The organism is Streptomyces olivaceoviridis (assembly GCF_014650115.1).
Taxonomy (GTDB): Bacteria; Actinomycetota; Actinomycetes; order Streptomycetales; family Streptomycetaceae; genus Streptomyces; species Streptomyces olivaceoviridis.
Genome location: NZ_BMUI01000004.1, coordinates 398,410 through 456,080, shown reverse-complemented (window position 1 = coordinate 456,080; position 57,671 = coordinate 398,410). Strand labels below are relative to the sequence as shown.

Annotated in this window: 44 protein-coding genes and 2 pseudogenes (2 of these 46 only partly in view); 24 read left to right on the top strand and 22 right to left on the bottom strand. The window is 73.2% G+C overall.

Annotation, left to right across the window (positions count from 1 at the left end):
* Nucleotides 1-494: the 3' portion of an MIP/aquaporin family protein gene (locus IE273_RS11260; protein WP_189814986.1), read on the top strand. Its footprint begins 256 nt before the window's first position; only the last 494 of its 750 coding nucleotides appear in the window; its start codon lies off the left edge, out of view; its stop codon occupies nucleotides 492-494.
* An 82-nt stretch (nucleotides 495-576) separates the two neighbouring features.
* The gene (glpK, locus tag IE273_RS11255) at nucleotides 577-2,097 is read left to right on the top strand and encodes a glycerol kinase GlpK (RefSeq protein ID WP_189814985.1); all 1,521 of its coding nucleotides are present in this window, start codon (nucleotides 577-579) and stop codon (nucleotides 2,095-2,097) included.
* 93 nt (nucleotides 2,098-2,190) lie between these two features.
* Here glpK and IE273_RS11250 read toward each other — a convergent pair whose 3' ends face one another.
* From IE273_RS11250 to IE273_RS11230, 5 genes are read right to left on the bottom strand one after another with little or no spacing between them, the layout of a single operon-like run.
* Entirely contained in the window at nucleotides 2,191-2,796 is a 606-nt protein-coding gene (locus IE273_RS11250) for a GTP-binding protein (protein ID WP_189814984.1), read from the bottom strand.
* Nucleotides 2,777-6,415, bottom strand: coding sequence for a hydantoinase B/oxoprolinase family protein (locus IE273_RS11245; RefSeq protein ID WP_189814983.1), 3,639 nt, complete (start codon nucleotides 6,413-6,415; stop codon nucleotides 2,777-2,779). The genes IE273_RS11250 and IE273_RS11245 overlap by 20 nt, the downstream gene beginning before the upstream one ends.
* Before the next feature lie 24 nt (nucleotides 6,416-6,439).
* Nucleotides 6,440-6,835 carry a DUF742 domain-containing protein gene (locus IE273_RS11240; RefSeq protein WP_189814982.1) on the bottom strand — a complete coding sequence of 132 codons (396 nt, stop codon included), beginning with the start codon at nucleotides 6,833-6,835 and terminating at the stop codon, nucleotides 6,440-6,442.
* 9 nt (nucleotides 6,836-6,844) lie between these two features.
* Nucleotides 6,845-7,279 (bottom strand): roadblock/LC7 domain-containing protein, encoded by a 435-nt coding sequence (locus tag IE273_RS11235; RefSeq protein ID WP_189814981.1) that lies wholly within the window; start codon nucleotides 7,277-7,279, stop codon nucleotides 6,845-6,847.
* Nucleotides 7,276-10,233, bottom strand: coding sequence for a sensor histidine kinase (locus tag IE273_RS11230; RefSeq protein WP_189814980.1), 2,958 nt, complete (start codon nucleotides 10,231-10,233; stop codon nucleotides 7,276-7,278). The genes IE273_RS11235 and IE273_RS11230 overlap by 4 nt, the downstream gene beginning before the upstream one ends.
* 419 nt (nucleotides 10,234-10,652) lie before the next feature.
* Between IE273_RS11230 and IE273_RS11225 the strand changes: the two genes are divergently transcribed.
* On the top strand, nucleotides 10,653-11,186 hold the full coding sequence (locus tag IE273_RS11225) for a hypothetical protein (RefSeq protein WP_189814979.1): 534 nt from the start codon (nucleotides 10,653-10,655) through the stop codon (nucleotides 11,184-11,186).
* 431 nt (nucleotides 11,187-11,617) lie between these two features.
* Here IE273_RS11225 and IE273_RS11220 read toward each other — a convergent pair whose 3' ends face one another.
* Together IE273_RS11220 and IE273_RS11215 are read right to left on the bottom strand one after the other, a co-directional pair.
* Nucleotides 11,618-12,823, bottom strand: coding sequence for an NAD(P)/FAD-dependent oxidoreductase (locus tag IE273_RS11220; protein ID WP_189814978.1), 1,206 nt, complete (start codon nucleotides 12,821-12,823; stop codon nucleotides 11,618-11,620).
* Nucleotides 12,824-12,950: 127 nt separating this feature from the next.
* Nucleotides 12,951-13,274, bottom strand: a complete 324-nt coding sequence (locus IE273_RS11215) for a bifunctional 3-phenylpropionate/cinnamic acid dioxygenase ferredoxin subunit (protein WP_189814977.1) — start codon at nucleotides 13,272-13,274, stop codon at nucleotides 12,951-12,953.
* A 301-nt stretch (nucleotides 13,275-13,575) separates the two neighbouring features.
* On the opposite strand from IE273_RS11215, the gene IE273_RS11210 reads away from it, so the two are divergent.
* The 9 genes from IE273_RS11210 (at nucleotide 13,576) to IE273_RS11170 (ending at nucleotide 25,777) form a co-directional block, all read left to right on the top strand.
* Complete coding sequence (locus IE273_RS11210) at nucleotides 13,576-14,415, top strand: IclR family transcriptional regulator (RefSeq protein WP_189814976.1); 840 nt, start codon at nucleotides 13,576-13,578, stop codon at nucleotides 14,413-14,415.
* A 229-nt stretch (nucleotides 14,416-14,644) separates the two neighbouring features.
* Nucleotides 14,645-15,730, top strand: coding sequence for an S-(hydroxymethyl)mycothiol dehydrogenase (locus IE273_RS11205; protein WP_189814975.1), 1,086 nt, complete (start codon nucleotides 14,645-14,647; stop codon nucleotides 15,728-15,730).
* Between the two features lie 2 nt (nucleotides 15,731-15,732).
* The gene (locus tag IE273_RS11200; protein WP_189815015.1) at nucleotides 15,733-16,170 is read left to right on the top strand and encodes an MBL fold metallo-hydrolase; all 438 of its coding nucleotides are present in this window, start codon (nucleotides 15,733-15,735) and stop codon (nucleotides 16,168-16,170) included.
* 154 nt (nucleotides 16,171-16,324) lie between these two features.
* Nucleotides 16,325-18,787, top strand: a complete 2,463-nt coding sequence (locus tag IE273_RS11195) for a GcvT family protein (RefSeq protein ID WP_189814974.1) — start codon at nucleotides 16,325-16,327, stop codon at nucleotides 18,785-18,787.
* Between the two features lie 9 nt (nucleotides 18,788-18,796).
* Nucleotides 18,797-20,002, top strand: a complete 1,206-nt coding sequence (gene solA, locus IE273_RS11190; RefSeq protein ID WP_189814973.1) for an N-methyl-L-tryptophan oxidase — start codon at nucleotides 18,797-18,799, stop codon at nucleotides 20,000-20,002.
* Nucleotides 19,999-21,144 carry an aromatic ring-hydroxylating oxygenase subunit alpha gene (locus IE273_RS11185; RefSeq protein WP_189814972.1) on the top strand — a complete coding sequence of 382 codons (1,146 nt, stop codon included), beginning with the start codon at nucleotides 19,999-20,001 and terminating at the stop codon, nucleotides 21,142-21,144. The genes solA and IE273_RS11185 overlap by 4 nt, the downstream gene beginning before the upstream one ends.
* Complete coding sequence (locus IE273_RS11180) at nucleotides 21,137-22,603, top strand: aldehyde dehydrogenase family protein (protein WP_189814971.1); 1,467 nt, start codon at nucleotides 21,137-21,139, stop codon at nucleotides 22,601-22,603. Before IE273_RS11185 ends, IE273_RS11180 begins: the two co-directional genes overlap by 8 nt.
* A gap of 19 nt (nucleotides 22,604-22,622) precedes the next feature.
* On the top strand, nucleotides 22,623-24,194 hold the full coding sequence (locus IE273_RS11175) for an APC family permease (RefSeq protein ID WP_189814970.1): 1,572 nt from the start codon (nucleotides 22,623-22,625) through the stop codon (nucleotides 24,192-24,194).
* A gap of 32 nt (nucleotides 24,195-24,226) precedes the next feature.
* Nucleotides 24,227-25,777, top strand: coding sequence for a GMC family oxidoreductase (locus tag IE273_RS11170; RefSeq protein ID WP_189814969.1), 1,551 nt, complete (start codon nucleotides 24,227-24,229; stop codon nucleotides 25,775-25,777).
* 24 nt (nucleotides 25,778-25,801) lie between these two features.
* Here IE273_RS11170 and IE273_RS11165 read toward each other — a convergent pair whose 3' ends face one another.
* The 4 genes from IE273_RS11165 to IE273_RS11150 all read right to left on the bottom strand — a co-directional run bounded on the left by IE273_RS11165 (nucleotide 25,802) and on the right by IE273_RS11150 (nucleotide 33,783).
* Nucleotides 25,802-30,433 carry a hypothetical protein gene (locus IE273_RS11165; RefSeq protein ID WP_189814968.1) on the bottom strand — a complete coding sequence of 1,544 codons (4,632 nt, stop codon included), beginning with the start codon at nucleotides 30,431-30,433 and terminating at the stop codon, nucleotides 25,802-25,804.
* 72 nt (nucleotides 30,434-30,505) lie between these two features.
* Nucleotides 30,506-31,384 carry a hypothetical protein gene (locus tag IE273_RS11160; RefSeq protein ID WP_014671449.1) on the bottom strand — a complete coding sequence of 293 codons (879 nt, stop codon included), beginning with the start codon at nucleotides 31,382-31,384 and terminating at the stop codon, nucleotides 30,506-30,508.
* A gap of 40 nt (nucleotides 31,385-31,424) precedes the next feature.
* Entirely contained in the window at nucleotides 31,425-32,954 is a 1,530-nt protein-coding gene (locus IE273_RS11155; RefSeq protein ID WP_189814967.1) for a hypothetical protein, read from the bottom strand.
* A gap of 127 nt (nucleotides 32,955-33,081) precedes the next feature.
* A complete protein-coding gene (locus IE273_RS11150) occupies nucleotides 33,082-33,783 on the bottom strand; it encodes a GntR family transcriptional regulator (protein WP_189814966.1) in 702 nt (233 codons plus the stop codon).
* 127 nt (nucleotides 33,784-33,910) lie between these two features.
* Here IE273_RS11150 and IE273_RS11145 point away from each other — a divergent pair, with 127 nt between their 5' ends.
* From IE273_RS11145 to IE273_RS11125, 5 genes are all read left to right on the top strand, one after another.
* Complete coding sequence (locus IE273_RS11145) at nucleotides 33,911-35,236, top strand: MFS transporter (protein ID WP_189814965.1); 1,326 nt, start codon at nucleotides 33,911-33,913, stop codon at nucleotides 35,234-35,236.
* A 5-nt stretch (nucleotides 35,237-35,241) separates the two neighbouring features.
* Nucleotides 35,242-36,072, top strand: coding sequence for a putative hydro-lyase (locus IE273_RS11140; RefSeq protein WP_189815014.1), 831 nt, complete (start codon nucleotides 35,242-35,244; stop codon nucleotides 36,070-36,072).
* Between the two features lie 69 nt (nucleotides 36,073-36,141).
* A complete protein-coding gene (locus tag IE273_RS11135) occupies nucleotides 36,142-36,900 on the top strand; it encodes a LamB/YcsF family protein (protein WP_189814964.1) in 759 nt (252 codons plus the stop codon).
* The gene (locus IE273_RS11130) at nucleotides 36,897-37,514 is read left to right on the top strand and encodes a 5-oxoprolinase subunit B family protein (protein WP_189814963.1); all 618 of its coding nucleotides are present in this window, start codon (nucleotides 36,897-36,899) and stop codon (nucleotides 37,512-37,514) included. The genes IE273_RS11135 and IE273_RS11130 overlap by 4 nt, the downstream gene beginning before the upstream one ends.
* Before the next feature lie 157 nt (nucleotides 37,515-37,671).
* Nucleotides 37,672-38,541: a 5-oxoprolinase subunit C family protein gene (locus IE273_RS11125; RefSeq protein WP_189814962.1), complete on the top strand. Its 870-nt coding sequence runs from the start codon at nucleotides 37,672-37,674 to the stop codon at nucleotides 38,539-38,541.
* Between the two features lie 143 nt (nucleotides 38,542-38,684).
* On the opposite strand, the pseudogene IE273_RS11120 reads toward IE273_RS11125, so the two are convergent.
* From IE273_RS11120 to IE273_RS11100, 5 genes and pseudogenes are all read right to left on the bottom strand, one after another.
* Nucleotides 38,685-39,650, bottom strand: a pseudogene (locus IE273_RS11120) (SGNH/GDSL hydrolase family protein); the annotation flags it as partial.
* A 146-nt stretch (nucleotides 39,651-39,796) separates the two neighbouring features.
* On the bottom strand, nucleotides 39,797-40,972 hold the full coding sequence (locus tag IE273_RS11115) for a glycosyltransferase (protein ID WP_189814961.1): 1,176 nt from the start codon (nucleotides 40,970-40,972) through the stop codon (nucleotides 39,797-39,799).
* Nucleotides 40,969-42,096 carry a glycosyltransferase family 4 protein gene (locus IE273_RS11110; protein WP_189814960.1) on the bottom strand — a complete coding sequence of 376 codons (1,128 nt, stop codon included), beginning with the start codon at nucleotides 42,094-42,096 and terminating at the stop codon, nucleotides 40,969-40,971. The genes IE273_RS11115 and IE273_RS11110 overlap by 4 nt, the downstream gene beginning before the upstream one ends.
* 231 nt (nucleotides 42,097-42,327) lie before the next feature.
* Nucleotides 42,328-43,746: a HEAT repeat domain-containing protein gene (locus IE273_RS11105; protein WP_189814959.1), complete on the bottom strand. Its 1,419-nt coding sequence runs from the start codon at nucleotides 43,744-43,746 to the stop codon at nucleotides 42,328-42,330.
* Nucleotides 43,747-44,046: 300 nt separating this feature from the next.
* Complete coding sequence (locus IE273_RS11100; RefSeq protein WP_189814958.1) at nucleotides 44,047-44,439, bottom strand: ankyrin repeat domain-containing protein; 393 nt, start codon at nucleotides 44,437-44,439, stop codon at nucleotides 44,047-44,049.
* 294 nt (nucleotides 44,440-44,733) lie between these two features.
* Here IE273_RS11100 and IE273_RS11095 point away from each other — a divergent pair, with 294 nt between their 5' ends.
* Complete coding sequence (locus IE273_RS11095) at nucleotides 44,734-44,928, top strand: hypothetical protein (RefSeq protein ID WP_014671463.1); 195 nt, start codon at nucleotides 44,734-44,736, stop codon at nucleotides 44,926-44,928.
* A gap of 40 nt (nucleotides 44,929-44,968) precedes the next feature.
* On the top strand, nucleotides 44,969-46,633 hold the full coding sequence (locus tag IE273_RS11090) for a hypothetical protein (RefSeq protein WP_189814957.1): 1,665 nt from the start codon (nucleotides 44,969-44,971) through the stop codon (nucleotides 46,631-46,633).
* A gap of 166 nt (nucleotides 46,634-46,799) precedes the next feature.
* Here the strand turns inward: IE273_RS11090 and IE273_RS11085 are convergent, their stop codons facing one another.
* The gene (locus IE273_RS11085; RefSeq protein WP_189814956.1) at nucleotides 46,800-48,308 is read right to left on the bottom strand and encodes an SCO1417 family PLP biosynthesis transcription factor; all 1,509 of its coding nucleotides are present in this window, start codon (nucleotides 48,306-48,308) and stop codon (nucleotides 46,800-46,802) included.
* A gap of 64 nt (nucleotides 48,309-48,372) precedes the next feature.
* On the opposite strand from IE273_RS11085, the gene yczE reads away from it, so the two are divergent.
* From yczE to IE273_RS11065, 4 genes and pseudogenes are all read left to right on the top strand, one after another.
* Nucleotides 48,373-49,113, top strand: a complete 741-nt coding sequence (gene yczE / locus IE273_RS11080) for a membrane protein YczE (RefSeq protein ID WP_189814955.1) — start codon at nucleotides 48,373-48,375, stop codon at nucleotides 49,111-49,113.
* Nucleotides 49,110-49,886, top strand: a complete 777-nt coding sequence (locus IE273_RS11075; protein ID WP_189814954.1) for a glycerophosphodiester phosphodiesterase family protein — start codon at nucleotides 49,110-49,112, stop codon at nucleotides 49,884-49,886. The genes yczE and IE273_RS11075 overlap by 4 nt, the downstream gene beginning before the upstream one ends.
* A gap of 55 nt (nucleotides 49,887-49,941) precedes the next feature.
* Nucleotides 49,942-51,032, top strand: a pseudogene (locus tag IE273_RS11070) (MFS transporter).
* Between the two features lie 278 nt (nucleotides 51,033-51,310).
* On the top strand, nucleotides 51,311-51,685 hold the full coding sequence (locus IE273_RS11065) for an RNA polymerase-binding protein RbpA (RefSeq protein WP_003977404.1): 375 nt from the start codon (nucleotides 51,311-51,313) through the stop codon (nucleotides 51,683-51,685).
* A gap of 84 nt (nucleotides 51,686-51,769) precedes the next feature.
* Here the strand turns inward: IE273_RS11065 and fxsA are convergent, their stop codons facing one another.
* From fxsA to IE273_RS11045, 4 genes are all read right to left on the bottom strand, one after another.
* Entirely contained in the window at nucleotides 51,770-52,321 is a 552-nt protein-coding gene (fxsA, locus tag IE273_RS11060; RefSeq protein ID WP_189814953.1) for an FxsA family membrane protein, read from the bottom strand.
* 93 nt (nucleotides 52,322-52,414) lie between these two features.
* Nucleotides 52,415-53,209, bottom strand: coding sequence for a polyprenol monophosphomannose synthase (locus tag IE273_RS11055; RefSeq protein ID WP_189814952.1), 795 nt, complete (start codon nucleotides 53,207-53,209; stop codon nucleotides 52,415-52,417).
* 558 nt (nucleotides 53,210-53,767) lie between these two features.
* Nucleotides 53,768-55,375, bottom strand: coding sequence for an amidohydrolase (locus IE273_RS11050; protein ID WP_189814951.1), 1,608 nt, complete (start codon nucleotides 55,373-55,375; stop codon nucleotides 53,768-53,770).
* 82 nt (nucleotides 55,376-55,457) lie between these two features.
* A complete protein-coding gene (locus IE273_RS11045) occupies nucleotides 55,458-55,898 on the bottom strand; it encodes an Lrp/AsnC family transcriptional regulator (protein WP_014671472.1) in 441 nt (146 codons plus the stop codon).
* A gap of 237 nt (nucleotides 55,899-56,135) precedes the next feature.
* Between IE273_RS11045 and IE273_RS11040 the strand changes: the two genes are divergently transcribed.
* Nucleotides 56,136-56,570, top strand: a complete 435-nt coding sequence (locus IE273_RS11040; protein WP_189814950.1) for a hypothetical protein — start codon at nucleotides 56,136-56,138, stop codon at nucleotides 56,568-56,570.
* A gap of 580 nt (nucleotides 56,571-57,150) precedes the next feature.
* On the opposite strand, the gene IE273_RS11035 is transcribed toward IE273_RS11040, so the two are convergent.
* Nucleotides 57,151-57,671 carry the end of an acyl-CoA dehydrogenase gene (locus tag IE273_RS11035; RefSeq protein WP_189814949.1) on the bottom strand. 652 nt of this gene lie beyond the right edge of the window, so 521 of the gene's 1,173 nt are visible here — the last part of the coding sequence; its start codon lies beyond the right edge, outside the window; it ends in the stop codon at nucleotides 57,151-57,153.

Here is a 57,671-nt window from a genome sequence, read left to right as displayed (position 1 = left end):
TGTACCTGCTCGGGCAGATCGTCGGCGCGATGCTCGGCGCCGTACTGGCCTACCTCGTCTATCTCGCCCAGTTCCAGGCCAACGTGCGCACCGAAGGGACCACGGGCGGCACCGCGGATGAGCCCGTGCCGACCCTCGGCATCTTCTCCACCATTCCGGAGATCAGGAACCCGGTCGCCAACCTCGTCACCGAGATCATCGCGACCGTCGCGCTCGTCCTGCCGGTCCTCGCCTTCGGGCTCACCCGAGGGCTCGGCGAGTCCGGCACCACCGTGCTCATCGTCTCCCTGCTGGTCGTGGGCATCGGCCTCTCCCTCGGCGGTCCCACCGGCTATGCCATCAACCCGGCCCGCGACCTCGGCCCGCGCATCGTGCACACCTTCCTGCCGATCCCCCACAAGGGCGGGTCCGACTGGGGATACGCCTGGATCCCGGTCGTCGGGCCGCTGATCGGCGGAGCACTGGCCGGCCTGATCTACAACGCGGCCTTCTGAACCCCCCGCTCCCGCCACCGCGATCCACGATCCGCACCCGGCCTTCCGACCAGCGATCCGACCCAGCGACCCAGGGGCAGCCATGACGGACACCGCCGACACGTACGTCGCCGCCATCGACCAGGGCACCACGTCCAGCCGCTGCATCGTCTTCGACCACAGCGGTGCGATCGTCGCCGTGGACCAGCGCGAGCACCGGCAGATCTTTCCCAAGCCCGGCTGGGTGGAGCACGACGCCACGGAGATCTGGTCCAAGGTGCAGGCCGTGGTGGCCGGGGCGCTCGCCCGGGCGGGACTGCGCGCCGACCAGCTGAGCGCCCTCGGCATCACCAACCAGCGGGAGACCACGGTCCTGTGGGACCGCGCCACGGGCAAGCCGGTGCACAACGCGATCGTCTGGCAGGACACCCGTACCGCGGCCCTGTGCGGCGAACTGGGCGGCGCGGACGGCCAGGACCGGTTCCGAGAGACGACCGGGCTGCCGCTGGCCAGCTACTTCTCCGGGCCCAAGGCGGCCTGGCTGCTGGACCATGTGCCCGGTCTGCGGCAGCGGGCGGAGCGCGGTGAGATCGCGTTCGGCACCATCGACTCCTGGCTGATCTGGAACCTCACCGGTGGCACCGACGGCGGCCGGCACGTCACTGACGTCACGAACGCCGGCCGCACCATGCTGATGAACCTGGACACCCTCCAGTGGGACCCCTCCATCCTGTCCGCGATGAACGTCCCCGAGGCCGTGCTGCCCGAGATCAGGTCCTCCGCCGAGGTGTACGGGACCGCCGTCGGGGAGCTGTCCGGGGTGCCCGTCGCCTCGGCGCTGGGCGACCAGCAGGCCGCCGTGTTCGGGCAGGCCTGCTACGACGTCGGCACGGCGAAGAACACCTACGGCACCGGCAGTTTCCTGCTGCTGAACACCGGCAACCGGCCGGTGCCGTCCAAGAACGGGCTGCTGACGACGATGGGCTACAAGATCGGCGGGGAGGCGCCGGTGTACTGCCTGGAGGGGTCCATAGCGATAACGGGCGCGTTGGTCCAATGGTTCCGCGACCAGCTCGGGATCATCCGGACCGCCGACGAGATCGAGACACTGGCGGCGAGCGTGGACGACAACGGCGGTGCCTACGTCGTGCCGGCCTTCTCCGGCCTGTTCGCGCCCTACTGGCGCTCCGACGCGCGCGGCGTCGTCACCGGCCTCACCCGGTACGTCACCAAGGCGCACCTCGCGCGCGCGGTGCTGGAGGCGACGAGCTGGCAGACCCGGGAGGTCGTGGACGCGATGTACCAGGACTCCGGGGTGCGGATCAGCACCCTGAAGGCCGACGGCGGCATGACCCGGAACAACCTGCTCATGCAGCACCAGGCGGACGTCCTCGGCGTCCCGGTGATCCGGCCCCGCGTGTCGGAGACGACGTGCCTGGGCGCCGCCTACGCGGCCGGACTGGCCACGGGGGTGTGGAACGACCTGGACGAGCTGAGGTCGCACTGGCGGAACGACGCGGAGTGGACGCCCCGCATGGAGGTGTCGGTCCGCGACCGCGAGTACCGGAACTGGCGCAGGGCCGTGGAGAAGAGCTTCGGCTGGCTGGAGGAGGAGAGGGCTTAGCGGCGGGAAGGCGGCCGGGAAGTCGCCGCACGCGCGCGTGGGCGGCCCGCACAGGACCACGGCCCGTACCCTGGTCGGCTTCCGCTCTAGTGGTCAGCGCACGACGGCCCCGCGGCGGTCGGCCGCGTACTCCATCGCGTGCTGGACCAGTCCGACGAGCACCGCCTTGACCGACTCCCGGTCACGGGCGTCGGTCAGCAGGAGGGGCACGTCGTCGTCCAGGTCGAGGGCCTGACGGACGGATTCCACGGGGTGACGGGCGGCTCCCTCGAAGCAGTTGACGCCGACGAGGAAGGGGATGGAACGCCGCTCGAAGTAGTCGACGGCGGCGAAACAGTCCTCCAGGCGGCGCGTGTCGGCGAGGACCACGGCTCCGAGCGCGCCCTCGGACAGCTCGTCCCACATGAACCAGAACCGCTCCTGCCCGGGCGTGCCGAAGAGGTAGAGCACCAGGTCCTCGCGCAGGGTGATCCGGCCGAAGTCCATGGCCACCGTGGTCGTGTGCTTGCCCTCCACACCACTGGTGTCGTCGACGGGCCGCCCGGCCTCGGTGAGCAGTTCCTCAGTGCGCAGCGGCCTGATCTCGCTGACCGCGCCGACGAGGGTCGTCTTGCCCACGCCGAAGCCGCCGGCCACGAGGATCTTGAGCGTGACAGGCTCGACCGGAGCCTTGGCGCGCTCAGAACGCCCGAAGATCATCGATCTCTTCTCCTGCTTGATGGGGGTCGGGCGACGGTCGGCCGTAGCCGCCGCCACCGGGGGTCTCGATGACGAGCACGTCGTCGGGGCCGACATCGGCCGAGCCGCTTCCGCCCAGGTCGGTGACCGTGCCGTCGGCGCGCTCCACCCGGTTGGCGCCGAGCGCTCCGGGGGCGCCGCCGGCCATGCCGTACGGGGGCACGCGGCGGTGCTGGGAGAGCGTGGAGACGGTCATCGGTTCGAGGAAGCGGATGCGGCGCACGGCTCCGTCGCCGCCGCGCCACCGTCCGGCGCCGCCGCTCCCCCGGCGGACGGCGAACTCCTCCAGCCGGACCGGTAGCCGCCATTCCAGGATCTCCGGGTCCGTGAGCCGGGAGTTGGTCATGTGGGTCTGGACCACGCCGGCTCCGGGGAAGCCGTCGCCGGCGCCGGATCCGGAGGCGACGGTTTCGTAGTACTGGTGCCGCTCGTTGCCGAAGGTGACGTTGTTCATGGTGCCGGAGCCCTCGGCCTGGACGCCGAGCGCGGCGTACAGGGCGCCGGTGATGGCCTGGGAGGTCTCCACGTTGCCCGCGACCACGGCGGCGGGCGGCTCGGGGGCGAGCATCGAGCCGGACGGCACGATGATGTCGAGCGGGCGCAGACAGCCGTCGTTGAGCGGGATGTCATCGGCGACGAGCGTGCGGAAGACGTACAGGACGGCCGCGTTGACCACCGCGAAGGGCGCGTTGAAGTTGGTGGTGAGCTGGGCGGAGGTGCCGGTGAAGTCGACGGTCGCCCGGCGCTCGGTGCGGTCGACGCGGACGCGGACCCGGATGACGGCCCCGGAGTCGGTCTCGTAGGCGTACTCGCCGTCGTCGAGGGCGTCGATGACGCGGCGGACTGCCTCCTCGGCGTTGTCCTGGACGTGCCGCATGTAGGCCTGGACGACGTCGAGGCCGAACTCCTCGATCATGCGCCGCACCTCGTCGACGCCCTTGTGGTTGGCGGCGATCTGGGCGCGCAGGTCGGCGAGGTTGGTGCGCGGGTTGCGGGACGGGTACCGCGCCTCGGTGAGGAGGCGGTGGGTCTCCTCTTCCCGGAAGCGGCCGTTCTCGGCGAGGAGCCAGTTGTCGAAGAGGACGCCCTCCTCCTCGATGGTGCGGCTGTGGGCCGGCATGGAGCCGGGGGCGATGCCGCCGATCTCGGCGTGGTGACCGCGTGAGGCGACGTGGAAGAGGATCCGCGGCTCACTCCGCGTGTCCGCGGCCACGTCGGTGTCGAAGACGGGGGTGATCACGGTGACGTCGGGCAGGTGCGTGCCGCCGTGGTAGGGGTCGTTGACGGCGTAGGTGTCGCCGGGTCGCATGGCGGAGCCGCGCCGGCGGATGACCTCTTTGACGCTGGTGCCCATGGAGCCCAGGTGGACGGGGATGTGCGGGGCGTTGGCCACCAGGTTTCCGTCCGGGTCGAACAGCGCGCAGGAGAAGTCCAGCCGCTCCTTGATGTTGACGGACTGGGCCGTGGACTCCAGCCGCGCGCCCATCTGTTCGGCGATCGACATGAAGAGGTTGTTGAAGACCTCAAGCAGAACCGGATCGGATTCCGTGTCCACATCGGAACTCTGTGTAATCGCCGTGCGTTCCATGAGCAGATGCCCGTCATCGGTCGCGGCGGCCCGCCAGCCGTCGTCGACGACGGTCGTGGCGCCGGCCTCGGTGATGATCGCGGGTCCGGTGACGGTCTCGCCGGGAGGAAGGGCCTCCCGGCGGTGGAGGGGTACGTCGCGCCAGGCACCGCCGGTGTGGAGACGGACGGTGCCGGGCTCCTGGGCACGGCCCTCGTACGGGGCGAGGGCGGAGAGATCGGGGGGTGTGGTGATGCCGGTGGCTTCGACGGAGAGGGCTTCCACGACGACCGGGCGGTCGAGTGTGAAGGAGTACGTGGCGCGATGACGTTCCTCGAAGGCGTTCCGCATGGCGTCTGGCTCGGCCAGCCCGACGGTGAGGGTGGTGTCGGTGCCGTCGTAGCGGAGCTGGGCGCGGCGGGTGATCTGGATGCGGTCCTCCGGGACGTCCTCGGCGACGAGTTCGGCCCGTGCGGCGGCCTCCAGGTCGTCGGCCGTCTTGCGGATGCCGGGCATGGAGGCGGCTTCCAGGGGTGCTTCCACGGAGTGCTCGCGCATGGCCGTGGTGTCGGCGAGGCCGATGCCGAGCGCGGAGAGCACGCCGGCCATGGGAGGTACGAGGACGGTACGGATGCCCAGCGAGTCGGCGACCCGGCACGCGTGCTGACCGCCCGCCCCGCCGAAGGTGGTCAGGGCGTAGCGGGTGACGTCATGGCCCTTCTGGACGGAAATCCGCTTCACCGCGTTGGCGATGTTGGCCACGGCGATCCGCAGGTAGCCCTCGGCCACCTGTTCCGGGGTGCGGTCGTCACCGGTGTGTTCGTGGATCTCGCGCGCGAGGGTGGTGAACCGGTCACGGACGAGGGCCGCGTCCAGGGGCTGGTCACCACCGGGACCGAACACGGCCGGGAAGTGAGCGGGCTGGATGCGGCCGAGCATGACATTGGCGTCGGTGACGGTGAGCGGGCCGCCCGCGCGGTAGCAGGCGGGGCCGGGGTCGGCGCCGGCCGAGTCGGGGCCGACCCGGTAGCGGGAGCCGTCGAAGTGGAGGACGGAGCCGCCGCCGGCGGCGACGGTGTGGATGTCCAGCATCGGTGCCCGCAGCCGGACACCCGCGATCTGTGTGGTGAAGACCCGCTCGTACGCGCCGGCGAAGTGCGAGACGTCGGTGGAGGTGCCCCCCATGTCGAAGCCGATGACGCGGTCGAAGCCGGCGCGTTGCGACATGCGGGCCATGCCGACGATGCCGCCGGCCGGTCCGGAGAGGATGGCGTCCTTGCCGCGGAACTGCCCGGCCTCCGTCAGCCCGCCGTTGGACTGCATGAACATCAGCCGTACACCGCGCAGTTCGTCGGCGATGTGCCGCACGTAGCGGCGCAGCACGGGCGAGAGGTAGGCGTCCACGACGGCGGTGTCCCCGCGCGGGACGAGCTTCATCAGCGGGCTGACCTCGCTGGACAGCGAGATCTGCGGGAAGCCGATGCGGGCGGCGAGTTCACCGATGGCGCGTTCGTGGCCGGGGTGGAGATGGCTGTGCAGGCAGACGACGGCGACCGCGCGGATCCCGTCGGCGTACGCCTCCCGCAGCGGACCCTCCAGGGCGTCCAGGTCGGGCGCGCGCAGGACGGTACCGTCGGCGGCGACGCGTTCGTCCACCTCCACGACCCGTTCGTGGAGCAGCTCGGGCAGCTCGATGCGGCGGGCGAAGATGCGGGGGCGGTTCTGGTAGGCGATGCGCAGGGCGTAGCGGAAGCCGCGGGTGACGACGAGGAGGGTGCGCTCGCCCTTGCGTTCCAGCAGGGCGTTGGTGGCGACCGTGGTGCCCATGCGAACGGCCTCGACGGGCTCCTGGGAGCCGCCCAGGAGTTCGCGTACGCCCGCGACGGCCGCGTCGGCGTACCGTGCCGGGTTGTCGGACAGCAGTTTGTGCGTGAGCAGCCGGCCGTCCGGGCGACGCGCGACGATGTCGGTGAAGGTGCCGCCTCGGTCGACCCAGAACTGCCAGCCAGTCACGTCACTACCCCGCTTCCGCGCCGGTCACAGTGCCCGGAGGCCGTTGATCACGTCGCGCAGAATACTCTCGTCCGGCAGCTCGGCCGGGGGCACCGGGCGGGTCACGTGGACGAGTTCGGCGTGCACCAGGTCGCCGATGAGGACGCGGACGACGCCGATGGGCAGGTCGAGTTCCGCGGCCAGTTCGGCGACCGACTGGGGTACCTCCCGGCAGAGTCCGACGATCTCCACGTGTTCGGGGGACAGTGTCGGGTCCGATTCCGGGTCGCCGGTGTCGGGCTCCGTGACGACCACCGCGATCAGGTCGAGGCGGTGCTGGCCCTCGCTCGTGGTGCGGCCACGCGTCATGGCGTACGGACGGACGACCGGCCCGGCCTCGTCGTCGAACCAGTGGTTTCTTCCCTGACCGTCTGCGCTCATGTCATCCCACTACCCGCCTGCGGGCAGATCGGTGCGCGGGGCGGTGCCCAGATGGACGCCGACCCGCTTGACCAGGAGCGTCATCTCGTAGGCGACCTGCCCGACGTCGGAGTCGGCGTCCGAGAGGACGGCGAGGCAGCTGCCGTCCCCGGCGGCGGTGACGAAGAGGAAGGCGTCGTCCAGCTCGACCACCGTCTGGCGGACGCTGCCCGCCTCGAAATGGCGGCCGACGCCCTTGGCGAGGCTGTGGAAGCCGGACGCCACGGCGGCCAGATGCTCGCTGTCCTCCCTGGTCAGGTCCTTGGAGATCCCCGTGGGCAGGCCGTCGCCGGACAGGATGACGGCCTTGCGGATGCTGGCGACCCGGTCGACCAGATCGTCCAGGAGCCAGTTCAGCTCCACCTTGTCCGTCGCCGTGTGGCCGGTCGCCTTCGGTGCGGTCATCGACCGTCCCCCTTAGTCGTTCCTTGTGCTGTGCCGTTCCGGGCCTCGTCGCCCGCGGCGTTCTCCTCCCGGCCGCGCTGCCAGCCGCGCTGGAGTGAGGCCATCCGGCTGCGGACCTCCTCGGCATCGCGGTCGTCGGGTGGCGTCGCGCGCTCGGCGCGCCGTTCGGTGTCGTGCTTGAGCTGGGGGGCCAGGCTCGCTTGGCGTACGCGCCGGGGCAGCGGCCCGGTGCCCGGCTCCGGGGCCGGGTCGTCGGCGGGTGCGGCGGTGCGGGAGCGGGGCTGTGCCGTGTCCGCGGAGCGGGGCTGTGCCGTGTCCGCGGAGCGGGGCGGTGCCGTGTCCGCGGAGCGGGGCTGTGCCGTGTCCGCGGAGCGGGGCTGTGCCGTGTCTGCCGGACCGCTCGTGCCGCCGCGAGGAGATGCCGCCGTATCCGCCGGGATGCCGGTGCCGGGTGTCTCGGTCCGGGTGCGCCGGGGCAGCGCCGGAGCCTCGGAGGCCGCTTCGGCACTTCCGGTCGGCCTCGCGGTGCTGTCCTCGGCGCGGTCGGTGCGTCCGGTGGGGCGCCGGGAGGACGCGCCGCGGCGGCGGGTGGGCAGCGGGGCCGGTCCGTCCGTGTCGGAGCGACGTGTGGCGGCGGAGGGCGCGGGGTCCGGTTCGCCGCGGCGGGGTCGCTGGTCGGTGACGGGCTTGCCGTGCGAGCTGACGAGCTTGGGGGTCTGCCGCCGGGGCAGCGGTACGGCCCCGTGCTCACGGGTCCCGTCGTGCGGCGGGCGGTCGGCCGGCGGGGTGGCTGCCTGCTCCCCGTCGTCCGGGCGGACCCGGCGGGGGCGGAACAGACCGCCGCGCTCGCTGTCCTCGTCCGGGAGGGCGCCGGGGAAGTCGTCCAGCGCGTCGAGATCGACGGGTGCCTCCAGCTCGACCGGGCCGTCCAGCAGGGAGGTCGGCAGGGCGGGCAGCTGCAAGGGGGCCGGGGACGGCCCGGCACCGCGGCCCAGCGCCTGCTCGGTGCTCTTCGCCGGGCGGTTCCGGTCGAGCCGGAAGCCGACGCCGTTGGTGTCCGGGACGTCGTCGGTGAGCAGCGCGTCGGGGATGAACACCACGGCGGTGGTGCCGCCGTACGGCGACGGCTGGAGGGAGACCCGGACGTTCTGGCGCTGGGCGAGACGGCTGACCACGAACAGACCGAGCCGGTCGGTGTCGGAGAGTTCGAACTCGGGTGTCTCGGCGAGACGCAGATTGGCGTCCAGGAGTGCCTCGGCCGTCATACCGAGGCCCCGGTCGTGGATCTCCAGGGTGAAACCGTTGGCGACCCGCTCGCCGAGGACCTGGACGGCGGTGTGCGGGGGCGAGAAGACGGTGGCGTTCTCCAGGAGTTCGGCCACGAGATGGGTGAGGTCGGCGACGGCGGGCCCGGTGACGGCCACCCGCGGCAGGCGCCGGACCTCGATGCGCTCGTAGTCCTCGACCTCGGCGACGGCGGCGCGGACGATGTCCATGAGCTGCACGGGCCGGCGCCACTGCCGGGAGGGCGCGGCTCCGGAGAGGATCACGAGGCCCTCGGCGTGCCGGCGCATGCGGGTGGTGAGGTGGTCCAGGCGGAACAGGTCGGCGAGTTCGTCGGTGTCCTCGGTCCGGCGCTCCATGCTGTCGAGCAGGGTGAGCTGCTTGTGCAGCAGCACCTGGCTGCGGCGGGCGAGGTTGACGAAGACCTCGGAGACGCCGGCCCGCAGCTCGGCCTGTTTGACGGCGGCCTCGACCGCCGCGCGCTGCAAGGTGTTGAGGGCCTGCCCGACCTCGCCGATCTCGTTCTTGTCGTACTCCAGGCGCGGGACCTCGGTCTCGACGTCGACCTGTTCACCCGCGGACAGCCGGCGCATCACGCTGGGCAGCCGGACACCGGACGCCTCGTGCGCCTCCAGGCGCAGCTGGCGCAGGTCGCGGATGAGGGAGCGGCCGACCCGGATGGAGAGCACGACGGAGAGCAGGAGCGCGATCAGGCCGAGGGCGCCGGCGACGGCCGCCTGCACGATGACGCCGACGGCCACGGGGCGCATACGGTCCTCGAAGCGGTCGCCCACCTGGTCGTCCAGGGTGCCGAGTTCGTCCAGGACGGTTGCGGCGGAGGAGTCCCAGCTCTTCGCGGTGACCTCGCCAGGGGTGCCGGAGTCCGAGGCGATGACGGTCCGTTCGGCCTCCCGCAGCGGGGCCGTGGTGGCGTTCTTCCAGAAGTGTTCGTAGCGGTCGCGCTCCGCGGCGGGCAGCAGCGGGAGGCTGATGTCGTACAGGAGGGTGCGCTGGGCGACGAGGTCGGAGATGTCACGGGTCTCGTCGCGGGTGAGCCGCCCGACGACGAGGGAGGAGCCGAGCAGGGCGTCCTCGCGGGAGAGCAGCTCGCGGGCGCGGGTGACGTTCACCAGGGCGCGGGCCTGCTTGTCGATCTCGACGTCGTCCAGACCGTCGAGGGACGTGAGGAGTGCGTAGCAGGGGTCCACGAGACGGTTGTAGAGGTCGAACGCCTGGGCGCGGGTGATGGTGCCTCCCTCGACGCCGCGGCGCAGGGGCCCGAGACCGCCCAAGGCGTCCAGGACGGCGGTGAGGTGTTCGCTGTCGTCCGCGTCCATGCCGGCCCGGGTGTCCTGGTCCTCGGCGTTCCGGCGGATGGTGGCGATCACCCGGTCCGTCGCGGCGCGGGTGCGGCGCAGCGCCGAAAGAGCCTCGGAGGCCCGCGGGTCGGCGAGGTAGACGAGGGTCTGGCGGCGCTCCTGCTGAAGGACGCGAACCGTATCCTCGGTGGGGTAGCCGATGTCCTCGACGGCGTCGGTCACGCGGAACAGCTGGGTGACTTCGCGCCCCGTGAGCACCGTGGCGAAGCCCCAGACGGCGGTCAGGGACACCAGCGGCACGAGAAGCAGCGCCACGATCTTCCGGCGGATCGACTTCCCGCGAAAGCGCATGGCCTCCCCCAGCTCGACCCCCGCCGGCCGGGGGTGCTCATGTCCGTCAGCAAACGGCGTGAGCCTACTACCGCCTCACAGTTAACTCGAAGACATGTCCGGAGGGCGAACTCCCGCGCTGGCGGCGAGACATGGCGAGTTGTCCGGGCATAAGGGGAGATCACCACCGCGATCCGAACACCCACGTGGTGCCTGCGACGACCGCACGGTCGGGCGGTTGGCCGGAATTTTTCGCCAGTTGGGAATCTTCGGGGGATCTCGTACGTCCTTCTCTATGGGAAATGGGGGCGGAATGGGCCACAGGAGCCGCATCCCGCATCCCGGCGGCGTAAAGCAGCGCAAGCCGGGCAGCCCTTGGGGAGTCGGGGTCTTCGGATGCCGGGGCGAGCGGTCTGCCGGCGGTGGGGAGGGACACGGTGATGGGCACGGCGGAGCGGCGCGGGGCGCCCGGGGAGAGCATGGCGGAGCGCTCACGGGCGCGGTGGGACAGGGAGGTACCGGATCGGGACATTCCGGGGCCGGAGCACGCCGGGAAGCCCGGTGGTGGCGAACAGCGGCAGAACTACCGCCCGTTGTGGATCGAGGAGCCCGCGCGCCGGCATCCGTTGCCCGATCCGGTGCGTACGGCGGCGGTGCGGGCGATCCTTGTCATAGCGGTGACGCTGATCCAGGCGATGGTGGCGTTCCTGTGCACGCTGGCCGGGTCCTGGCTGGCGTTCCCCATGGTGATCAGCGGCGTGGCCAGCACGGTGGTGGCCACCTGGGCCGTGGTCGACGTGTGGGTCACCCGCCAGGTGTGGAACCAGCGGTACGGCGTCGTCTCCGAGCCGAGCAGCACGGCCCGGTCCCTCCGTCGGGAGCGGCGCGCCCACCGGCGCCAGGAGCGGGCGGGCGTGGGGGAACAGGAGCGGATACGCCGCACCGGCGGCGCGGGGCGGCTGTCGCACCCCTGAGTCCTGGCACACGGCGCCGGGATCGCCGGCGGTCAGGCTCAGCGGGGCCCTGGGTGCCGGGAGTCCGGTCGCCGTGCGCCCGGTGACCCGGCGCACGGGGCGCACGGGGCGCACGAAAGCCTGGCCACTGGACCCGGTCCGCCGTGAGCACAGGTGGAGCACAGGCCACCGCAGGCAAGGGCCACGGAAGAACCGGTCACCGATAGCACACGCCACCGGCGAATCCGACCACCAGTCGCACAGGCCACCGGTAGCGCACGCCACCGGCAATTCCGGCCACCAGTCGCACAGGCCGCCGGAACCAGAGGTCAGCCGCAGCAAAGGTCATCGGAACCAGAGGTCATCGGAAAGCCCGGCCACCATCAGCCGGCCCGCCCGGGCCCGCAGCCGAGCCCCGCACACCCCGGCGATTCGCGGCAGCACCTGACCCGTCACAGCGCGGCCGGCTCCACCCGCGCCCCTTCCGTCCACCGGCGTTCCTCTCGCTGGAGTTCGCGTCGGGCCCGCGTGAACGCGCGGGGCCGGTCCACTCCGAGTAGGGCGACGGTGCGGCCGTCCCGCTCGTAGCGGGCGAGGAAACCAGACTCACCGGGGGCGCCGTCGTCGGTGATCTCGCCCTCGGTGACGTGGACGGTGTCGCCCTCGCGGTATCGCCCCGCGAACTGGATCCGGGAGCCGTACTGGTCGGACCAGAAATACGGCAGCGTGCGAGCGGTCGCGGCGGTGTGGCCGGCGAGGAGGTTGGTCACGGCGACGCGGGGCTGCTCGGTGGCGGAGGTCCAGTGCTCGGCCCGGGTGCCGCCCACCCGGGCGACGTCACCGACCGCGACCACCTGGGGCAGGGCGGTCACGCAGCCGTCGTCGCACAGCACACCGTCGTGCAGCGCGAGTGCCGAACCCACGAGCCAGTCGGTGTGGGGGCGGGCGCCGATGCCGACGATCACCACGTCGGCGGGCAGCGAGCGGCCGTCGGCGAGGTCGACCCCGGTGACGGTGGCGGTGCCCCGGAGCGCGGCCACACCCGTGCCGGTGACCAGTTCCACTCCGCCGCGGCGGTGCAGGGCGGCGCAGACCTCGGCCATTCGGGCCCCTAGTTGGGGCACGAGCGGCAGCGGGGCGGCCTCGACCACCGTGACGTCGTGGCCGAGCCGGGCACATGAGGAGGCGGTCTCGGCGCCGATGAAGCCACCGCCGATGACGACGACCCGGCGGTGCCCGCGGGTGAGTTCGGCGCGCAGGGCGCGGGCGTCGTCCAGGGTGCGCAGGGTGTGGACCCCGGCGAGGCGGTCGCCGGGCAGTCGGCGGGCGGCGGCACCGGTGGCGATGACGACGCCGTCGGTGGAGACCGTGCGGCCGTCGCCGAGGAGGACGGTGCGGCCACGGGGGTCGAGTCCGCGGGCGCGGACGCCGAGCAGCCACTCGGCGTCGAGTCCGGCGGTCTCGTCGGCGTCGGTGAGGGCCAGTTCGCTCTCCTCGGCGCGGCCGATGAGGAAGTCCTTGGAGAGAGGAGGGCGGTCATAGGGGTGGTGGGGTTCCTCGCCGACGATCACCAGTCGGCCGTCGAAGCCCTGGGCGCGCAGCTCACGGGCGGCGTGGAGCCCGGAGAGGGAGGCGCCGACGATGGTCACGGTTCTCATGCGGCACGGCTCCTGGCGTCGGGGGCGGGGGGATGGGGGCGAGAGCGGGCGGGGCGCGGACGAGCGCCGGTGCCGGCGGGCGCACGGCCGAGGACGGCGGGGGCGGGGTGCCGGTGCCTGTCGGTGGTCACGCGGCCGTGCCCTCCTCCGCGCCGAGGTGGACGTGTACGACGCCGTCCTCCACGGTGACGCGATGGGTGCGCACCGGGCGCCGGGCCGGCAGACAGGTCGGTGCGCCGGTGCGCAGGTCGAAGGACGCCGCGTGCAGCGGGCATTCGACGAGGCAGCCCTCCAGCCAGCCCTCGGAGAGGGAGGCGTCCTGGTGGGTGCAGGTGTCGTCGATGGCGTACAGCTCGCCGTCCTCGGTGCGGAACACGGCGATCGGCGGTGTGCTCGCGACGCGGACGGACTCACCCTCGGGGAGGTCTTCGAGGCGGCAGACGGGAATCACGGGCCCCCCTCTCGGTCCGGGACACTCGGTCCGGGACCTGCTCGATGCAGGCGTCAGGGATGCTGCCGGGAGCCCGGACCCACGTCGGTCCGGCCCGGTGAAGCGGCAAGGGAGTGACGGACCGTCAACGGTCCGGGTGGTCCGGCACCCTTCCGGGATCCGGACGCTTCGGTAACATGATGTTTCGCATGGCGCACGATCCAGCGCTATGCGCAACAGAATCCGGGCGGGACGACCGTCGCGTCAAGGGCTTCCCGCAGATGCGGCCCGAACCGGGCCCACAGGTGGTGAGAGTTGAGCCATGACCCGCACGCAGAAGCAGTCTGACCGCAGCGAGGAGACCACGGAGAACCCAGGGGCCCCGGAGAGGCAGAGCGGCCGCGGCGCGGCCAGCGCGGTGCAGTCGGTGGACCGCGCCGTGAGCGTGCTGGAGATCCTCGCCCGGCACGGCGAGGCGGGCGTCACCGAGATCGCCGAGGAACTGGACGTGCACAAGTCCACGGCGTTCCGGCTGCTCGGCGTCCTGGAGAACCGTGGCCTGGTGGCCCAGGCCAAGGACCGCGGCAAGTACTACCTGGGGGCCGGCGTACTGCGCCTGGCGGGGGCGGCGGCGGTGCGTCTCGACATCTCCCAGGAGGGCGTCCCGGTGTGCCGGGAGGTCGCCGACGAGCTGGGCGAGACGGTCAACATCGCCGTGCGCGACGACGACGCGGCGGTCAACATCATGCAGGCCCGCGGCACCGCGTCCGTGACCGCGCAGAACTGGCTGGGCAGACGCACCCCGCTGCACGCCACCTCCAGCGGCAAGGTGCTCCTCGCGCACATGCCGCCGACCCTGCGCGAGGGCCTGCTGGCACGGCCGTTGCCGCGGTTCACGGACCGTACGATCACCGGTGCGGCGATGCTGCGCGCCGAGCTGGAGGCCGTGGTGGAGCAGGGCTACGGCGTCACGATCGAGGAGCTTGAGCTGGGGCTGGCGGCCGTCGCGGCGCCGGTGCGCGCGCACGACGGCAAGGTGATCGCGGCGATCAGCGTGTCGGGTCCGGTCTACCGCCTCAACGCGGACCGGCTCCCGGAGGTGGCCAAGCGGACGGTCGCCGCGGGCGCCGAGCTGTCCCGGCGGATGGGCTACGGATTCTGACTCGCTCCATTTCCGCCGATCCCCGCAGTCAGCACGCCCACCACCCGCACCACGGCGCGGGACCGGAGGTTTCCCGGTCCCGCGCCGCCGTGTGTCCGAGAGGTTTCGCCCCACGGGTTCCCTTTGCCAAGGGTTAACGCGCACCCCTTGACGACCCCGTGACGCCGTTCTCAAGATGTTCCCCATCACGCAACCCATCGTGCAATGCGCAACAGCAGAGGAGCTTGTCGTGCCACACGAGGTCCGTGCCGTAGTCGCTGTGAAGAAGGGCGCACCCGTGGAGGTGCGGACGATCGTCGTCCCCGACCCGGGACCCGGCGAGGTGCTCGTCAAGGTGCAGGCCTGCGGGGTGTGCCACACGGATCTCCACTACCGCGAGGGCGCGATCACCGACGACTTCCCGTTCCTGCTGGGGCACGAGGCGGCGGGCACCGTCGAGTCCGTCGGCCCCGGCGTCACCGATCTGAAGCCCGGCGACTACGTCGTACTGGCCTGGCGGGCGCCGTGCGGCAGCTGCCGTTCCTGCCGCCGGGGCCGGCCCTGGTACTGCTTCGACTCCCGCAACGCCGCACAGCCCATGACGCTGCCGGACGGCACCCCGCTCAGCAACGCGCTCGGCATCGGTGCCTTCGCCGAGAAGACGCTGGTCGCGGCGGGCCAGGCGGTGAAGATCGACCCGGCCGCGCGGCCAGAGGCGGCCGGTCTCATCGGCTGCGGGGTGATGGCCGGGTACGGCGCGGCGGTCAACACCGGCAACGTCGGCCGGGGCGACTCGGTCGCCGTCATCGGCTGCGGTGGCGTCGGCAACGCGGCCATCGCCGGCGCCTGTCTGAACGGCGCCATGAAGGTGATCGCCGTGGACATCGACGACAGGAAACTGGACCAGGCCGAGAAGTTCGGCGCCACGCACACCGTCAACTCCCGGGGCACCGACCCGGTCGAGGCGGTCCGGGAGCTCACCGGCGGGCACGGCGTGGACATCGCGATCGACGCGGTCGGCCGCCCCGAGACCTTCCTCCAGGCCTTCTACATGCGCGACCACGCGGGCCTGCTGGTCCAGGTCGGCGTCCCGGCCCCCGAGATGAAGGTGGAACTGCCGCTGATCGACGTCTTCTCGCGCGGCGGTGCCGTCAAGTCCTCCTGGTACGGCGACTGTCTGCCGAGCCGGGACTTCCCCTTCCTGATCGACCAGTACCTCTACGGCCTGCTCGACCTCAACGCGTTCGTGTCCGAGACGATCGCCCTGGACCAGGTGGAGGAGGCGTTCGACAAGATGCACCGCGGTGAGGTGCTGCGCTCGGTGGTGGTGCTGTGAGCGTGCGCGGGGCCGCGCGGGTCGAGCGGGTCGTCACCTCCGGGACCTTCAGCCTGGACGGCGGGACGTTCCACGTCGACACCGACGTCTGGCTGGTCGGCGGCGACGACGAGGAGGTGCTCGTGCTGGACGCCGCCCACGACGCCGAGGCGATCCACCGCGCCACCACCGGCCGCCGGGTCACCGCCATCGTCTGCACCCACGCCCCCTTCCTGAACGCCGTCTTCACCGGCGACACCCTCGTCCACGGCGGACCCGGCGCCACCGGCCGCTCCTACTCCGACCGCTCCCATTCCGACCGCTCCTATTCCGACCGCCCGGCGATCGAGGCGCCCATCCGCGCGCGGCTGCTGCCCCTCCCGGGTGACACCGTCGTCCACACCGGCCACGGCCGGGACACGACGATCGCCGCCGAGCGGCCGAGCGTCCACACCGCCTGAGCACCCCGCGGCAGGCCTCCCCCCGCCGCCCGAGACCCCAGCGGCACCCAGCCGCACAGCGGCCCAGCCTCCCCGGCCTCCCCCGCCCCAAGGGTCTCCCGCACCCGCGTCACAAGGACCCGCACCCGCCATCCCCGCCACCACAAGGAGGGGCATGTCCAGCACACCCGAAATCCGGTCCCAAGGACCCCGTGTCGTCGTCATCGGCGCCGGCATCGTCGGCTGCTCCCTCGCCGACGAGCTGACCGCCCGCGGCTGGACGGACGTCACCGTCCTCGAACAGGGACCCCTGCCCGCCCCGGGCGGCTCCACCTCACACGCCCCCGGACTCGTCTTCCGGACCAGCCCGTCCAAGACCCTCACGGAGCTCGCCCGGTACACCGTCGAGAAGTTCGGCGCCCTCGAAGTCGACGGCGTCCCCTGCTTCCTCCAGGTCGGCGGCCTGGAACTGGCCACCACCCCCGAGCGGCTGGCCGATCTGCACCGACGGGCCGGTTACGCCGCCTCCTGGGGCATCCGGGGCGAGGTCGTGAGCACGGCCCGGTGCAAGGAACTCTGGCCGCTGCTGGACGAGTCGGTGGTCCTCGGCGGCTTCCACACCCCGGACGACGGCCTGGCCCGGGCCCTCCTCGCGGCCCGCGCCCAGATGGACCGCGCCACCGCGCGGGGGGCCCACTTCCTGGACCGGCACACGGTCACCGGGATCGAGCAGCAAGGCGGCCGGGTCACCGCGGTCGTCACCGACCGGGGCGCCTTCCCGGCGGACCACGTCGTCTCGGCGGCCGGTTTCTGGGGCCCGGTGGTCGGCCGCATGGCCGGGATCGACGTACCGCTCCAGCCCCTCGCGCACCAGTACGCCAGGACCGGGCCGCTGCCCGGGCTGCGCGGTGCCACGGCCGAGGCCACGCGGCCCATCCTCCGTTTCCAGGACCGCGACCTGTACTTCCGCGAGCACGGCGACCGCATCGGGATCGGTTCGTACGCGCACCGCCCGATGCCGGTGGATCCGTTCGCGGTCCCGGCGTACGACGAGGCGCACGGCCGGAACATGGAGATGCCGTCCTCGTACCCGTTCACCGCCGAGGACTGGGCGCCGAGCTGGGAGGACTGCCGGCGGCTGCTGCCCGCGCTGCGGGAGTCCGCGATCGAGAGCGGGTTCAACGGGGTCTTCTCCTTCACGCCGGACGGCATGCCGGTGCTCGGGGAGGCGCGGCGGCTGCGGGGCTTCTGGCTGGCCGAGGCGGTCTGGGTGACCCATTCCGCGGGTGTCGCCAAGGCGGTGGCCGAGTGGATGGTGGACGGGCGGCCCTCCGTCGACGTGCACGAGTGCGACCTCACGCGGTTCGAGGAGGCGCAGCGTTCACCGTCGTACGTCCGTGAGCGCGGTTCACAGCAGTTCGTCGAGGTGTACGACGTCCTCCACCCCCTCCAGCCCATGGAACGACCGCGTCCGCTGCGCGTCAGCCCCTTCTACGCCCGCCAGCAGCAGCTCGGCGCGTTCTTCCTGGAGGGCACCGGCTGGGAACGCCCGCACTGGTACGAGGCGAACGCCCCGCTCGTGGACGCCCTCGGCGACCTGCCCGAGCGCGATGCCTGGTCGGCCCGTTACTGGTCCCCCATCGCCGCCGCCGAGGCCAGGGCCACCCGCGAGAAGGTCGCCCTGTACGACATGACCCCGCTGCGCCGCCTGGAGGTCACCGGCCCCGGCGCCCTCGCCTTCCTCGACCGCATGACCAGCAACAACCTGCGCAAGAAGCCCGGCGCGGTCACGTACACCCTGCTCCTGGACGAGACCGGAGGCATCCGCTCCGATCTCACGGTCGCCCGTCTCGCCGCCGACCGCTTCCAGGTCGGCGCCAACTCCCCCGCCGACCTCGACCGGCTGCTCCGCCACGCCCCCGACGACGTCCAGGTCCGCGACATCACCTCCGGCACCTGCTGCATCGGTGTCTGGGGCCCCCTCGCCCGCGCCCTCGTCCAGCCCCTGACCGGCGACGACTTCTCGCACGAAGGCTTCGGCTACTTCCGGGTGAAGCAGACGTACCTCGGACACGTGCCGGTGACGGCGATGCGCCTGAGCTACGTCGGCGAGCTGGGCTGGGAGCTGTACACCACCGCCGACCTGGGCCTCAGGCTGTGGGACACGCTGTGGGAGGCCGGGCGGGAGCTGGGCGTGATCGCCGCGGGCCGCTCCGCCTTCACCTCGCTGCGCCTGGAGAAGGGGTACCGGGCGTGGGGCACCGACATGACCGACGAGCACACCCCCTTCGAGGCGGGCCTCGGCTTCGCCGTCCGCATGGACAAGGAGGACTTCGTCGGCAAGGCGGCGCTCCAGCGGGCCGGAGACCCCTCCCGCCGGCTCACCCCGCTCCTGCTGGACGACCCCGCCGCCGTGGTCCTCGGCAAAGAACCGGTCTATGCCGACGGCGCCCCGGCCGGTTACGTGACCAGCGCGTCGTACGGCTACACGCTGGGCCGTTGTGTCGCCTACGCCTGGCTGCCGGCCGGCCTCGCCACCGGCACCGGCGTGCACATCGAGTACTTCGGCGAGAAGGTCCCGGCAACCGTCGCCGACGAGCCGCTGTTCGACCCGGAGATGTCCCGCATCCGCCGCTAGGAGGCGACCGTGTCACCGTCTTACGACGTCATCGTCATCGGACTCGGCGGCATGGGCAGCGCCGCCGCCCACCACCTGTCCGCGCGCGGCGCCCGCGTCCTCGGCCTGGAGAAGTTCGGTCCGGTCCACAACCGCGGCTCCAGCCACGGCGGTTCGCGCGTCACCCGGCAGTCGTACTTCGAGGACCCGGCGTACGTGCCGCTGCTGCTGCGCGCCTATGAGCTGTACGAGGAGCTGGAGCGGGCCACCGGCCGGGACATCGCGATCCTGTCGGGTGGCGTGATGGTCGGTCCACCCGAGTCCCGGACCGTCTCCGGCGCGCTGCGCTCGGCGACCGAGTGGGACCTGCCGCACGAGATGCTGGACGCGAAGGAGATCCGCCGCCGGTTTCCGACGCTCCACCCGTACGACGACGAAGTCGCCCTCTTCGAGGCGAAGGCGGGCCTGGTGCGGCCGGAGAACATGGTCGCCGCGCATCTCCAGCTGGCCACCCGGCAGGGCGCCGACCTGCACTTCGAGGAGCCGGTGCTGCGCTGGGAGCCGTACCGGGACGGGGTGCGTGTGCACACGGCCGAGAACACCTACACGGCCGGGCAGCTGGTGATCTGCCCCGGTGCCTGGGCGCCGCGGCTGCTCACCGACCTCGGGGTGCCGTTCACCATCGAGCGGCAGGTCATGTACTGGTTCCAGCCGAAGGGCGGCACCGAGCCGTTCCGGCCCGAGAACCATCCGGTCTACATCTGGGAGGACGCGGCCGGCGTCCAGGTCTACGGCTTCCCGGCCATCGACGGCCCGGACCTCGGCGCCAAGGTCGCCTTCTTCCGGAAGGGGCGGGTGACGACCCCGGAGACCATCGACCGGTCGGTGCACGAGGACGAGATCCGGGCCATGGCGGACCACATGTCCCGCTGCATCCCGGACCTGCCCGGCACCTTCCTGAAGGCCGCCACGTGCATGTACTCCAACACCCCGGACGAGCACTTCGTGCTGGCCCGGCATCCCTCGCACCCGGAGTCGGTGACCGTGGCCTGCGGTTTCTCCGGGCACGGGTTCAAGTTCGTGCCGGTCGTCGGGGAGATCCTGGCCGATCTGGCGCTGACCGGCGCCACCGCGCATCCCATCGGCCTGTTCGACCCCGCCCGCCCCCTGCCTCGGCTCCGTTCGAGCGGGAGGACCCCCACCGCCGCCGCGCCCGCCCGAGGAGCCCGCCCGTGACGACGACCCCGATCTCCCCGAGCCCGGCCTCCCCGAGCCTCATCGCGACGCTGCCGGGCCGCTACTACACCGACCCGGAGGTCTTCCGGCAGGAGCAGGAGAAGGTCTTCGAGTCCCTGTGGTTCTGCGCGGTGCGCGGCGCCGACCTGGCCAAGCCGGGCGCCTTCCGCACGGTCCAGGTGGGGCGCGAGAACGTCGTCATCACCCGGACCCGCACCGGCGAGCTGCGCGCCTTCCTCAATGTGTGCCGGCACCGCGGGGCGCGGCTGTGCACCGAGGCGTCCGGTGAGGTGCGGCGCAGCCTGCAATGCCCGTACCACGCGTGGACGTACGACCTTGACGGCAGGTTGATCGCCGCACCCAACTTGATCAAGATGCCCGACGTCGATCGAGTCGAGTACGGGTTGATCAAGGTGGCTCTGCGCGAGTGGCTGGGCTACGCCTGGGTGTGCCTCGCCGACGAACCGCCGTCCTTCGAGGACACGGTGGTGCACGCCGCCGTGGAGCGGCTCGGCGACGCCGCCGCCATCGGGCACTACGGCACCGAGAGGCTCGCCCTCGGCAGACGCGTCACCTACGACGTGCGGGCCAACTGGAAACTGATCGTCGAGAACTTCATGGAGTGCTACCACTGCGCGACGATCCACCCCGAACTCACCGAAGTCCTCCCCGAGTTCGCCGACGGCTACGCGGCCCAGTACTACGTGGGCCACGGCGCCGAGTTCGGCGAGGAGATCAAGGGCTTCACGGTGGACGGCGGCGCCGGCTTCGCCAAGCTCCCCGAGGTGACCGCCGACCAGGACCGCCGCTACTACGCGATCACGGTGAAGCCGACCGTGTTCGTCAATCTCGTCCCCGACCACGTGATCCTGCACCGCATGTTCCCGCTGGCCGAGGACCGCACGGTGGTGGAGTGCGACTGGCTGTACGCGCCGGAGGTCGTGGCCTCGGGCGCGGACGTGTCGAAGTCCGTGGAGCTGTTCCACCGCGTCAACGTCCAGGACTTCGAGGCCTGCGAGCGCACCCAGCCGGCGATGTCCTCGCGCGCCTACCGCCGCGGCGGGGTGCTCGTCCCGAACGAGCACCACATCGGGATCTTCCACGCGTGGCTGCTGGACCTGCTGGGGGACTCCCATGCCTGACCTGTTCATCGACGGTGCGTGGCGGGGCGCCCTGGACGAGCGCACCCGGGAGATCCGCTGCCCGGCCGACAGCTCCCTGGTGGGCGTCGTGGACGAGGCGGGCGGCAAGGACACCGTGGAGGCCGTCGCTGCGGCCCGGCGCGCCTTCGACACCGGCCCCTGGCCGCACACGCCGGCCGCCGAGCGCGGTGACCTGCTCCTGCGGGTCGCCGGGCTCCTCGCACGGGACAAGGACGCCCTGGCCCGCGCCGAGTCCCTGGACACGGGCAAGCGGCTGGTGGAGAGCGCGTACGACGTGGACGACGTCGTGGACTGCTTCCGCTACTTCGGGCGGCTGGTCGCGAGCGAGACCGGCCGGGTGATCGACACCGGGCGGGCGGACGTCGACAGCCGGGTGGTGCACGAACCGGTCGGCGTCTGCGCCCTGATCACGCCGTGGAACTACCCGCTGCTCCAGTCCGCGTGGAAGGTCGCCCCCGCGCTCGCGGCCGGCAACACCTTCGTCCTGAAGCCGAGCGAGCTGACCCCGCACACCGCGATCCACCTGGTCCGGCTGCTGGCGGAGGCGGGGCTGCCGCCGGGCGTGGCCAATCTGGTGCTGGGCGCCGGGCCGGAGGCGGGCGCCCCGCTGGCCGACCATCCGGACGTCGACATGGTCTCCTTCACCGGCGGTCTGCACACCGGCCGCCGGCTGATGGCGGCGGCGGCCGGCACGGTGAAGAAGGTCGCGCTCGAACTCGGCGGCAAGAACCCCAACATCGTCTTCGCGGACGCCGACTTCGAGGCCGCGGTCGACATGGCGCTCACCGCCGTCTTCCTGCACTCCGGGCAGGTGTGCTCCGCCGGGGCCCGGCTGCTGGTCGAGGACGCGCTGCACGACCGGTTCGTGGACGAGGTCGTCCGGCGGGCGCGGCTGATCCGGCTGGGCGGGCCGTTCGACGAGCGGGCACGGACCGGGCCGCTGATCTCCGCGGCGCACCGGGCCAAGGTGGAGGCATATGTGGCGCGGGGGCTGGCGGAGGGCGCGGTGCTGCGCTGCGGCGGCGCCCGGCCCGCCGGCCCCGGCTACGACGAGGGCTTCTACTACCTGCCGACCGTCCTGGACGAGTGCACGAGCGCCATGTCCGTCGTCCAGGAGGAGTCCTTCGGGCCGGTGCTGACCGTCGAACGGTTCACCGGCGAGGAGGAGGCCGTCCGGCTCGCCGACGACACGGTCTACGGCCTCGCGGGTGCCGTCTGGACCGGCGACGAGGCCAGGGCCGCGCGGGTCGCGGGGCAGCTGCGGCTCGGCACGGTCTGGATCAACGACTACCACCCGTACGTGCCGCAGGCCGAGTGGGGTGGTTACAAGCAGTCCGGGTTCGGGCGCGAACTCGGACCGGCGGGGCTCGCCGAGTACCGCGAGACGAAACACATCTGGCGCAACACCGCGCCGGCACCGCAGGGCTGGTTCGACTGACAGCCAGAGGAGGCCGCTCATGACGACCACCGAGCAATCGCCAGGCCCGCACCACCACGACGACGCCGAACTCGCCGAGTTCGGCTACAAGCCCGAACTCAGGCGCACCCTCGGCCACTTCCACACCTTCGCCGCCGGCATCAGCTACATCTCCATCCTGACCGGCACCTTCCAGCTGTTCTACTTCGGCTACGGCAGCGGCGGCCCCGCCTACTGGTGGTCGTGGCCGATGGTGTTCGTCGGCCAGTTCACGGTGGCCCTGTGCTTCGCCGAACTGGCCGCCCGCTACCCGGTGGCCGGCTCGGTCTACAACTGGTCGAAGAAGATCGGCAATCCGCATCTCGGCTGGCTCGCCGGGTGGATGATGTTGATCGCGTCCATCGTGTCCATCTCGGCGGTCGCGCTGGCCTATCAGCTGACGCTGCCGCAGATCTCCTCCGTCTTCCAGTTCGTCGGGGACGGCACCGGCACGTACGACGTGGCGACCAACGCGGTCGTGCTCGCGGCCGTGTTGATCCTGTTCACCACGCTGGTCAACGCGTTCGGCGTCAAGCTGATGGCCACGATCAACACGGCGGGCGTCTTCATCGAGTTGATCGCGACGGTTGTATTGATCATCCTCTTCGCCGTCCACATCACCCGTGGTCCTCACGTCGTCATGCAGACGAACCACACGGGAGCCGGTTACTCAACGGGTTACCTCGGCGCCTTCCTGGTGGCCTCGCTGGCGTCCGCGTACGTCATGTACGGCTTCGACACCGCCTCCTCCCTCGGCGAGGAGTGCCTGGACCCGTCCCGGAACGCTCCGCGCGCGATCATCCGCGCGATCGTCGCCTCGTTCGTCCTGGGCGGGCTGGTGCTGCTGCTGGCGCTCATGAGCGTCTCCAGCCTCAAGGGCGACAAGCTCTCCACCGACGGCCTGCAATACGTCGTGCTGGACGTGCTCGGCCCGACAGCGGGCAAGGCGATGCTGTGGTGCGTGCTGATCGCGGTCACGGTGTGCGCACTGGCCGTGCACACGGCGGCGATCCGGCTGGCGTTCGCGATGGCCCGCGACAACAACCTGCCCGCGTCCTCGCTGATGGCGCGGGTCAGCCCCCGTTTCCAGACCCCGGTCCTGCCGGCCGTGATCATCGGCGTGCTGGCGCTGGCGATCCTCGTGGTCAACATCCGCCAGCCGCAGATCTTCACGGTCGTCACCAGCATCGGCATCATCATGATCTACCTCGCCTACCTGGGCGTCACCGGGCCGATGCTGGTGGCCCGGCTGCGCGGCACATGGCGGCCCGCGGACGAGGGCAGGTTCTCGCTCGGCCGCTGGGGACTGCCCGTCAACATCGTCGCGGTGGTCTGGGGCGTGGCGATGACGGTCAACCTGATCTGGCCGCGCGCCGCCGTCTACAACGCGTCCGCGCCGTACCACTGGTACCTGCGCTGGGGCGCGGTCCTCTTCGTCGCGGTCATCGCGGGCGGCGGATTCGCCTACTACTGGTTCGTCCAGCGGCACCGCACCGGTGTCCTCGCCGAGCACCGTCTGGACGCCGCGGCAACCGCCCCGCCCCCTCCCCTCGCCGCCCCCGCGGCCGAGTGATCCCGCCCGATTCCGGCTGACCAGGAGGTCACATGAGCATCGATGAGTTCGACTACGTCGTGGTCGGTGGCGGCACCGCGGGCAACGTCGTGGCCGCCCGGCTCTCCGAGGACCCCTCGGTGACGGTGTGCGTGCTGGAGGCGGGCCCCAGCGACGTCGGCGACGACGACGTCCTCAGGCTGGAGCGCTGGATGGGACTGCTGGAGTCCGGTTACGACTGGGACTACCCGGTCGAGCCGCAGGCCAGCGGCAACAGTTTCATGCGGCACGCGCGCGCGAAGGTGCTGGGCGGCTGTTCGTCGCACAACTCCTGCATCGCCTTCTGGGCGCCCGCGGAGGACCTGGACGACTGGACGGCCCAGGGCTGTACGGGCTGGAGCGCGGCCGACCTGTTCCCGCTGTACCGGCGGCTGGAGAACAACGACGCGCCCGGCGACCACCACGGCCGCACCGGCCCCGTGAAGCTGCGCACGCTGAAGGGCGGGGACCCGTGCGGCGCGGCCCTGCTGGAGGCATGTGCGCAGGCCGGTATACCGACGGTCCCGTTCAACACCGGCAAAACGGTGGTGCGCGGGGCCAACTGGTTCCAGATCAACTCCGACGAGAACAACATCCGCCAGTCCTCGTCGGTCGCGTACCTCCACCCCGTCCTCGGCAAACGTCCGAACCTGGACGTCCGGACCGGGGTGCGGGCCAAGAAGCTGGTGCTGGAGGGGCGGCGGTGCGTGGGGGCCGAGTACCTGGACCCCGATCTGGTGCACACGCGCACGGTACGGGCCCGGCGCGAGGTGATCGTCTCCTGCGGCTCGATCGACTCCCCCAAGCTGCTGATGCTGTCCGGCATCGGCCCGGCCGGGCATCTGCGCGAGGTCGGCGTCGAGGTCGTGGTGGACGCCCCGGGCGTCGGCGAGAACCTCCAGGACCACCCCGAGGGGGTGATCATGTGGGAGGCGGAGCAGCCGATGACCACCACGTCCAGCCAGTGGTGGGAGGCGGGCGTCTTCTACGACACCGAGCCCGGCCTGGACCGGCCCGATCTGATGTTCCACTACGGGTCGGTGCCGTTCGACATGAACACCGCGCGCTGGGGCTACCCGACGTCGGAGAACGCGTTCTGCCTCACCCCCAACGTGACGAAGGCGAAGTCGCGGGGCACGGTACGGCTGCGGACGCGGGACTACCGGGACAAGCCGAAGGTGGATCCGCGCTACTTCACGCACGAGCACGACGTACGGGTGATGACGTACGGCCTGAGGCTGGCCCGCCGTATCGCCGCGCAGCCGGCGCTGAGCGGCTGGGCGGGCGCCGAGCTGGCGCCGGGACCGGACGTCCGCACGGACGACGAGTTGCTGGACTACGTCCACAAGACGCACAACACCGTCTACCACCCGTCCTGCACCGTGAAGATGGGCGCCGACGACGACCCCTCGGCCCCGCTGGACGCGCGGTTGCGGGTCAAGGGGGTCGAGGGGCTGCGGGTCGCCGACGGCTCGGTGATGCCCGACCTGATCGCCGTCAACCCGTGCATCACGACGATGATGATCGGCGAGAAGTGTGCCGACCTGATCAAGGCGGATGCTTGATCAACGGACCGGTCAACCCATGGATCAGGCCGGCTTCTTGTACATCCTCGTCGCCGTGATCTCGCTGTGCACCGCCTCCCCGGCCTGGGGCTGCTGGGGCAACCCGGGCCGGAGGTGTTCCTCCACGCTGATGTACTTCAGGCCGGCCCGGAGGTCGGCGTCGTTGCGCAGGCGGATGACCAGGGGGAACTCGGCGAGGGCGGTGGTGTCGAACAGACCGGTGGTGTAGAGCAGCTGGACGCCCAGCGCGTCGGACACCGCTCGCTGGAGTTCGAGCAGGTAGGTCGCGTTGGCCCGGCCGATCGGGTTGTCCAGGAACAGCGTGCCGGCGTGCCGGTGCTTGTCCCTGCCCCGGTCGTTCGAGCGCAGCGCGGCCATCGTGCAGTACAGGGCGATGGCCGCCGTGAGGAGCTGGCCGCCGGAGAAGACGTCCCCCATCTGCCCGACGGGGACGCGTTCGGCGCGCAGCACGGCGTCGGGCTTGAGGATCTCGACGGCCACGCCCTTCGGCTGGAGCGCCGCCGCGACGCCGCGCAGCAGCAGGGACATGCCGTCACGGCGCAGGTCGGAGTTCTTCCTGACGGCCGCACGCGTGGCCTCGTCGATGACCTCGCCGAGCCGTTCGGTGAGCGTGGCGTGGTCGGGTTCCTCGAAGCGGATGCGCAGGAACTCCTGGCCGGACCACTCGCCGAGCCCCTCCGGCAGCCGGGAGAGGCGCTGGGCGGAGCGCAGGGTGGCGAGCGCCGACTCCACGAGACCGCGCAGCCGGTCCACGATCGAGTCGCGGTTGCGCTCCAGCTGGGCCAGCTCGTCGGTCAGGACGCGCAGCCGGGGCGCGAAGGCGTCCGCCCACTTCTGGGCGTGTTCGGGCAGCGCGGAGGCGGGCAGTTCGCGGATCTGCTGCCGGGCGGGGGTGCGGACCTGCTCGTAGCGCGTGGAGTTGGCGTGCCGGACGAGGACGTCGCTCGCCTCGCGCACGGCCGCCTCGGCGGCGGACAGGTCGGCGGCACAGCCCCGCAGCGAACGGCGGGCCTCGGCGGCGGAGTGCCGGGCCTCCTCCAGGGTGCCCGGGTACGGCTCCGGCTCCTCCTGCTCCTCCTCCGGGGCGTGTTCGCGCAGCAGGTCGCGGAGCATGGCGGCGATCTCGTCGAAGCCGCCGGCCGCGTCCTCGGCGGCGCGGTGGGCGTCCAGCAGCTCCGCGTGCGCCTCGCGGGCCTCGGCCAGCGCCTCGGCGCGCGCGGCGAGTTCGGCCGTGGCGGTGCGCAGCAGCGCCTGGGCGTGCTCGGCGTCGCGCGGGACGAGTTCCTCGGGCAGCTTCGTGTGCGCCCCGCCGTCCTCGGGCGCGTGCCGCTCGGCCTCGCCGCGCAGCCGGCCGAGCTGCTCGCTCGCGGTCGACATCCGGGTCTCCAGGAGCTGCACCAGCTCCTCCGCGCGTGCGGCGGCGGCCTGCCGGGAGGGCCCGTCGGCACCGTCGGGCGACTGGAGCAGTTGCTCGGCGCGGGTGCGGACCTTGTTGCTGAGCCGGTCCAGTTCGGCGCGGGCGGCGCTCTCGTCGCTCTCCGCGCGGGCCTGCTCGGCGCGCAGGTCGGCACCGACGCCGACCTTCTCGTACACCTGGGAGGCGGCCCGGTAGGCCTCGCGGAGGGCGGGCAGGGACGCCCTCGGGGCGTCCTCGTCGTCGACGGGTACGTCGTCGGGGGCGCCGGCGATCTCGGCGCGCTCGGCGCGCAGGGCGCGCGCGGTGCGGCGGGCGTCGTCGGCGGCGCGCTGGGCGGCGCGCCGGTCCTCGTCGGCGGCGCGGGCGCGGTCCAGGCAGGTCTGGGCGCGGGCCTCGGACTCGGCGGCCTCGTCGGCGAGTTCACGGAGCCTCACCTGCCAGCCGGCGCGTTCGCGGAGCCGGAAGGCGAGGCCGGCCAGGGCGTCGGCGGCGCGCCGGGCCTTCTGCGCGGCCTCCTGCCGTTCGTCGCGGATCCGGGCGGCCTCGGCGGCGGACTCGTCGGCCTCCGCCCGTACCGTGCGTGCCTCGGCGAGTTCGGCCTCGGTCTCCTCGGCGAAGGCGCGGGCCTGCTCGGCGGCCCGGGCCAGCTCGGTGAGGTGCCCGGCGGGGCAGCCGGTGCGCCAGGAGGCGAGCCGCGCGGCCAGTTCGCGGTCCTTGCCGAGGCGGGCGGCGAGGACGCGGATCTCCTCGTCGCGTGCGGTGGCCCGGCCGCGCAGTGCCTGGCGTTCCTCGTCGGCGGCGTGCTCGTCGTGCATGGCCGGGTTCGGCGGCACGAGGAACACGTCACCAGGGGTGCTGCCCTGGGCGGGGGGCGGGGCGAGCAACGCGGCGGCGGTGCCGACGGCGACGGCGGAGCGGGGCAGCAGGGCGGCGTCACCGAGGGCCTCACGGGCACGCGCGTGCGTGTCCGGGTCGGTGATGATCACACCGTCGACCAGTTCCGGGCGGGCGGCGAGGACGCGCGCGTGGTCGGCGGGGTCGACGGCCTGTGCCAGGTAGCGCCAGCCGGGCAGTGCGGGGATGCCGTGTTCGCCGAGGAACTCGACGGTGGCCAGCACGTCCGGGCCGGGCGGCAGCAGCCCGCCGTCACCGAGGGCGCCGAGGATGCGGGCGTCGTCGGCGGCGGCCGTACGCAGGTCGAACAGGTGCCGTTCGGCGGTGGACACGGCGTCGTCGAGGAGTTCGCGCAACTCGTCGGCGACGCGGTCGAGTTCCTCGGGGGTGAGAGCGCCGTGGGCGGTCTCGCCGGCCGGTGCGCGCGTGGTGCCGGCTTCTTCCGTCCGGGGCGCGGGCACCCGTGCCACGCCCGGCGCGCCCGGCAGGCTCAGCAGTTCCGCGAGCCGTTCCTCGACGGCCAGCGACTCCGCGAGGCGCCGCTCGGCCTCGTGGGCGCGCTCGGCGGCGGTCGCCGCGTCCGCCGCGCGGGCCGCCGTCAGCTCCGCGCGGGATTCGGCGGAGGCCGCTTCGCGCGCGTGCTCGGTGGCCTTGCGGGCGGTCTCGCGGGCCGCGTCCCAGGCGGCCACGGCGGTCTTCTCGGCGTCGCTGGCGGCGAGCGCGGCGCGCGCCGGGTCGGCGTCCGGGGCGCTGTCGTCCAGCCAGCCCGCGCGGACGGCCTCGGCGGTCTCCTGCTCGACCTCGGCGAGCCGCTGGCGCAGGTGCCCGGCCTCGCTGCGGGCCCGCTGCGCCTCGGTGGCGGCGGCGGTGGAGTCCCGGTAGGCGGAGTCGCTGACCTCCTGAAGGGACGCGGAGCGCTCCTCCTCCTCGTTGGCGAGGGCCTCGGCGCTGCCTGCGGCGGTGTGCAGGGCCCGTACGAGGTCCACGGCGGCCTTGGCGCGGGCGGCCAGCGCGGGGGCCGCGTCCCGTTCGGCCTCCTGGATGGCGGCGGACACGCGCGCGACACGGTCGGCGGCGGCCCGGTGGCGCAGTACGGCCTCGGCGGCCTGCCAGGCGGAGTGCAGGGTGCGGGCGTCGGCGAGTTCGCGCTTCTGCGCGGCGGCGGACTTCTCGGCGGCGGCCAGCGCCAGGGAGGCGTGCCGGTAGGCGAGTTCGGCGGCGATGAGGGCGCTGCGTTCGCGGGCGCCCTCGGAATGCGTGACGGCGTACGCGGCGGCCGTCACCCGCTGGGCGAGGTCGGCGGCCCGGATCCGCTCCCGCACGGCTCGCGCCGACAGCCGCCGGGCCAGCGTGCGGGTGCGGCGCTCGGCGCCCGCGTGGACGTCACGCGCGCGTGAACGCGCCTCGGCGGCTTCCACGATCCGGCCGAGCAGGTCGACCGAGCCCGCGGTGAAGTCCCGTTCGGCGATCAGCTCGGCACGCCGGCCGAGCTTGTTGCCGAAGCCGCTGACGAGGTCGGCGAGGCCGTCGGTGTCCCGGGTGTCGGTGACCGCGCGCAGCAGCAGGTCGGTGAAGTCGGAGTCCTTCTTGACCGCGAAGAGGCCGGCCGCCTCGCCCTCGTCGGCGTTCATCTCGCGCTGGTAGCGGAAGAGTTCGGGGTCGAGTCCGAGGTCGCCGAGGTGTTCGGTCCAGCGCTCGTGGATCTCCTCCCAGTGCACCTCCAGGTGCGGGTAGACCTTGCCGGCCTCCATGAGGGCGTCGCGGAAGCCCTTCATGGTGCGGCGGCGGCCGTGCGCGCCCGAGGCGCCCTCGACGGGCGGCCGTACGGCGGTGGACTCGGCCACGGGCAGGTTGTCCAGGCTGAGGCCGGGGCCGGGCCGGAAGGAGTACCAGGCCTCGGCGAACTTGCGCGGGTCGTTGGAGACCTGCCGGCCGCGCCACTCGCTGACCTTGCCGACGACCACGCACTCGCCGGTCAGCACGTGCTGCCACTCCAGGGCCACGTGGCCGCAGTCGTCGGCGAGCAGGAACTTGCGCAGCACGCCGGAGCTGGCGCCGCCGAGGGTGTTGCGGTGGCCCGGCAGCATCACCGAGAAGATCAGCTTGAGCAGGACGGACTTGCCGCCGCCGTTCTCCAGGAACAGCACGCCGGCGGGCGCGGGCCGGCGCGGCGGACCGGACGGCTCCTCCTCGAAGAACTCCACCTGCGTGGGCGCCGGGTCGGGCACGGGCTCCCCGACACCCCGCAGGTCCAGCACGGTGTCGGCGTAGCGCGCACCGGCGGGACCGATGGAGTAGAGGCGGACCCGGGACAGCTCGTACATGGCGGACTCTCGTAAGTCTGGTGAAAGGTGCGGTGGTTCGGGAGGGTCTGGAGCTGCGGGAGCTTCAGCGCGTCAGGAGTGGAACGGCAGTCCGGCGTCGGCCACCAGGTCCAGGTCGTCGATGTCCTGGGCGGGCAGCAGGGTGGCCGTGCCGTCGGTGACCGGGACGATGCCCAGCTCCACCAGTTCGGCCAGGGCGGCGCTGCCGGCCAGGTCGCGGACCTGGAGCTGGTAGCGGGCCGTGGTGCGGTACGTGCCGCCGTTGTCGTCGCCGGTGCGCTGGAGGAAGCCCGAGTCGGTGAGGAAGGCCATGGCCTTCGCCACGATGCCGGTGGTGGAGGCGGCCGGCCGGCGGGCGTCCTTGGTGGCGCCCGTGGCGCTGCGTCTGGCCCAGATCCGCCAGGCCGCCTCCAGGCCGGGCGCGTCGGTCGCCGGGTCGGTGTTCTCGCCCTGCTCCTCGGCGCGCTCCTCCAGTCGGCGGCAGGCCTGCCGGACGAAGGCGTCGACGCCGTTGACGGTGACCCGGCCGATGTAGGAGTCGTCGGCCAGGTCCTCGGGGCGCGGGAACGCCAGCGCGGCGACCGCGAGATGGGCCAGCCCGTGCAGGAAGCGGTCGCCGGAGTCGGCGGCGGTGCGACGCGCGTAGTCGCCCATGCGGACGGCGAACACCGAGTCCTCGGCGGCGGTCACGGCCATGCCCGCGCGCGGGGACACCTCCAGCACGACGAGCCCCAGACCGGCGGCGACGGCGTCGGCGAGCCGGGCGAACGCCGGGTCCTCGCGGTAGCGGCGCAGCAGTTCGGTGTACTCCTGGTCGCGTGCGGGCGCCAGCTTGGGCTGGAGTCCGAAGGCGACGAGCCGCGCCGCGTCGGCGGCGTCGGCGGGGGTGACGGCGGAGCCCGCCGGGGCGGCGGCAGGCTCGGGTTCACTCCGGTCGACGTGCTCGGTCACGGGTTCGGCTCCTTGTCGTGCTCTTGTCCACTCATGCCGCTCATGCTGCTTCCGTCCGGTCCGCGGCCATCCCCGCCGCGTCGAGCAGGGCGGTCCCCACGATCAGGTCCGCCCCGCCGAACTCGGGATCGTCCAGTTCGGTCCCGTCGTCCACGGCGAACAGCAGCTTCTCCTCGCCCTGCCGGTAGGCGGTGCCGACGGGCGGGCTGGCCGCGTGGACCGCCAGCAGCGCCACCAGGTAGGCGAGGTCGGGGTCCCCGGTCCGCCGGGCCTCGGCCAGCAGCCCGGACAGTCGTCTCGGGGCGTCCGCCGGCAGATCCAGCAGGTCCCTCGCCGCGGCCAGCTGTTCCTCGCTGAAGCGGCTGTCGTCCGGTGTGGCGATCAGATCGGGCTCGGGCATCTCCGCGCCCAGGTGCTCCCGCTCCACGGGCGGGGTCAGCAGTATGTCCACGAGGTCCCCGACCCGGACGGACACCGGCGTGCGCAGTCCCGTGCCGTGCGCGAAGAAGGCGTCGGTGACCCGGATCGCCTGCTCCAGGGGCAGCGGCAGGACGGGCGCGAGGAGATGGCCGTACAGGTCCGTCCCGGACGTCGTCGCCGGTGTGGCGAAGGCCTGCCGGTCCTGTTCGGCGCGGAACAGCGGGCCCGCCTCCAGCAGGCGCGACTGGAGCTGGGTGTGGCGCCGGATGCAGTCCTTGACGATGTCGACGAGTTCGGCGGCGCGGCGCTTGTGCTCGGGGTCCTCGGTCTCGTCGCGGGCCTTGCGGATGTTGGTGAGGATCGCGTTCTCGTGGCGGTAGCGCTCGGCCACGTGGTCCAGGGCCTCGGCGATCATGTCGGGGACGGCGCCCAGCCAGTCGACCGCGCGGACGTTGCGCCGGGTGGCCTCCAGGGCCCGACGCAGCGTCTCGGAGTACTGGACCGTGCGGTAGCGGGCCTGCTCGGCGGCGAGCTGGGCGTCGGCGAGCCGGCCGCGGCTGATCAGCACCTCCAGCTTGACCTCGGCGGCGATCTGGGCGCTGGTGACGTCGGTGTCGAGGGCGCCGACCAGGACGTTGACCGCCTCGTCCGTCGTCCGCAGGTAGACCGTGCCGCCGGGGCCGGGGACCTCCTCGATCAGCTTGAAGTCGTAGTCACGGCGGACGTACGTGCCGTCCGCGGCGAAGGTGCCGTAGACCGCGCGGAAGCCGCGGTCCGCGCTGCCGACGTTGATCAGGTTCTCCAGGACCCAGCGGGCCACGCGCTCGTGTTCGGCGGCGGGCCGGCCCGGGGCCTGGGCGGCGATGCGCGGGATGAGCCGGGCCACGATCTGCTCGTGGTCGGCGCCGGTGTCGAAGTCCATGTTCAGCGTGACCAGGTCGATGGCGGCCAGCGCCACCTCGGCCATCCCGTACACCGAGTACTCGCCGGCCAGGTTGGCCTTGCGCGCGTCCAGGTCGTGCAGCGGAGCGGTGCAGGCGAGCGCGCGCAGCCGACGCGCCAGCCCCTCGTCGGCGGCCGGGCCCGGAGCCGGGCGCGGCCCCGCGCTGAGCTGGGGCGGAACACGGTCCGTCGATGCAGGCGAAGTCACGGTGCACAGACTAGGTCCTGGGTCTGACATCGACCCAAACGAGCGGTCCCGCCGGTCCGGCCGGCACCGCTGCGGGTCGTCTCCGGGCGCGGACCGCCCGGGGCCGGTCGCGCGGTTCCCCGTGCCCTTACGGGGCGCCTTCCTCGCCCACCCTGCGCCGGTACACCTCCACCACCCGTTCCAGCGAGTCCGCCAGATAGGTCTCCAGGAGCCGTTCGGCGCCGTGCCGGTCGCCGCCCTGGAGCGCCTGGAGGATCTGGGCGTTGCGGGCGAGGTACGGCTCGTGCAGCCGGCGCGGGTCGTCCACGACGTGGAAGGCCAGGCGCAGCTCGGCGAAGACGCTGCGCATCAGCTCGTCGGTGCGTTCGCTGCCGGCGAGGGCGACCAGTTCCCGGTGGAAGTGGATGTTGGCCGTACCCAGCCCCTTCCAGTCATTCTCCGCGGACGCCGCGCGCCCCTCCTCGACCGCCGAGATCAGCCCGTCCAGCCGGTACGGCGGTTCGCCCAGTCCGCGGACGACGGCGCACTCGACGAGGGAGCGCGTGCGGTAGATGTCCTCCACGTCCTCGACGGTCAGGACCCGGACGAACACGCCCCGGTTGAGTTCGTGGATCAGCAGGCGCTCGTGGGTGAGCAGCCGGAACGCCTCGCGCAGGGTGTTGCGGGAGACGCCGAGCGCCCCGCCGATGCTGTCCTCGGACAGCCGGGTGCCGGGCGGGAAGTAGCCCTCGGAGATGCGGCTTCTGAGGATGTCCGAAACGCGCTCCGCGGTGCTCGTGCGCCCCAGGAGGACCCGGTCGCCGGCCAGTCCCGTCAGCTCCTCTGCCATGCCCGGAATTCAATCGCAGACACCAGGACGAAACAACACGGGTATTGAAGGATCGTTGAACGATCCTCTACGGTGCTCCGCACGGCTCACTTCCCAGCACCCTCCGTCCCTCGTCTGCGAGGTGCCCATGAGCACGACCCCACCACCCCGGTCCGCGCCCTCCACCGACGTCCGCGCGGCACCGGCCGAACACGGCGCCGAGGACGGCGCGTTCGCCTGGCTGCGCGCCCTCGGCCCGCGCGGCCGGCGCGCGTTCGCCGGTGCTTTCGGCGGATATGCCCTGGATTCGTACGACTACTTCACCCTGCCGCTGAGCATGGTGGCGCTCTCGGCGTACTTCGGCCTCAGCAGCGGCCAGACCGGCCTGTTCACCACCGTCACCTTGGTGGTCTCGGCGGTCGGCGGCGCCGCCGCCGGCGTGATCGCGGACCGGGTGGGCCGTGTCCGGGCCCTGATGATCACGGTGGTCACCTACGCCGTCTTCACCGTCGCCTGCGGCTTCGCGCCCACCTACGAGACCCTGCTGGTCTTCCGCGCCCTCCAGGGCCTCGGCTTCGGCGGCGAGTGGGCGGTCGGCGCGATCCTGGTCGCCGAGTACGCGAGCGCGCGCCACCGGGGCCGTACGCTCGGCGCGATCCAGAGCTCCTGGGCGGTCGGCTGGGGACTGGCTGCGGTCGTCTACACGCTGGTGTTCTCCTTCGCCGGCGACGACCTCGCCTGGCGGGTGATGTTCTGGACCGGCGCGCTGCCGGCGCTGCTCGTGGTCTGGCTGCGCCGCTCGGTGCACGACGCCCCCACGGCGACGGCGGCCCGTGAACAGGACCCGCGCCGGGGCTCGTTCGCCGCGATCTTCCGGCCGGCCGGCCGGGACGGCGCCCCCGGCCTGCTGCGCACCACGGTCTTCGCGAGCCTCCTGTCCACGGGCGTGCAGGGCGGCTACTACACGCTGGCGACCTGGGTGCCGACGTACCTGAAGTCCGACCGCGGTCTGTCGGTCGTCGGCACCGGCGGCTATCTGGCCTTCCTGATCTCCGGCGCCTTCCTCGGCTACCTGACCGGCGGCCACCTCACCGACCGGCTCGGCCGGCGGAACAACATCTGGCTGTTCGCGCTGCTGTCGGCGGTGTGCATCCTGGCGTACACGAACATCCCGCACGGCGCCAACACCCTGCTGCTGGTGCTCGGTTTCCCGCTCGGCTTCTGCATGTCGGCCATCTTCAGCGGCTTCGGCTCCTACTTGAGCGAGCTGTACCCGACGGCGGTACGCGGCACCGGGCAGGGCTTCACGTACAACACGGGCCGCGCGGTGGGCGCGGTGTTCCCGACGCTGGTGGGCTTCCTGGCGGACAGCTGGGGCGTCGGCGGGGCGCTGGTCTTCGGCGCGATCGGCTACGGCCTCGCGGCGCTGGCGCTGCTCGGGCTGCCGGAGACGCGCGGGAAGGAGCTGGCGTGACGCGGGTGAACCGTACCGGGGACCGGCCCGTCACCACCGTCGACGCGCACGCGCACGCGTGGAGCCCGCACACCGCGCGGGCCCGCTTCCGCGACGGCCTGGCCGGGCCGACCGCCGGGGTCGCGGCGGGCCACACACAGGCCAACCTGATCGCGGTGCCCACCGACTGGGCCTACGACATGCTGCTGTTCTGCCAGCGCAACCCCAAGCCGTGCCCCGTGCTCGACGTCACGGACGCCGGTTCCCCGACGACCGTCCTCGCCGAGGGCGCCGACCTGCGCACCGACCTGCCGCGCTACCGGGTGTGGCAGGACGGCGAGCTGGTCGACGAACCCACGGACGCACGCGCCTACTGGCGGGACGACCTGGTGTCGTTCCTGCTCGGGTGCAGCTTCACCTTCGAGTGGGCGCTGGCCCGCGCGGGCGTGCCGATCCGGCACGTCGAGCAGGGCCGGAACGTGCCGATGTACGTGACCAGCCGGGCCTGCCGGGAGGCGGGCCGGCTGCGCGGGCCGATGGTGGTCTCCATGCGGCCGGTGCCGCCCGAGCATCTGGGCGCGGCGATCCGGGAGAGCAGCCTGCTGCCGGCCGTGCACGGCGGTCCGGTGCACTGCGGGGACCCGGCGGCCCTCGGCATCGAGGACCTCTCCCGGCCCGACTTCGGCGACCCGGTGACCGTCGCCGACGGCGACATCCCGGTGTTCTGGGCCTGCGGGGTGACCCCGCAGGCGGCGGTGATGGCCTCCCGGCCGCCGTTCGCGATCACCCACGCGCCGGGCCAGATGTTCCTGACCGACGCACGGGACGAGCAGTACCGGCTGGTCGGCGTCGACTGAGCCCGGTCGTACCGGAGCCCGAAACCGCGCACAAGAGAAGTCCACGACAACCGGAGACGCGAGAACACCATGACCGCGATCGATCTGAACGCCGACCTGGGCGAGGGCTTCGGCCGCTGGCGGCTGACCGACGACGAACAACTCCTGTCCGTCGTCACCAGCGCCAACGTGGCCTGCGGCTTCCACGCCGGGGACGCTGCCACCATGCGCCGGGTGTGCGAACGGGCGGCCGAGCGCGGGGTGACGATCGGCGCGCAGGTCTCCTACCGGGACCTGGCCGGTTTCGGACGGCGCGCGATGGATGTGCCGCCCGCCGAGCTGGCGGCCGAAGTGGCCTACCAGATCGGCGCCCTGGAGGTGTTCGCGCGGGCCGCGGGCGCGCGCGTGGCGTACGTCAAACCGCACGGCGCCCTCTACAACCGGGTCGTGCACGACGAGGAGCAGGCCCGCGCGGTGATCGAGGGCGTGCGCCTGGCGGACGCCTCGCTGCCGGTACTGGGCCTGCCCGGCTCGCGGTTCCTGGAGCTGGCGGCCGAGGCGGGCCTGCCGGCCGTCACGGAGGCCTTCGCGGACCGCGCGTACACCGACGAGGGCACGCTCGTCCCGCGCGGCCACGAGGGTGCCGTGGTGACCGACCCGGACGACGTCGTGGAGCGCTCGGTGAGCCTCGCGCGCTCCGGTGCGGTCCTCGCGCACTCCGGCGCGCGGATCCAGGTGCGCGCCCGGTCGCTGTGCCTGCACGGCGACACGCCGGGCGCGGTCGGCCTGGCCCGGCGGGTGCGGGAACGGCTGGCGGCGGCGGGCGTGCGGGTGGAGGCGTTCGCGTGAGGGCGCTTGCCGTCGGGGACGACGCGCTGCTCGTCGAGGTGGCCTCCGGGGAGGAGGCGCAGGCCCTGCACGCGGAGTTGCTGCGGCGCCGCGCGGACGGCGCGCTCACCGTGCGCGAGATCGTGCCGGCGGCCCGTACGGTCCTGCTCGACGGGCTGGCCGAGCCGGCCCGCTGGGCGGCGGAACTGACCGGCACACGGGTGCTGGAGGCGCCTGCCCACGCGCGCGAGCTGATCGAACTGCCCGTGCGGTACGACGGCCCGGACCTGGCGGCGGTCGCCGCGCACTGGCGGGTGCCGGAACGGGAGGTGGCCCGCGTGCACGCCGGCACCGAGTTCACGGTGGCCTTCTGCGGCTTCGTGCCCGGCTTCGGCTATCTCACCGGGCTCCCGGAGCGCTACCACGTCCCGCGCCGCGCCACCCCGCGCACGGCGGTTCCGGCCGGCGCCGTGGCCCTGGCCGGCCCGTACACCGGCGTCTACCCGCGCTCCTCGCCCGGTGGCTGGCAACTGATCGGCACGACGGACACGGTGTTGTGGGACCCGGCACGCGTCCCGGCGGCCCTGTGGGAGCCGGGCACGCGCGTACGGTTCGTGCCGGTGGAGGGCGCATGAGCGGGGGGCGGAGGGCCGCACCGGCACGGGTGCGCGCCGGGGAAACAGCTACACCGGTAGCGGTACGCACCCGGGAGACCCACGTGACCGGGCAGCGAACGGAAGCCCACGCGCGCGCGTGGCTCGTGCCGGCGGGACCCGTGACCTGGGAGGCCCCATGACCGACCGTGCGCTGGTCGTCGTACGCGCCGGGGCGCTGACCACCGTGCAGGACCGCGGGCGGCCGGGGTACGCGCACCTGGGCGTGCCCCGCTCCGGAACGCTCGACCCGCTCGCCGCGGCGCTGGTGAACCGGCTCGTCGGCAATCCGCCGGACGCCGCCGTCCTGGAGACCACGCTCAACGGCTGTGCGCTGCGCCCGCGTTCGACGGTGACCGTCGCGGTCGGCGGTGCGCCCTGCCCGGTGACGGTGGGCGGTCGCCCGGCCGCGTGGGGCGCCCCGGTCGTGGTGCCGGCGGGCGAACTGCTGGAAGTGGGCGCGGCCACGGCGGGCGTGCGCGCCTACGTCGCGGTCGGCGGCGGTGTCGCCGTGGAGCCGGTCCTCGGCAGCCGCGCCACCGACCTGCTGTCCGGCCTCGGTCCGGCACCACTCACGGACGGCACGGTCCTGCCGCTGGGCGCCCCGGCCGGTCCTCCCGCGCGCGTGGACGGCGCGCCACAGCCGTGTCCGCCGGCCGAGCTCGTGCTCCGGGTGACACCGGGCCCGCGCGACGACTGGTTCACGGCGCGGTCGGTCCGGGACCTCACCACGCGCGCGTACCGGGTCTCCTCGGCGAGCAACCGCATCGGCCTGCGCACCGAGGGGCCCGCGCTGGAGCGGGCCCGGACCGGTGAACTCGCCAGCGAGGGCATGGTTCTCGGCGCGGTCCAGGTTCCGCCGGACGGCCGCCCGGTGGTCTTCCTCGCGGACCACCCGACCACCGGCGGCTACCCGGTGATCGCGGTGGTCCGCGCCGCCGACCTCCCGGCCGCCGCCCAGGCCCTCCCGGGTACCCCGGTCCGGTTCGTACCGGTGCGGCGCCGCTGAGCCGCTACGGCCGGGACGTCCGCGGTGACCGGGGCACCTCGTCGGACGTACCGCGCGTTCACCGGTCGGCGTTGGGACTCCTCCGCGGCAACAGCCCCACCGCCCCACCCGCCGAATGTCACCGAAAGCTGCTCCGCCCCACCTCAACCGGCCGCAACGGCCCCGGTGGAGGCGGCCGTCCCGACGGCCCCCGTCGCCTCAGGGCCCACCACCTCGGCCGTCCCCTCCGCCAGGGCCGCCTCCCTCCCGTTGCCGCGCCACTGGGCGACCGCCTCCTCGGTGGAGGTCTCCGGCAGGGCCGCCAGGGCTGCCGACACCGCTGCCGACGCGCGGTGGTCCAGGCGGGCGCCGGTGCCCCGGGCGCGGTGGCGCAGTTCGCCGGCGGCCAGGCACAGCAGCTGCGGCAGCAGGTCGTTGCAGCGGCGGAGCACCCAGCCGGTCCCCGCCGTGGCCAGCCACCACAGGCGCGCCGTGCGGGTCGGCGCGGGGAACTCCGGCTCGGGCGAGACAGGTTCCCCGGTCGCGCGGCCCGTCTCGGCGAGCAGGGCGTGGCAGCGGGCGGCGAACCGCCGGTGACCGCGCTCGCCGGGGTGCAGCCGGTCCGCGCTCCACAGGCTCCGGTCGCTGATCCAGCCGTCGTCCGCCGCGTGCAGGTGGACGGCGCCGTACCGCTCGGACAGCGCGTGGACGACCGCGTTGACCGCCCGTTGCCGGCGGGCCAGCGGGCGGGCCAGGGCGCCCGGGAGCCGGAGCATGGCGCCGGGGTCGGGCAGGCAGGCGGTGAGCAGGGTGGCGCCCTGCCGGGTGAGGGAGCCGTAGACCTGGTCGAGGTGGGCGGCCACAGCGTGGATGTCGAAGGTGCGGCGCAGCGTGTCGTTGACGCCGACGACCACGGACACCAGGTCGGGGCGCAGCTCCAGGGCGGCCGGCGTCTGCCTCTCCAGCACGTCCCGGGTCTGCGCCCCGCTCGTCGCGAGGTTGGTGAACCGCACCCGCTCGCTGTCCTCGGCGAGGGAAGCGGCCAGCAGCGCGGCCCAGCCCCGCCATCCGGCACCGGCCGGGTCGCCCACGCCCTCGGTCAGCGAGTCCCCGAGCGCGACGAAGCGGACGGTGCCGCTCCGCTGCGCCGCGGCACCGGCTCCCGAGCCACCCCCTCCCCCACAGACGCAGCCGCCGCACCGCGTCGCGACATCAGCTCCAGAGCCACCCCCTCCGCCGCAGACGGAGCCACTCCGCTTCACCGCGGCACCGGCTCTCATGCCACACCCTCCGGTACGGCGGGCCGGGCGTCGGCGTGGCGCAGCACCTCCGTGTCGTGGGCCGCCAGGAAGGCTTCCACGGCGGTTCCCCAGCCGAAGCACTCCGCACGCGCGCGTGCCGCTTCCCGCCGCTCGGGCTCGGCGCGGTCCAGCAGCAGTTCCACGGCGTCCGCGAACGCCTCTCCGCCGCCCGCCGCGGTGGCCCCCGCCGACCCGATCACCTCGGGCAGCGCGGAGGAGGCGCTCGCGACCACGGGGGTGCCGCACGCCATGGCCTCCAGCGCGGCCAGTCCGAAGGTCTCGGCGGGCCCGGGCGCGAGGCACACGTCGGCGGACGCCTGGAGCCCGCCGAGGGCCGTCCGGTCGGAGACGTGCCCGAGGAAGGCCACGGGGAGCCCCCGGTCCCGGGCGCGCTGCTCCAGCCGGGCCCGCAGCGGCCCGTCCCCGGCCACCACGAGCACCGCCCGCCGTCCGCGCCGCAACAGCGCCTCCAGGGCGTCCAGGGCCGTGCCGGGGCGCTTCTCGACGGACAGCCGGGACGCCATCACGAGCAGCGCCTCGTCCCCGCGCGCGTAGCGGTCACGCAGCCCGGGGTCGCGCAGCGCGGGATGCCGTTCCATCAGGTCGACACCCAGGGGGGCGCGTACGACGTTGCGCGCGCCGATGCGTACGAACTCGCGCTCGGCGAACTCGGTGGTGCACACGACCCGCGAGTAGACGTGCGCGGTCCGGGTGTTGAGGGAGTCGGCGGCGTGCCGCGCCAGGTGCTCGGGCAGGCCCCAGGTCCGCAGCACGCCGTCGGCGGTCTCGTGGGAGACCATCACGGCGGGCACGCGCGCGCGGCGGGCCCAGCGGCCGGTCCAGCGCAGGGTGGTCCGGTCGGAGACCTCCAGGCGGTCCGGGGCCAGTTCCTCCAGGAGGGCGGCGACGCGCCGCTTGTCGGTGAGGACGCGGTAGCCGCCGGTGCCGGGCAGCGGCGGGCCGGGCAGGGTGATGACCCGGCCCTGCTCGGTGTCGCGGTCGGTGTGCCGTTCGCCGGGCACGATCAGGACCGGTTCGTGGCCCGCGGCCCGGAAGCCCTTGCCGAGTTCCCGCAGGGCGGTGCGCAGGCCGCCGGAGGCGGGGGCGACGAAGTTCGCGAGGCGCACGATGCGCAGGGACTGCCCGCTCATGCCGCCACCGCCGTCTTCCGGTTCGCGAGGACGTCGTCGTAGTGCGCGATCAACTGGTCGCCGACGGCGGCCCAGGTACGGCCCTCGACCGTCGCGCGGGCGGTGGCGCCGTACGCGGCGCGCCGCGCGGGGTCGGCGGCCAGGGCGCGGACGGCCTCCTGTACGGCGGCGGCGTCGCGCGGCGGGACCAGCAGGCCGGTACGGCCGTGGTCGACCAGGTCGAGCGGGCCGCCGGCGGCCGGCGCCACGACCGGGACACCGCTGGCCATGGCCTCCTGGACGGTCTGGCAGAACGTCTCGAAGGGGCCGGTGTGCACGAACAGGTCCAGCGAGGCGAAGATCCGGGCCAGTTCGTCGCCGGTGCGACGGCCGAGGAAGACGGCGCCGGGCAGGGCCTCGGTCAGGTGGGCCTGGCTGGGTCCGTCGCCGACGACCACGACCCGCACGCCGGCCAGCCCGCAGACTCCGGAGAGCAGTTCGACGTGCTTCTCCGGGGCGAGCCGGCCGACGTAGCCGACGATCAGTTCGCCGTTCGGCGCCAGTTCGCGGCGCAGCGCCTCGTCGCGGCGCTGTGGCCGGAAACGTGCGGTGTCCACGCCGCGCGGCCAGAGCCGTACCCGCGGTATGCCGTGTTCCTCCAGGTCGGACTGGGCCGCGCTGGAGGGGGCCAGGGTGCGGTCGGCGGCGCCGTGCACGGAGCGGATCCGCCGCCAGGCCGCGGCCTCCCCGGCACCCATGTAGGTACGGGCGTAGCCGGCCAGGTCGGTCTGGTAGACGGCGACGGCGGGGATGCCGAGCCGGGCGGCGGCCGCCATGCCGCGGACGCCGAGGACGAAGGGACTGGCCAGGTGGACCACGTCGGGGCGGTGCGCGACGAGGGCGGCGGCGAGGCGCCGGCTGGGGAGGGCGACGCGGACCTGCGGGTAGCCGGGGAGCGGGAGGGAGGGGATCCGGACGACCGGGCACGGGGCGTCCGTGTCCGGGCCGCTGCCGGGCGCGGGAGCGGGGGCGACGACGAGCGGGAGGTGACCGCGATCTACGAGGTGCCGGGCGGTCTGGAGCGCGCAGTGGGCCACGCCGTTCACATCGGGGGGAAAGGATTCGGTCACGATGACGACACGCATACGGGTGTTGTCGCCGCGCCGGACGTGCCCGCGTCAACTTCGATCTTTCGGCGCGGGGAACGTCCCATGAGCGTTGGGCTGCACACCCGAGCGGGTCAGGCGGCCGTCATGACCACCTGACCCGCGGGTCACCCGGTGTTCACCCGGCGGGCGCTCGTCCGCCGGGGCAGATGTACGGATGGGGGCCGGCAGCCGCGGCTCGGCCGAGGCTCACGTCCGGTCCCGAGCGGTTCAGCCGAAGGCCGCATCCGGCCCGAAGCGGCTGCGTACCGCGGTCTGCACCTCGTCCTCCTCGGCCGGATCGGCGGCCAGACGGCGCAGGCGCTCCACCACCCGGGCGTCGCCGGTCTCGGCGTGCCGGGCGGCCAGTTCACGGGTGGTCTCCTCGCAGTCCCACAGGCATTCGACGGCGAAGCCGGTGGCGAACGAGGGGTCGGTGGCGGCCAGCGCGCGGGCGGCGCGGCCACGGAGATGGGAGGAGGCCGTCTCACGGTAGACATGGCGCAGGACGGGGGCGGCGCAGGCGATGCCGAGGCGTCCGGCGCCGTCGACGAGGGTCCACAGGGTGGGGGCGTCCGGCCCCTCGCCGCGCACGGCCTCGCGAAGGGCGCCGAGGACGAGGTCGCGGTCCTGTGCGCCGCCGCGGCAGGCGAGCATGCGTCCGGCGGCGGCACCGAGCGCGTCGGGGCGCTGGGCCCAGCCGCGCGCGCGGTCGACGGCGGCGATGCTGCGCATCCGTTCGAATGCGTCGACGGCGGCCTCCACGACGGGCGCCGTCCCGTCGACGACGGCGGCCTCGATCAGGTCGAGCGCGTCACGGTCGTTGCTGTCGGCGAGGTAGCGCAGCGCGGTGCAGCGGGCTCCGTCGGTGCCGGTCCGGGCGGCCTGGAGGATCTCGGGCCGGTCCTCCGGGCCGGCCACGGCGACCAGGCAGCGGGCGGCGGGCACATGGAGGGCGGCGCCGCGTTCCATACCCTGCTGGGCCCACTCGAAGACGGCGCGGACGCTCCAGTCGGGACGCGGGCCGGTGGGCCGCATCTGCCGCTGCCAGCGGTCGAAACAGCCGGCCTCCTGGGCGGCACGCACCCGGGTGGCGATCGATGCGCGCGGATCCTCGGCCCACAGCCGCCAGGGCCGTGGCTCGAAGGCGTCGCGTACGGCGGCGGCCAGCTCGGCCTCGCCCTCGGGATCGGTGGCGAAGCGGGCCAGGACGGGGGCGGCGAGGGCGCGCAGGCCGGCGTCGTCGTCCCTGAGGGCCAGTTCGTCCAGGGCCCACGCCCAGTTGGAGCCGTGCGCGGCGTACCTGCGCAGCAGTACCAGGGCGTCCCGCCTGCCGTAGGAGGCGAGGTGGCCGAGGACGGCCAGGGCCAGGCCGGTGCGGGACTCGTCCGTGTCGAGGACGTCCTCGGGGTCGAAGAGGTGTGCCTCCACGGCGTCCAGCTCGCCGTTCAGGTCGAGGAAGAGCCGGGCGTAGTACAGGGAGCGGTTCTCCACCTGCCAGTCGTGGCGGGGGTCGCTCAGCACACAGTGGTTCAGGGCCGCGAGCGCTTCGGCGCGCGGGGCCGTGAGCGCGTGCAGCGTGCCGTCACCACGGCCGCGCTGGAGCAGGCCGAGCAGCGTACCGCTGGGCGCTATGACCGGATCGAACATGGGAAACAGCCTCACATCAAGCGTCGAAGCAACCGGGAAACACGCATTACCTGGCCGCGTGACACAACGTCGGAGCGCCCGCCGTCTCTTGCTTGCTGTAGACCATCTCTCTCTGCCTCTCGTCGGTGGCCCATGCGGACCGCATCACGGCCCGCGCGGTGCGGCAACACCTGCCCAGCCATCGCGTCCGTGAATCACGACGTCATGATGACCCGCGGTGTGTGCTGCCGCGACCGTATTTCCGGCGGCCCTGTACCGCCTCCCCCGTTTTCCGTGTCGTACCTGGTCAGCGCGTCGACGTCAGTGGACGCCGAACAGTTCCAGAAGCTCTGTCCTGCCGAACATCCGGGCCGTGTCGACGGCCGACGGCGTGCCTGCGGAAGGATCGGCTCCGCCCTCCAGGAGGGCCTTGATGACGTCCGTCTCACCCTTGAAGACGGCACCCGCGAGCGGGGTCTGACCCCGGTCGTTGATCTGATCCGCCGCCGCGCCGCGCGCGAGCAGCGCGCGCACCGCGTCGGCGTGACCGTGATAGGCGGCGAGCATCACCAGGGAGTCGCCGCGGTCGTTGGTGAGGTTGGCCGGAACACCCGCGTCGACGTACGCCACGAGCGCCTCGGTCTGCCCCTGCCGGGCCAGATCGAAGATCTTGGTCGCCAGCTCCACGACCTCGGGGTCGGGAACTTCACTCATCGGCCGGACCGCCTCTCCATGCTGATTCGGGGACTGCTTCGTACGAGTGAATCGCCAGCGTACTGGCTCGCGTGGCACATGACCCGATCCGCCCGAGGCAAAGATCAGCAGCAGCGCCCACCCAGGGCACCGCACCGACAAGACGCCTGGTCAATCGCGTTCTGGCGCACTCGTCCGAGTGAGGGAAATCCACCGCTTTTCACCCAGTTGCACCTTTAATCGTATGGATACATCCTGTGATCCTGGAAGAACTCATGGTGACTGTCCCCCACCATCGACACCAGGAGGCCCCAAATGATCCTCTCGCTCTCAGGCGTGCTGCTGCTCGGCGTCGTCGTCTTCCTGTTCTTCCGCAAGGACGGACTGAAGGGCTCGCACGCCACGGTGTCGGCACTCTTCGGCTTCTACCTGTCGACCACAGGCATCGCCCCGAGCATCAAAGCCGGAGGAGAGAGCCTGGCCAGCCTCCTGGGCGGCATCAAGTTCTGACCCCTCCAGCCCCGCTCGCACGCACCATCAGGAGACAGCAGTGGCCCGGCGCCCCCTCCCCCGCATTCTGAGCAAGGACAGCGCCCAGATCGCCCGGACGCAGATCGCCCGGAGCAGGGAGCTGGCCCGGACGGCGGCCGACAGCGCCACCGACGTCCTCCAGCCGCTGATCACCGTGACGCGCGGGCTGCGCCTGCTGGCCTCGGCCGGCCGGCGCAGGTGGGCGGACACGCCCAAGGACAAGCGCGGGCCACTGCTGTTCTTCGCGGCTTCCATGGTCCTGATCGTGGCCCTGATGCCGTACGGGCCGCTGCTCGCCGTCATCGCGGTGATGGCGGCAGCGGCCTGGCACGGCCGGGACCGCACCCCGTCGGCGCCCGAGGGGCCCGACGAGTCACAGACCCAACGGCTCCAGGCGCTGTACGAAGCCCTGGTGCCGTACTTCTCCAGCTCCGACGACCCGGCGCCGCTGTACGCGCACGGCGGGGAGTGGGAGAAGGCCTACGCGGCCCACGAGTTCGACGACGCCGGGCGCATCGGCCACCTCGTGATCCGCTACCCCGCCTACTTCCCGGACGGCGAGCCCGCGGCCCGCGCGCGGATCGAGCAGTTGCTCACCGCGAAGGCCGGGCGGAGCCGCGAGTACCACTTCGCGTGGGAGGAGGAGGGCAACCAGCTCACCGTCAACGCGCTCCCCCCGCTGCCCGCCGACATCCCCGCCCAGCGCTTCGTCACCGCCCCCGGCGAGACAGTCCTCGGCTTCACCGACCCCAGCGAGGTCCAGCGCACGCTCCCCCTGTCCTACGGGGAGGAGCGGGTCGACGTACCGCCGGTCGTCTGGCGCACCGGCATCCGCTCCACCGAGCCGCACCTGCTGGCCATGGGCCACCCCGGCAGCGGTACGTCCACCCTGTTGCGCTCCGTCGCCATCCAGGCCCTCCAGTACGGCGACGTGCTGATCGTCGACGGCGGCGGCACCGGCGAGTACGCCTGCCTGACCGGACGCAACGCCGTCCTGGCCGTGGAGTGCGCGCTGCCCGGGGCGCTGGCCAGCCTGGAGTGGGCCGCGCGGGAGACCGAGCGGCGGCTCATCGCGATCAACCTGGCGCGGCAGGCGGGCGACCCACCGCCCCCGGACACCCGGCGCCCGCTGTGGATCCTGGTGGACCGCCCGAGCGTCTTCGCGCACCTCGCCCTGGCGGACGGCCGCAAGGACCCGCAGACGCTGCTCCAGGTGCCGTTGCGGCACGGCCGCGCGGCGAACGTGACCGTGGTCGTGGCCGAGCAGTTCGACAGCGCGGAGGTGCTCGCCGACGCGGTACGGCAGCACACGCGCGCGCGTGTCGTGCTCGGGTCCGCCGCGCCGGAACAGGTGGAGGCGGTGCTGGGGGCGCCGCCGCACACGACGTCGATGGCGCACGTGCCGCCCGGGCGGGGGTACGCCCGGCTGGGGTCCGGTCCGGTGCACCGGCTTCAGGTGCCGCGTACGCCGGACCCGTACGACGACGCCACGAGTGACGCCGACCGGCAGGCGGTGCTGGAACTGCTCCCGCCGCGGACCACCGCCGTGGAGGAGGAGCCGCCAGTCTCGAAACCGACGGCTCTCTCGAAACCGACGGAAGTCTCGGAACCGACGGATGTCTCGGAACCGACGGCGGGGAAGGCACCGGTCCCCGCGGAGGCCCTGGCGGCGGAGCCTTCGTAGCGCCCTGGCGGTAGCGGAACCACGCGGCCGACGGGACTGCGGCTCCCCAGGGGCGCGGGGAACCGGGCGACCGGCCACGACGGTCCCGCAGCCGGACACGCGCCCGAGGCCCCCGGGCCGCCGAGTCCTCCCGGACCACACATCCGAGCCCCCGAACCCGCCCCGCCTACGCCACGAACGTCCTCGGCGCCTCGCCCGCCCCCGTCGCCCCCGACTCCACCAGCCGAGCCGCGGCGGCGAGCCGAGCCGCCGCCTCGTCCGCCACCGCTCCCCCGACGGTGAACGGAAGCCGGACATAGCCCTCGAACGCGCCGTCGACACCGAAGCGAGGGCCGGACGGGACACGCACGCCCGTCCGTTCGCCCGCCTCCGCGAGGCGGGACCCGGAGAGACCGCCCGCGCGCACCCACAGGGTCAGGCCGCCCCGGGGCACCTCGAACTCCCAGCCGGGCAGTTCCCGGCCCAGCGCGGCCACCAGGGCGTCCCGGTTCTCCCGGGCCTGCGCCCGGCGCAGCTCGACCGCCTGCTCCCAGCCCCCGGTGCTGAAGAGCCAGTTCACGGCCAGCTGCTCCAGCACCGGCGTGCCCAGGTCGGCGTAGGCCCGCGCGGCGACCAGGCTGCGGATGACGTCCGGCGCCGCCCGCACCCAGCCGATCCGCATCCCCGCCCAGAACGCCTTGCTGGCCGAGCCGACCGTGATCACCGTGGAGCCGGCCGGGTCGAAGCCGCACACCGGGCGGGGCATGCCGCCGTCCCGGAAGTCCTCCTCCAGCCACAGCTCGCTCATCGTCTCGTCGGCGACGAGCACCGTGCCGGCCGAGCGGGCCGCGTCCACCAGCCGGCGCCGCTGGTCCTCGTCGGCGAGCGCCCCGGTGGGGTTGTGGAAGTCGGCGACCACGTAGGCGATCCGCGGCGCGGCCTCGCGCAGCACCTGGCGCCAGCGGTCCAGGTCCCAGCCGGACAGGCCCTCGGCCATCGCGACGGGCACGAGCCGGGCACCCGTCTCGCGCATCAGCTGGAGGATGTTGGCGTAGGACGGGGACTCCACGGCGATCCGCTCGCCCCGGCCCGCGAAGAGGTGGCAGATGGCGTCGATGGCGCCCATGGCACCGGTCGTCACCATGATCTGCTCCGGCATCGTGGGGATCCCGCGCGCGATGTACCGCTCGGCGATCATCGAGCGCAGCGCGGGCAGCCCGGCCGGGTAGTCGCCGTGGGTGTGGGCGTACGGCGGGAGTTCCTCCAGGGCGCCCTGCACCGCCCGGGTGAGCCACGGCTCGGGCGCCGGGAGCGAGGCGCAGCCGAGGTCGATCACCGAACCGAGGGCCTCGGGCGGCAGGGGCTCCAGGCCGCGGGCGGGGATGGGGTTGCCGGCCGGTACCGCGGTCCAGCTGCCGGCGCCGCGCCGGGACTCCAGGAAGCCCTCGCCGCGCAGCGCCTCGTAGGCCGCCGCGACGGTGGTGCGGCTGACGGAGAGGGCCAGGGCCAGTTCGCGTTCCGCGGGCAGGCGCGCGGCCACCGGGACCCGGCCCTCCAGCACGAGCAGCCGGACGCCGTCGGCGAGGGCGCGGTAGGCGGGGGGACGGCGGGTGCCGGGGCCGGCCGGGCGGTCCTGTTGCGATTTGAGGAGCCGGGCGAGCTGCGCGGCCCCCACGGCCGAGGTCCACTGCGCCATGGAGATCAGTCCACCTTCCCCGAATTGGCCATGGATGACGATTCATCCCAAGCCACAGAGTGTCATGCGTCAGGCCACCGCCACCACCCAGGGGGATATGTCCATGTCCGCTCCCAGCCCATCCGCTTCCAGCCCATCCGCTCCCGGTCCATCCGCTCCCGGCCGCCACCTCGGACGGCGGCTGGTCCAGTTGTACGCGGGGCTCGCGCTGTACGGCGCGAGTTCCGCGCTGCTCGTGGCGGCCGGCCTGGGCCTGGAGCCGTGGAACGTGCTGCACCAGGGGCTCGCGGAGCTGACCGGGCTGAGCATCGGGGTGGTGTCGATCATCGTGGGCGCGGCGGTACTGCTCCTGTGGATCCCGCTGCGCCAGCGGCCCGGACTCGGCACGGTCTCCAACGTCTTCGTGGTCGGCCTCGCCATGGACGGCACGCTCGCCCTGCTCCCGGACGCGCACTCCCTCACCGCCCGTGTCCCGCTGCTGGTCGCGGGGATCGTGCTGAACGGCGCGGCGACCGGCCTCTACATCGCGGCGCGCTTCGGGCCGGGCCCGCGCGACGGGCTGATGACGGGGCTGCACCGGCGCACCGGCCGGTCGGTCCGGCTGATGCGGACGGCCGTGGAGATCGCGGTGGTGGTCACCGGATTCGTCCTGGGCGGCACCATCGGGGTGGGCACCGTGCTCTACGCCGTGTCCATCGGACCGCTGGCGCAGGCCTTCCTGCGGGTGTTCGCCGTCCCGTCGGCATCGGCGGGCAGCACGGTCGTCGCCGCGGCGACACCCGGGCGCGCGATACTGCGACCGTGAGCCCCACGACACCGCGCCCGCGCCACCCGTTCCTGGACCACCCGGGGCCGATCGCCTTCGCCCACCGGGGCGGGGCGGCCGACGGCCTGGAGAACACCGTGGCCCAGTTCCGGCGCGCGGTGGAGCTGGGCTACCGGTACATCGAGACGGATGTGCACGCCACGGCGGACGGCCGGCTGGTCGCCTTCCACGACACGACCCTGGACCGGGTCACCGACGGCGCGGGCCGGATCGCCGACCTGCCGTGGGCGGACGTGCGCCGCGCGCGCGTGGGCGGCCGTGAACCGGTGCCGCTGTTCGAGGAGCTGCTGGAGACCTTCCCCGCGGTGCGCTGGAACGTCGACGTCAAGGCGGAGCCCGCGCTGCGGCCCCTGCTGGAGCTGATCGAGGGAGCGGACGCCTGGGACCGGGTCTGCGTGGGCTCCTTCTCCGAGGCGCGTGTGCTGCGGGCCCAGCGGCTGGCGGGGCCGCGGCTGGCCACCTCCTTCGGCACGCGCGGGGTGCTGAGTCTGCGGCTGCGCTCGTGGGGGCTGCCGGCCGCGGTGCGCCGGTCGGCCGTGGCCGCGCAGGTACCGGAGGCCCAGTCGGGCGTGCCCGTCGTCGACCACCGCTTCGTCCGCGCCGCCCACGCGCTCGGGCTCCAGGTGCACGTGTGGACGATCAACGAACCGGAACGGATGCACCGGCTTCTGGACCTGGGGGTTGATGGCATCATGACCGATCACATCGACGCGTTGCGCAAGGTGATGGAGGACCGCGGCGTCTGGATCTGACCAGCCGGCCGCCTCGGCCCGGCCTTCGCGGTTGAGCGGGGAAGCGAGGGCACGGGTGAGCACCGGCACCGTGCGGGCGGAGGCGGCGGACGAGTCCGCCGGCCTCGGGCGCGAGCAGCGCGGCTGGTACGTCTACGACTGGGCGTGCTCCGTCTGTTCGACGAGCGTGCTCACCGTCTTCCTCGGCCCGTACCTCACCTCGGTCGCCGAGCACGCGGCGGACGCCGACGGCTATGTGCACCCGCTGGGCGTCCCGGTCCGGGCCGGCTCCTTCTTCGCGTACTCGGTGTCCCTGTCGGTGATCCTGGCCGTCGTCGTGATGCCCTGGTGGGCAGCGCGGCCGACCGCACGGGCCTCAAGAAGCCGCTGCTCGCGGCGGCGGCGTACACCGGCGCGGCGGCGACCACCGGGATGTTCTTCCTGGACGGCGACCGGTATCTGCTCGGCGGGGTGCTGCTCGTCGTGGCCAACGCGGCGCAGTCCGCCGGGATGATGCTCCACAACTCCTATCTGCCGCGGATCGCGGCGCCCGAGCAGCGCGACGCGGTCTCCTCCCGCGGCCGGGCCTTCGGCTACGCGGCGGGTTCCCTCGTCCTCGTCGCCAACCTGGTGCTGTACTCGGCGCACGACTCCTTCGGCCTCTCCGAGACCGCCGCCGTCCGCGTCTGCCTGGCCTCGGCGGGCCTGTGGTGGGGCGCCTTCACGCTCGTACCGCTGCGCAGGCTGCGCGACCGCCCCGCGCGCGTGGGCCAGGCCACACCAGGGCCGCGGCAGCTGGCCACGACGGTCCGGGACATGCGCCGGCATCCGCTGACCCTGACGTTCCTGCTCGCGTACCTCGTCTACAACGACGGCATCCAGACAGTGATCACGCTGGCCTCGGTCTACGGCTCCGAGGAGCCGGGTCTCGGCCAGTCGACGCTGATCTGGGCGGTCCTGCTGGTGCAGGTGCTGGCCGTGGCGGGGGCACTGGCGATGGGGCGGCCGGCGCGGACGTACGGCGCGCAGCGGACGGTCCTCGGCTCCCTGGTGGCGTGGACGCTCACGCTGGTGGCCTTCTTCGTCCTCGGCTTCGTCCTGCTCGCGCGGGTCCCGGTGCGGCGTGCGATCTCCGAGGCGGGGAACCCGGTCCCGGAAAAGATCTAGCGCCGATTTAGCACTCGACATGAAAGGGCGGTAGTGTACGCGTTTGGCCTGCCAGGCGTACCGTTACTGCGCGTCAAAGATGCCGAAACGCTGGGTGACATCTGCTAGCAGATGTGACAAACCGGGCGCCTGTGGGTAGAACAAGGGGCGGCTACGACGGCGACGCATGACCCGGAACGGGACTCGGAACGGGAATCTTTACCGCCGACCGGACGTTGACCGGATGACGACGACAGCGACACCTGTCCTGTGGGCGACAAGCCCGGGAGGCACGATTCATGAGTGAGCGAGCTCTTCGCGGTACGCGCCTCGTGGTGACCAGCTACGAGACGGACCGCGGTATCGACCTGGCCCCGCGCCAGGCCGTGGAGTACGCATGCGAGAAGGGGCATCGCTTCGAGATGCCCTTCTCGGTCGAGGCGGAGATCCCGCCGGAGTGGGAGTGCAAGGTCTGTGGTGCCCAGGCACTCCTCGTGGACGGCGACGGCCCTGAGGAGAAGAAGGCCAAGCCCGCGCGTACCCATTGGGACATGCTGATGGAGCGACGCACCCGCGAGGAACTCGAAGAGGTCCTTGAGGAGCGTCTGGCGGTGCTGCGCTCGGGGGCGATGAACATCGCGGTTCACCCCAGGGACAGCCGCAAGAGCGCATAACGCGCACACAGCGCAACGACCGCGGGCGCCGTACGTGAAGACGTACGGCGCCCGCGGTCGTTTCTCCGTGCTCGTGCGGGACGCTCAGCGAGTGAGCGGGGGCCGGTGCTCCCCCGGCTCGGGCCGGTCCTCCCTGATGACCTCGCCCTGCACCACCTTGCCGTCGGGCCGGTGGATGCGGACCTGCTGGAACGCGTCGCCCAGGCTGCCCGGGGCGGCCTTGCGCAGACTCCGTTCCAGCGCGTTCTCCGCGAAGCGGCTCACCGCCTTCTGGACCGGCGGGAGCAGCAGGAGCAGGCCCGCCGCGTCCGAGACCAGGCCGGGGATCATCAGCAGCAGACCGCCGAGCATCATCAGGCCGTTGCCGCCGCCGCGCGCCGGCGAGCCGCCCTGCCGCAGCGCCTCGTTCAGACTCTGGAAGGCGCGACGGCCCGCCCGCTTGATGACCACGGACCCCGCCACGAGGCCCGCGACCAGCAGCAGGAACACCGTGAGGCCGCCCGCCGCGCCCGCGACCAGGGTCAGCAGCCAGATCTCCAGCACCAGCCACGCGGCGAAGCCCAGCGGCAGATACCTGCGCAGCCGGGAGCGCCGGCGGCGGTCGGTGTACGGAGAGGTCGGAGCGCCAGTCGTCATGGTTCCAGTGTGCCTGGGCGCGGCTCAGCGCGGGATAAGGGGGTGATCACCCAGGGCGCGAACGGCCGGCCGGCCGGGACCGCGGACCCGGCGCTACGCCTGTTTGTCCCTGCCGGTGAGCTTGCCGAGGCGGTCCCCGACGCCCCAGGAGGTGACCCGCCACAGGGCCTCGACCACGATGTCCTTGCTCATCTTGGAGTCGCCCAATGCCCGCTCGACGAAGGTGATGGGGACCTCGACGACGTGGTAGCCGGCCTTCACCGCGCGGCGGGCCAGGTCGACCTGGAAGCAGTAGCCCTGCGAGGCGACCTCGCCGAGGCCGAGGCCCTCCAGCGTCTCGCGGCGGAAGGCCCGGAAGCCGCCGGTCACGTCCCGGATCGGCACGTCGAGCATGAGCCGCGAGTACGTGGAGCCGCCCCGCGAGAGGAACTCCCGGGACTTCGGCCAGTTCACCACCCGGCCGCCGGGCACCCAGCGGGAACCGAGGACCAGGTCGGCGCCCTTGAGGGCGGTGAGCAGCCGGGGCAGTTCCTCGGGCTGGTGGGAGCCGTCGGCGTCCATCTCGATCAGCACGCCGTAGTCCCGCTCCAGGCCCCAGCGGAAGCCCGCGAGGTAGGCGGCCCCGAGGCCCTCCTTGCCCTTGCGGTGCAGCACGTGGACGTGCTCGTCCTCGGCGGCCAGTTCGTCGGCGAGCTTGCCGGTGCCGTCGGGGCTGTTGTCGTCCGCGATCAGTACGTGCGCCTCGGGGACGGCCTTGCGCACCCGGCCGACGATGGTCTTGATGTTCTCCGCCTCGTTGTAGGTCGGAATGATCACCAAGGCCGTGCCGAGCGGGCCGAACTGCCTCCCCTGGGCCTTGGCCGCGAGGGTCCCGTCGCCGTCGTTCACTGCTGCCCCTTCATGTCGTACGCAGGGGTCCACCATAGTGGCCGCCGTCTGGGAAGACGTGACAGCGCGTTCGTATGGTGGTGTCGGTTCCACAAGAGCGGGGTAAGAAGGTTCTTTTCGGCACCTTCCCACCACGCACCGAACACCTTCGTACCGCGACGGATGGGGGCCCGGCACCCTTCGGTCCGACCCGGGACCCGCTGGCTGCGGGTCGACCGAAGCCGTTGTCTACTGAGCGCCCGGGCCCCACCCGGGTCACACCTGGCCGACCCGCGGGAACGTTCCCCTCGTCGGCGCGGGCGCTGAGCCTGGCTCCCAGTGACGGTGCTCCGGTGCGGCACACCGTCCCTGACCCAGCGGCGCTGCGACGAGTCGGCTGAACGTCCCCCGGTCGGGCGTCCGGTGGTGGACTCGGACGAACCTACCGGCCCCCGGCCGCCGACTGTCAACAGCCCTTTGAACTGCGCGGACGGCATCGGTGGCCGGGCCGGTGGGGAGGATGCGCAGGTCGGGCGGCGGGGCCCCGGCGGCCCGGGCGGCCCGGGCCGCCCCGGGAGATCACTCGCCCGGCCGTACGAACACCGTCCGCCCGCCGACCACGGTCCGCAGGCAGACCGGCAGGTCACGGCCCGGGGTGAGGTCGGGCAGACCGGGCGTGCCGGAGCGCGGATCGGTGGACCAGCGGGCGACCCGGTCGTCGGGGGCCTGCACGATCAGCTCGTCGGTCCGCCAGACGGCGTAGTCGGCGGGGGCTCCCGGGACCAGGACACCCGCGTCGTCGCGGCCGACGGCCCGCCAGCCGCCACGCGTGTGCGCGGTGAAGGCGGCGCGGACGGAGATCCGGTGCTCGGGCGTGCGGTGGAAGGCGGCGGCACGGACCGTGCCCCACGGGTCGAGCGGGGTGACCGGGCTGTCGGAGCCGAACGCGAGCGGTACACCGGAGCGGAGCAGGGCGGCGAACGGGTTGAGGGTGCGGGCCCGCTCCGCCCCCAGACGCCGGGCGTACATGCCGTCCTCGCCGCCCCACAGCGCGTCGAAGGCGGGCTGGACGGAGGCGATCAGGCCCAGCTCGGCGAAGCCGGCGACGGTGTCGGGGGTGAGCATCTCGGCGTGCTCGACGCGGTGCCGGGCGGCGCGGATCCGGGCGAGGCCCACCTTCTCGGCGGCGGCGCGCACGCCCTCCACCACGGCGGCCACGGCGGCGTCGCCGATGGCGTGGAAGCCGGCCTGGAGGCCCGCCTCGGTGCAGGCCGCGACGTGGGCGGCGACGGCGGCGGCGTCCAGGTAGGCGGTGCCGCTGTGGCCGGCGTCGGCGTACGGCTCGTGCAGACAGGCGGTGTGCGAGCCGAGGGCGCCGTCGGCGAAGAGGTCGCCCGCGGCGCCGGTGGCACCCAGTTCGCGGGCCTTCGCGGTGTCCTCTTCCGCCCAGTAGCCCACGACGCGGGGGCCCGGCACCTCGGCGGCGAGCCGCAGCAGGCCGGTGAAGTCGTCCTCGGAGGAGATCCGCGGGCCGCCGCACTCGTGCACGGTGCCGATGCCGAGGGAGGCCGCGTGCGCCAGGGCGGTGCGCTGGGCCTCGGCGCGCTGGGCGGGGGTGATGGCGGCGAGGGCGGCCTCGCGGACGGCGTGGTGGGCGTCCTTGGTGAGCGGGGCGTCCTCGCGCGGGACGTCGGCGGGGACCAGGTCCAGCAGGGCGGTGCTGACCACCGCCGAGTGCACGTCGATGCGGGACAGGTACAGCGGGCGTCCGCCGGTGGCCTCGTCCAGCTCCGCGCGGGTCGGCGGCCGGCCGCCGGGCCAGCGGGCGGCGTCCCAGCCGTGGCCCAGCAGGACCCGGTCGTCGGGGCGGACGGCGGCGAACTCGCGGACACGGGCGAGGGCCGCCTCCAGCGAGGCGGCGCCGGACAGGTCGAGACCGGTCAGGGCGAGGCCGGTCGCGGTGGTGTGCACATGGGCGTCGGTGAAAGCGGGGGTGACCAGGGCGCCGTCGAGGTCGACCACCTCGTCCACGCCGTCGGCGAAGGCGTCGGCCGCGCCCTCGGAGCCGACCCAGGCGACGTGGCCCGCCTCGACGACCATCGCCGTCGCGAAGGGGTCCGCGGGGCTGTGGACCTCGCCACGGCGGAGCAGGACGGTCTCGGGGGGCTCGGCGGTGCGGTTGCTCATGGCCGACAGTTTCTCGCGGAGCCGGGCGGGAGCAGCACCGGGGGCGCCCGGAAGGCACCCGGCGCCGTCGGCGCGGCGGCTGTCAGATCTTCGGCGGCCGGGCCTCGTACGGTGTCGAGAGGACCACCGTCGTCCGCGTCGAAACCCCGGCCAGCGAGCGCAGGCGGGCCAGCAGTTCCTCCAGTTCGTGCGGGGTGGAGACGCGCACCTTGAGGATGTAGTTCTCGTCGCCCGCCACGCTGTGGCACGCCTCGATCTCGGGGACCCCGGCGAGGCGGTCGGCGATGTCGTCGGGGGCGCTGGGGTCGAACGGCTTCACCGAGATGAACGCGGTCAGCGGCAGCCCGACGGCCTCGGGGTCGACCACCGCGGCGTAGCCGCGGATGACGCCACGCTGCTCCAGCCTGCGCACCCGCTGGTGCACGGCCGACGTGGACAGGCCCGTGGCCTTGCCCAGGTCTGTGTAGCTCATCCGCCCGTCCTTGACGAGCAGCTGCACGATCTGACGGTCCAGCTCCTCCATGCCGCCAAAACCTACAGTGCGCCTGATCTCCACGGATACCTCAGAGGTGCAGGTCATTCCCTGTTTCGGCAGAAAATGCACCGGGACGGGCACCCGCATACGGCATGTGACGAAGACCACACGTCTCGAACACCGGCTCCGTGATGCCCTCGTGATTACCGCCGAGACCGGACGGGAAGTGCTTGCTGTGGTCGAGGCCGCAGCGCCTTCACGGCCCAGCCTTAGGGGGAGAATCCCATGCAGAGTACCCATCGCCCTGGTCGATCCGCGTCCGCGCACCGGCAGCCGGTCGCCGAACCCGAGCCGGAGGGCGTCGGACCCGACGCCTTCGACGAGGATCTGGACGCCTACGACACCTTCGAGATGTACCGGGTGATCTGCCCGGACTGCGCGCAGCCGATCGCGCTGCTGGCGGACGAGGAAGTGCTGCCGGAGCACGCGCTGTGCGCCTCGCCGTGGAACCCGTTCGGGCTCACGGTGTGCGCGGGCACGGGCCGTGCGGCGGCCGACGCCCGCCCCGCGGACGAGTCCTTCGAGCCGCAGGAGCAGGACACCGCCCTGCTGCTCACGCTTCCCCAGGGTCTGAACTGGCGGACGCAGCCCTTCTCGCACGTCGGCGGCCCGGGCTCGCGCCCGATGCGCGTGCCGTCGATGCGCCGCCAGGCCGCCTGAGCCGGCTCGCTCACCCCGCCCCGCGCGCGACGTCCTGGACGGCGCTCCCGACGCGCGCGTCACTTCGGGTGAGGGGCGGACGGACCGGGCCGTCGATCTCCCGGGTGCCGTGGGCGCGTTGGGCCGTCGCACGTCGGCGCAACGCGTCGGGCCGACCCGGCAGGGCGAGGAACTCCACTGGGAACACGGGGACTCGGCCGTGCGGCCGGGCCGGCACGCCGGCCGTCGCCAACTGTCCTCGCGGGGGCGGACGATGCTCGGCCATCGACCGCGTCAGCCGCCCCGGGGACGCCCGAGGGGGAACCGGACGGGGATGAACTGAAGCTCGATTCCGTGGGAGGGTGACCTGTCCGGCCGTCGCCGCGTTGCCCTGGTATGACCCCCACGTACTCGGCAACCGGGCGTCAGCGCCGCATCTTCGTCCCCCGCCCCGGAGAATCGGTTCCGCCGGCCGCGCCGCCGGACCCGCCCATCTACCGCGACCTCATGCGGACCTGGGCCGACCGCGGTCGCACCCTGCCGGGCCGCCATGACCCGGAGTGGATCAGACTGGCGGCCCCGACGGTGCTCACGGGCCAGTTCAGCGATCTTCTGGCCCCGCCACGTGACGGGCGATGACCATCCGCTGGATCTGGTTGGTGCCCTCGACGATCTGGAGGACCTTGGCCTCGCGCATATAGCGCTCGGCCGGGAAGTCGGCGGTGTACCCGTAGCCGCCCAGTATCTGCACCGCGTCCGTGGTGACCTTCATGGCGGTGTCGGTGCAGTGCAGCTTGGCCATGGCGGCCTGCTTGGCGAACGGCCTGCCCGCGTCCCGCAGCCGGGCCGCGGCGAGGTACAGCGCGCGGCCCGCCTCGATCTGGGTGGCCATGTCGGCGATCATGAAGCGCAGGCCCTGGAAGTCGGCGATGGGCCGGCCGAACTGACGACGCTGGGTGGCGTAGCGGACCGCCTCGTCCAGTGCGGCCTGGGCGAGGCCGACGGCGCAGGCCGCGATGCCGAGCCGGCCCGAGTCGAGCGCCGCCAGGGCGATGGAGAAGCCCTGGCCCTCCTCGCCGACGCGCCGGTCGTCCGGGACGCGGACGCCGTCGAAGTGCACCT

Excerpts from the sequence above, each read along its gene's own strand:
- yczE (WP_189814955.1), top strand. The coding sequence starts at position 48,373 with ATGCGTCAGGCCACCGCCACCACCCAGGGGGATATGTCCATGTCCGCT.
- IE273_RS11170 (WP_189814969.1), top strand. The coding sequence starts at position 24,227 with ATGAGCATCGATGAGTTCGACTACGTCGTGGTCGGTGGCGGCACCGCG.
- IE273_RS11095 (WP_014671463.1), top strand. The coding sequence starts at position 44,734 with ATGATCCTCTCGCTCTCAGGCGTGCTGCTGCTCGGCGTCGTCGTCTTC.
- IE273_RS11135 (WP_189814964.1), top strand. The coding sequence starts at position 36,142 with ATGACCGCGATCGATCTGAACGCCGACCTGGGCGAGGGCTTCGGCCGC.
- IE273_RS11235 (WP_189814981.1), bottom strand. The coding sequence starts at position 7,279 with ATGACCGCACCGAAGGCGACCGGCCACACGGCGACGGACAAGGTGGAG.
- IE273_RS11110 (WP_189814960.1), bottom strand. The coding sequence starts at position 42,096 with ATGCGTGTCGTCATCGTGACCGAATCCTTTCCCCCCGATGTGAACGGC.
- IE273_RS11180 (WP_189814971.1), top strand. The coding sequence starts at position 21,137 with ATGCCTGACCTGTTCATCGACGGTGCGTGGCGGGGCGCCCTGGACGAG.
- IE273_RS11230 (WP_189814980.1), bottom strand. The coding sequence starts at position 10,233 with ATGCGCTTTCGCGGGAAGTCGATCCGCCGGAAGATCGTGGCGCTGCTT.
- IE273_RS11145 (WP_189814965.1), top strand. The coding sequence starts at position 33,911 with ATGAGCACGACCCCACCACCCCGGTCCGCGCCCTCCACCGACGTCCGC.
- IE273_RS11225 (WP_189814979.1), top strand. The coding sequence starts at position 10,653 with ATGGGCACGGCGGAGCGGCGCGGGGCGCCCGGGGAGAGCATGGCGGAG.
- IE273_RS11250 (WP_189814984.1), bottom strand. The coding sequence starts at position 2,796 with ATGATCTTCGGGCGTTCTGAGCGCGCCAAGGCTCCGGTCGAGCCTGTC.
- IE273_RS11040 (WP_189814950.1), top strand. The coding sequence starts at position 56,136 with ATGCAGAGTACCCATCGCCCTGGTCGATCCGCGTCCGCGCACCGGCAG.
- IE273_RS11065 (WP_003977404.1), top strand. The coding sequence starts at position 51,311 with ATGAGTGAGCGAGCTCTTCGCGGTACGCGCCTCGTGGTGACCAGCTAC.
- IE273_RS11050 (WP_189814951.1), bottom strand. The coding sequence starts at position 55,375 with ATGAGCAACCGCACCGCCGAGCCCCCCGAGACCGTCCTGCTCCGCCGT.
- IE273_RS11195 (WP_189814974.1), top strand. The coding sequence starts at position 16,325 with ATGTCCAGCACACCCGAAATCCGGTCCCAAGGACCCCGTGTCGTCGTC.
- IE273_RS11085 (WP_189814956.1), bottom strand. The coding sequence starts at position 48,308 with ATGGCGCAGTGGACCTCGGCCGTGGGGGCCGCGCAGCTCGCCCGGCTC.
- IE273_RS11125 (WP_189814962.1), top strand. The coding sequence starts at position 37,672 with ATGACCGACCGTGCGCTGGTCGTCGTACGCGCCGGGGCGCTGACCACC.
- IE273_RS11105 (WP_189814959.1), bottom strand. The coding sequence starts at position 43,746 with ATGTTCGATCCGGTCATAGCGCCCAGCGGTACGCTGCTCGGCCTGCTC.
- IE273_RS11240 (WP_189814982.1), bottom strand. The coding sequence starts at position 6,835 with ATGAGCGCAGACGGTCAGGGAAGAAACCACTGGTTCGACGACGAGGCC.
- IE273_RS11150 (WP_189814966.1), bottom strand. The coding sequence starts at position 33,783 with ATGGCAGAGGAGCTGACGGGACTGGCCGGCGACCGGGTCCTCCTGGGG.
- fxsA (WP_189814953.1), bottom strand. The coding sequence starts at position 52,321 with ATGACGACTGGCGCTCCGACCTCTCCGTACACCGACCGCCGCCGGCGC.
- IE273_RS11165 (WP_189814968.1), bottom strand. The coding sequence starts at position 30,433 with ATGTACGAGCTGTCCCGGGTCCGCCTCTACTCCATCGGTCCCGCCGGT.
- IE273_RS11175 (WP_189814970.1), top strand. The coding sequence starts at position 22,623 with ATGACGACCACCGAGCAATCGCCAGGCCCGCACCACCACGACGACGCC.
- IE273_RS11220 (WP_189814978.1), bottom strand. The coding sequence starts at position 12,823 with ATGAGAACCGTGACCATCGTCGGCGCCTCCCTCTCCGGGCTCCACGCC.
- IE273_RS11210 (WP_189814976.1), top strand. The coding sequence starts at position 13,576 with ATGACCCGCACGCAGAAGCAGTCTGACCGCAGCGAGGAGACCACGGAG.
- IE273_RS11045 (WP_014671472.1), bottom strand. The coding sequence starts at position 55,898 with ATGGAGGAGCTGGACCGTCAGATCGTGCAGCTGCTCGTCAAGGACGGG.
- glpK (WP_189814985.1), top strand. The coding sequence starts at position 577 with ATGACGGACACCGCCGACACGTACGTCGCCGCCATCGACCAGGGCACC.
- IE273_RS11100 (WP_189814958.1), bottom strand. The coding sequence starts at position 44,439 with ATGAGTGAAGTTCCCGACCCCGAGGTCGTGGAGCTGGCGACCAAGATC.
- IE273_RS11115 (WP_189814961.1), bottom strand. The coding sequence starts at position 40,972 with ATGAGCGGGCAGTCCCTGCGCATCGTGCGCCTCGCGAACTTCGTCGCC.